Source organism: Subtercola sp. Z020 (genome assembly GCF_002931235.1).
GTDB lineage: Bacteria > Actinomycetota > Actinomycetes > Actinomycetales > Microbacteriaceae > Subtercola.
The window spans coordinates 1-54,674 of the sequence record NZ_PSTT01000064.1; the positions used below are offsets into that span (position 1 = coordinate 1).

The 54,674-nt window shown below is 69.2% G+C and carries 55 protein-coding genes and 1 tRNA gene; 19 read left to right on the plus strand and 37 right to left on the minus strand.

The genetic code is table 11. The features are described from left to right. The first annotated feature begins 121 nt into the window (after positions 1-121). Positions 122-1,654, plus strand: coding sequence for an FAD-binding oxidoreductase (locus tag C5B96_RS08055; protein WP_233189081.1), 1,533 nt, complete (start codon positions 122-124; stop codon positions 1,652-1,654). Positions 1,655-1,785: 131 nt separating this feature from the next. Here the strand turns inward: C5B96_RS08055 and pdxH are convergent, their stop codons facing one another. Continuing rightward, positions 1,786-2,442, minus strand: coding sequence for a pyridoxamine 5'-phosphate oxidase (gene pdxH / locus C5B96_RS08060; protein WP_104244706.1), 657 nt, complete (start codon positions 2,440-2,442; stop codon positions 1,786-1,788). A 115-nt stretch (positions 2,443-2,557) separates the two neighbouring features. Here pdxH and C5B96_RS08065 point away from each other — a divergent pair, with 115 nt between their 5' ends. Continuing rightward, positions 2,558-3,052: a methylated-DNA--[protein]-cysteine S-methyltransferase gene (locus C5B96_RS08065; protein WP_104244708.1), complete on the plus strand. Its 495-nt coding sequence runs from the start codon at positions 2,558-2,560 to the stop codon at positions 3,050-3,052. After that, positions 3,049-3,639, plus strand: a complete 591-nt coding sequence (locus tag C5B96_RS08070; protein ID WP_104244710.1) for a DNA-3-methyladenine glycosylase I — start codon at positions 3,049-3,051, stop codon at positions 3,637-3,639. Before C5B96_RS08065 ends, C5B96_RS08070 begins: the two co-directional genes overlap by 4 nt. A gap of 80 nt (positions 3,640-3,719) precedes the next feature. On the opposite strand, the gene C5B96_RS17815 is transcribed toward C5B96_RS08070, so the two are convergent. From C5B96_RS17815 to C5B96_RS08130, 12 genes are all read right to left on the minus strand, one after another. Continuing rightward, positions 3,720-4,664, minus strand: a complete 945-nt coding sequence (locus tag C5B96_RS17815) for a YaaA family protein (protein WP_233189082.1) — start codon at positions 4,662-4,664, stop codon at positions 3,720-3,722. A 29-nt stretch (positions 4,665-4,693) separates the two neighbouring features. Then, positions 4,694-4,978, minus strand: a complete 285-nt coding sequence (locus tag C5B96_RS08080) for a F0F1 ATP synthase subunit epsilon (RefSeq protein ID WP_199176597.1) — start codon at positions 4,976-4,978, stop codon at positions 4,694-4,696. Between the two features lie 2 nt (positions 4,979-4,980). Then, positions 4,981-6,465: a F0F1 ATP synthase subunit beta gene (atpD, locus tag C5B96_RS08085; protein WP_104244712.1), complete on the minus strand. Its 1,485-nt coding sequence runs from the start codon at positions 6,463-6,465 to the stop codon at positions 4,981-4,983. A gap of 46 nt (positions 6,466-6,511) precedes the next feature. Beyond that, the gene (locus tag C5B96_RS08090; RefSeq protein WP_104244714.1) at positions 6,512-7,411 is read right to left on the minus strand and encodes a F0F1 ATP synthase subunit gamma; all 900 of its coding nucleotides are present in this window, start codon (positions 7,409-7,411) and stop codon (positions 6,512-6,514) included. Then, complete coding sequence (gene atpA, locus C5B96_RS08095) at positions 7,412-9,049, minus strand: F0F1 ATP synthase subunit alpha (protein ID WP_104244716.1); 1,638 nt, start codon at positions 9,047-9,049, stop codon at positions 7,412-7,414. A 94-nt stretch (positions 9,050-9,143) separates the two neighbouring features. Further along, on the minus strand, positions 9,144-9,944 hold the full coding sequence (locus C5B96_RS08100) for a F0F1 ATP synthase subunit delta (protein ID WP_104244718.1): 801 nt from the start codon (positions 9,942-9,944) through the stop codon (positions 9,144-9,146). A 2-nt stretch (positions 9,945-9,946) separates the two neighbouring features. Beyond that, positions 9,947-10,564 (minus strand): F0F1 ATP synthase subunit B, encoded by a 618-nt coding sequence (locus C5B96_RS08105; protein ID WP_104244720.1) that lies wholly within the window; start codon positions 10,562-10,564, stop codon positions 9,947-9,949. A gap of 37 nt (positions 10,565-10,601) precedes the next feature. Next, complete coding sequence (gene atpE / locus C5B96_RS08110) at positions 10,602-10,835, minus strand: F0F1 ATP synthase subunit C (RefSeq protein ID WP_369826455.1); 234 nt, start codon at positions 10,833-10,835, stop codon at positions 10,602-10,604. Between the two features lie 105 nt (positions 10,836-10,940). After that, positions 10,941-11,750 carry a F0F1 ATP synthase subunit A gene (gene atpB, locus C5B96_RS08115; protein WP_369826456.1) on the minus strand — a complete coding sequence of 270 codons (810 nt, stop codon included), beginning with the start codon at positions 11,748-11,750 and terminating at the stop codon, positions 10,941-10,943. Between the two features lie 118 nt (positions 11,751-11,868). Continuing rightward, positions 11,869-12,414 carry a hypothetical protein gene (locus tag C5B96_RS08120; protein ID WP_233189084.1) on the minus strand — a complete coding sequence of 182 codons (546 nt, stop codon included), beginning with the start codon at positions 12,412-12,414 and terminating at the stop codon, positions 11,869-11,871. A 4-nt stretch (positions 12,415-12,418) separates the two neighbouring features. Then, positions 12,419-13,612 carry an MraY family glycosyltransferase gene (locus C5B96_RS08125; protein ID WP_104244726.1) on the minus strand — a complete coding sequence of 398 codons (1,194 nt, stop codon included), beginning with the start codon at positions 13,610-13,612 and terminating at the stop codon, positions 12,419-12,421. 4 nt (positions 13,613-13,616) lie between these two features. Then, the gene (locus tag C5B96_RS08130) at positions 13,617-14,279 is read right to left on the minus strand and encodes an L-threonylcarbamoyladenylate synthase (protein WP_104244728.1); all 663 of its coding nucleotides are present in this window, start codon (positions 14,277-14,279) and stop codon (positions 13,617-13,619) included. A 55-nt stretch (positions 14,280-14,334) separates the two neighbouring features. On the opposite strand from C5B96_RS08130, the gene C5B96_RS08135 reads away from it, so the two are divergent. Beyond that, on the plus strand, positions 14,335-14,961 hold the full coding sequence (locus C5B96_RS08135; RefSeq protein ID WP_158507142.1) for an HAD-IA family hydrolase: 627 nt from the start codon (positions 14,335-14,337) through the stop codon (positions 14,959-14,961). A 55-nt stretch (positions 14,962-15,016) separates the two neighbouring features. Here the strand turns inward: C5B96_RS08135 and prmC are convergent, their stop codons facing one another. The 7 genes from prmC to C5B96_RS08170 all read right to left on the minus strand — a co-directional run bounded on the left by prmC (position 15,017) and on the right by C5B96_RS08170 (position 24,854). Next, positions 15,017-15,898, minus strand: a complete 882-nt coding sequence (gene prmC, locus C5B96_RS08140; protein ID WP_104244732.1) for a peptide chain release factor N(5)-glutamine methyltransferase — start codon at positions 15,896-15,898, stop codon at positions 15,017-15,019. 11 nt (positions 15,899-15,909) lie between these two features. Further along, positions 15,910-16,992 (minus strand): peptide chain release factor 1, encoded by a 1,083-nt coding sequence (gene prfA, locus C5B96_RS08145; protein ID WP_104244734.1) that lies wholly within the window; start codon positions 16,990-16,992, stop codon positions 15,910-15,912. A gap of 6 nt (positions 16,993-16,998) precedes the next feature. Further along, a complete protein-coding gene (gene rho, locus C5B96_RS08150) occupies positions 16,999-19,788 on the minus strand; it encodes a transcription termination factor Rho (protein ID WP_104244736.1) in 2,790 nt (929 codons plus the stop codon). A 152-nt stretch (positions 19,789-19,940) separates the two neighbouring features. Beyond that, complete coding sequence (gene thrB / locus C5B96_RS08155) at positions 19,941-20,882, minus strand: homoserine kinase (RefSeq protein WP_104244738.1); 942 nt, start codon at positions 20,880-20,882, stop codon at positions 19,941-19,943. After that, a complete protein-coding gene (gene thrC, locus C5B96_RS08160) occupies positions 20,879-21,985 on the minus strand; it encodes a threonine synthase (protein ID WP_199176598.1) in 1,107 nt (368 codons plus the stop codon). The genes thrB and thrC overlap by 4 nt, the downstream gene beginning before the upstream one ends. Beyond that, entirely contained in the window at positions 21,985-23,310 is a 1,326-nt protein-coding gene (locus C5B96_RS08165) for a homoserine dehydrogenase (protein WP_104244740.1), read from the minus strand. The genes thrC and C5B96_RS08165 overlap by 1 nt, the downstream gene beginning before the upstream one ends. After that, positions 23,307-24,854 (minus strand): alanine racemase, encoded by a 1,548-nt coding sequence (locus C5B96_RS08170; RefSeq protein WP_104244742.1) that lies wholly within the window; start codon positions 24,852-24,854, stop codon positions 23,307-23,309. Before C5B96_RS08170 ends, C5B96_RS08165 begins: the two co-directional genes overlap by 4 nt. A gap of 119 nt (positions 24,855-24,973) precedes the next feature. Here C5B96_RS08170 and C5B96_RS08175 point away from each other — a divergent pair, with 119 nt between their 5' ends. Both C5B96_RS08175 and C5B96_RS08180 read left to right on the plus strand, forming a co-directional pair. Beyond that, the gene (locus tag C5B96_RS08175) at positions 24,974-25,324 is read left to right on the plus strand and encodes a hypothetical protein (RefSeq protein WP_146078121.1); all 351 of its coding nucleotides are present in this window, start codon (positions 24,974-24,976) and stop codon (positions 25,322-25,324) included. Between the two features lie 7 nt (positions 25,325-25,331). After that, on the plus strand, positions 25,332-25,721 hold the full coding sequence (locus C5B96_RS08180; protein WP_104244746.1) for a hypothetical protein: 390 nt from the start codon (positions 25,332-25,334) through the stop codon (positions 25,719-25,721). Positions 25,722-25,825: 104 nt separating this feature from the next. Here the strand turns inward: C5B96_RS08180 and C5B96_RS08185 are convergent, their stop codons facing one another. The 3 genes from C5B96_RS08185 to C5B96_RS08195 are packed head-to-tail and all read right to left on the minus strand — an operon-like array spanning position 25,826 to position 29,105. Beyond that, the gene (locus tag C5B96_RS08185) at positions 25,826-26,596 is read right to left on the minus strand and encodes a DUF2993 domain-containing protein (protein WP_104244748.1); all 771 of its coding nucleotides are present in this window, start codon (positions 26,594-26,596) and stop codon (positions 25,826-25,828) included. Between the two features lie 9 nt (positions 26,597-26,605). Further along, the gene (gene argS / locus C5B96_RS08190; RefSeq protein ID WP_104244750.1) at positions 26,606-28,267 is read right to left on the minus strand and encodes an arginine--tRNA ligase; all 1,662 of its coding nucleotides are present in this window, start codon (positions 28,265-28,267) and stop codon (positions 26,606-26,608) included. A 43-nt stretch (positions 28,268-28,310) separates the two neighbouring features. Continuing rightward, positions 28,311-29,105, minus strand: coding sequence for a transglutaminase family protein (locus C5B96_RS08195; RefSeq protein WP_104244752.1), 795 nt, complete (start codon positions 29,103-29,105; stop codon positions 28,311-28,313). Positions 29,106-29,184: 79 nt separating this feature from the next. Between C5B96_RS08195 and C5B96_RS08200 the strand changes: the two genes are divergently transcribed. After that, positions 29,185-29,256 (plus strand) — tRNA-Arg (locus tag C5B96_RS08200). A 100-nt stretch (positions 29,257-29,356) separates the two neighbouring features. On the opposite strand, the gene C5B96_RS08205 is transcribed toward C5B96_RS08200, so the two are convergent. Continuing rightward, positions 29,357-29,803 (minus strand): hypothetical protein, encoded by a 447-nt coding sequence (locus tag C5B96_RS08205; RefSeq protein WP_146078122.1) that lies wholly within the window; start codon positions 29,801-29,803, stop codon positions 29,357-29,359. A 38-nt stretch (positions 29,804-29,841) separates the two neighbouring features. Next, complete coding sequence (locus tag C5B96_RS08210) at positions 29,842-31,734, minus strand: hypothetical protein (RefSeq protein WP_104244756.1); 1,893 nt, start codon at positions 31,732-31,734, stop codon at positions 29,842-29,844. A 150-nt stretch (positions 31,735-31,884) separates the two neighbouring features. Here C5B96_RS08210 and C5B96_RS08215 point away from each other — a divergent pair, with 150 nt between their 5' ends. Then, the gene (locus C5B96_RS08215; protein WP_104244758.1) at positions 31,885-32,070 is read left to right on the plus strand and encodes a hypothetical protein; all 186 of its coding nucleotides are present in this window, start codon (positions 31,885-31,887) and stop codon (positions 32,068-32,070) included. Positions 32,071-32,118: 48 nt separating this feature from the next. Here C5B96_RS08215 and C5B96_RS08220 read toward each other — a convergent pair whose 3' ends face one another. Then, entirely contained in the window at positions 32,119-32,934 is an 816-nt protein-coding gene (locus C5B96_RS08220; protein WP_104244760.1) for a gamma-glutamyl-gamma-aminobutyrate hydrolase family protein, read from the minus strand. 113 nt (positions 32,935-33,047) lie between these two features. Between C5B96_RS08220 and C5B96_RS08225 the strand changes: the two genes are divergently transcribed. The 5 genes from C5B96_RS08225 to C5B96_RS08245 all read left to right on the plus strand — a co-directional run bounded on the left by C5B96_RS08225 (position 33,048) and on the right by C5B96_RS08245 (position 37,793). Next, positions 33,048-33,929 carry an arginase family protein gene (locus C5B96_RS08225; protein ID WP_233189085.1) on the plus strand — a complete coding sequence of 294 codons (882 nt, stop codon included), beginning with the start codon at positions 33,048-33,050 and terminating at the stop codon, positions 33,927-33,929. Between the two features lie 35 nt (positions 33,930-33,964). Continuing rightward, positions 33,965-34,855, plus strand: a complete 891-nt coding sequence (locus C5B96_RS08230; RefSeq protein WP_104244762.1) for a crotonase/enoyl-CoA hydratase family protein — start codon at positions 33,965-33,967, stop codon at positions 34,853-34,855. A 78-nt stretch (positions 34,856-34,933) separates the two neighbouring features. Then, positions 34,934-36,484, plus strand: coding sequence for an NAD(P)/FAD-dependent oxidoreductase (locus C5B96_RS08235; protein ID WP_104244764.1), 1,551 nt, complete (start codon positions 34,934-34,936; stop codon positions 36,482-36,484). Continuing rightward, positions 36,481-36,873, plus strand: a complete 393-nt coding sequence (locus tag C5B96_RS08240) for a Fe-S oxidoreductase (RefSeq protein ID WP_233189086.1) — start codon at positions 36,481-36,483, stop codon at positions 36,871-36,873. The genes C5B96_RS08235 and C5B96_RS08240 overlap by 4 nt, the downstream gene beginning before the upstream one ends. Continuing rightward, the gene (locus C5B96_RS08245; RefSeq protein ID WP_104244766.1) at positions 36,873-37,793 is read left to right on the plus strand and encodes an SDR family NAD(P)-dependent oxidoreductase; all 921 of its coding nucleotides are present in this window, start codon (positions 36,873-36,875) and stop codon (positions 37,791-37,793) included. The genes C5B96_RS08240 and C5B96_RS08245 overlap by 1 nt, the downstream gene beginning before the upstream one ends. A gap of 49 nt (positions 37,794-37,842) precedes the next feature. On the opposite strand, the gene C5B96_RS08250 is transcribed toward C5B96_RS08245, so the two are convergent. Genes C5B96_RS08250 through C5B96_RS08280 form a run of 7 tightly spaced genes read right to left on the minus strand, consistent with a single transcriptional unit; the run spans position 37,843 to position 43,193 of the window. Beyond that, a complete protein-coding gene (locus tag C5B96_RS08250) occupies positions 37,843-38,325 on the minus strand; it encodes an SIP domain-containing protein (protein ID WP_104244768.1) in 483 nt (160 codons plus the stop codon). 17 nt (positions 38,326-38,342) lie between these two features. Beyond that, positions 38,343-39,791: an amidase gene (locus C5B96_RS08255; protein ID WP_104244770.1), complete on the minus strand. Its 1,449-nt coding sequence runs from the start codon at positions 39,789-39,791 to the stop codon at positions 38,343-38,345. A 19-nt stretch (positions 39,792-39,810) separates the two neighbouring features. Continuing rightward, positions 39,811-40,389, minus strand: coding sequence for a GNAT family N-acetyltransferase (locus C5B96_RS08260; protein WP_104244772.1), 579 nt, complete (start codon positions 40,387-40,389; stop codon positions 39,811-39,813). A gap of 10 nt (positions 40,390-40,399) precedes the next feature. Next, a complete protein-coding gene (locus tag C5B96_RS08265) occupies positions 40,400-41,068 on the minus strand; it encodes a uracil-DNA glycosylase (RefSeq protein ID WP_104244807.1) in 669 nt (222 codons plus the stop codon). Between the two features lie 38 nt (positions 41,069-41,106). Next, entirely contained in the window at positions 41,107-41,832 is a 726-nt protein-coding gene (locus tag C5B96_RS08270; RefSeq protein WP_104244774.1) for a peptidase S51, read from the minus strand. A gap of 18 nt (positions 41,833-41,850) precedes the next feature. Further along, a complete protein-coding gene (locus C5B96_RS08275; protein WP_104244776.1) occupies positions 41,851-42,378 on the minus strand; it encodes a phosphoribosyltransferase in 528 nt (175 codons plus the stop codon). Between the two features lie 26 nt (positions 42,379-42,404). After that, positions 42,405-43,193 carry an SDR family oxidoreductase gene (locus C5B96_RS08280; protein WP_104244809.1) on the minus strand — a complete coding sequence of 263 codons (789 nt, stop codon included), beginning with the start codon at positions 43,191-43,193 and terminating at the stop codon, positions 42,405-42,407. A gap of 115 nt (positions 43,194-43,308) precedes the next feature. On the opposite strand from C5B96_RS08280, the gene C5B96_RS08285 reads away from it, so the two are divergent. The 5 genes from C5B96_RS08285 to C5B96_RS08305 all read left to right on the plus strand — a co-directional run bounded on the left by C5B96_RS08285 (position 43,309) and on the right by C5B96_RS08305 (position 49,196). After that, complete coding sequence (locus tag C5B96_RS08285; RefSeq protein WP_104244778.1) at positions 43,309-44,631, plus strand: bifunctional o-acetylhomoserine/o-acetylserine sulfhydrylase; 1,323 nt, start codon at positions 43,309-43,311, stop codon at positions 44,629-44,631. A 69-nt stretch (positions 44,632-44,700) separates the two neighbouring features. Then, complete coding sequence (locus C5B96_RS08290; RefSeq protein ID WP_104244780.1) at positions 44,701-45,906, plus strand: homoserine O-acetyltransferase; 1,206 nt, start codon at positions 44,701-44,703, stop codon at positions 45,904-45,906. Between the two features lie 60 nt (positions 45,907-45,966). Then, the gene (locus tag C5B96_RS08295; protein ID WP_146078123.1) at positions 45,967-47,115 is read left to right on the plus strand and encodes a sensor histidine kinase; all 1,149 of its coding nucleotides are present in this window, start codon (positions 45,967-45,969) and stop codon (positions 47,113-47,115) included. Then, positions 47,112-48,434 carry a hypothetical protein gene (locus C5B96_RS08300; protein ID WP_104244784.1) on the plus strand — a complete coding sequence of 441 codons (1,323 nt, stop codon included), beginning with the start codon at positions 47,112-47,114 and terminating at the stop codon, positions 48,432-48,434. The genes C5B96_RS08295 and C5B96_RS08300 overlap by 4 nt, the downstream gene beginning before the upstream one ends. A gap of 57 nt (positions 48,435-48,491) precedes the next feature. Next, entirely contained in the window at positions 48,492-49,196 is a 705-nt protein-coding gene (locus tag C5B96_RS08305; protein WP_104244786.1) for a response regulator transcription factor, read from the plus strand. On the opposite strand, the gene C5B96_RS08310 is transcribed toward C5B96_RS08305, so the two are convergent. From C5B96_RS08310 to C5B96_RS08325, 4 genes are all read right to left on the minus strand, one after another. Further along, positions 49,145-50,455 (minus strand): MFS transporter, encoded by a 1,311-nt coding sequence (locus tag C5B96_RS08310; protein ID WP_104244787.1) that lies wholly within the window; start codon positions 50,453-50,455, stop codon positions 49,145-49,147. The genes C5B96_RS08305 and C5B96_RS08310 overlap by 52 nt on opposite strands. Positions 50,456-50,521: 66 nt before the next feature. Beyond that, positions 50,522-50,824, minus strand: coding sequence for a thiamine-binding protein (locus tag C5B96_RS08315; RefSeq protein WP_104244789.1), 303 nt, complete (start codon positions 50,822-50,824; stop codon positions 50,522-50,524). Next, complete coding sequence (locus C5B96_RS08320; RefSeq protein ID WP_104244791.1) at positions 50,824-52,251, minus strand: glycosyltransferase 87 family protein; 1,428 nt, start codon at positions 52,249-52,251, stop codon at positions 50,824-50,826. The genes C5B96_RS08315 and C5B96_RS08320 overlap by 1 nt, the downstream gene beginning before the upstream one ends. 379 nt (positions 52,252-52,630) lie before the next feature. Continuing rightward, positions 52,631-53,512, minus strand: a complete 882-nt coding sequence (locus tag C5B96_RS08325; protein ID WP_104244793.1) for an ADP/ATP-dependent (S)-NAD(P)H-hydrate dehydratase — start codon at positions 53,510-53,512, stop codon at positions 52,631-52,633. Positions 53,513-53,580: 68 nt separating this feature from the next. Here C5B96_RS08325 and C5B96_RS08330 point away from each other — a divergent pair, with 68 nt between their 5' ends. Beyond that, the gene (locus tag C5B96_RS08330; RefSeq protein WP_104244795.1) at positions 53,581-54,666 is read left to right on the plus strand and encodes an NADH:flavin oxidoreductase/NADH oxidase; all 1,086 of its coding nucleotides are present in this window, start codon (positions 53,581-53,583) and stop codon (positions 54,664-54,666) included. Positions 54,667-54,674 lie beyond the last annotated feature (8 nt).

The following is a 54,674-nucleotide window of genomic DNA, read 5'->3' on the forward strand; positions in this document are numbered from 1 at the left end:
GCCCCCTCCCCTCCCCCCTCATCCCTCGCCTCTGCGAGATGGTCAGCTGCGGCCGAAACGGTCACGTAGAGCTGACCGTCTCGCCCGCAACTGACGGTCTCGCCGGCCGAACGGAGTCACTGTGAACAACTTCTGGGACGAGCCGGCGCCCATGGGGTCAGCGGGCACGGCTCCGGATGCCGCGAGCGACCGTTCGGCGCCGGCATCCGATCTTGCCGCCGACGTCTGCATCATCGGCGGCGGCCTCACCGGCCTGTGGACCGCCTACTACCTGGCGCGAACGGATCCATCGCTCGGCATCGTCATCCTCGAGAAGGAGACGGTCGGGTTCGGCGCGTCGGGGCGGAACGGCGGCTGGTGCTCGGCGCTCTTCCCGCGCTCGGCGGCATCCCTCGCCCGCAGCCACGGATTCGACGCCGCCGTCGCCATGCGCCGCGCGATGGTGGCCACCGTCGCGGAGGTCGGCCGCGCCACCGAGCTGGAGGGGATCGACTGCGACTTCGCGCAGGGCGGCACCCTCACCTACGCGATGAGCCCCGTGCAGGTGGCCGCCGCCCGCGCCGAAGTCGAGGAGGCCGAGCACTTCGGCGTCGACCGCCTCACGTACACGCCCTTCACATGCGCTGGCGACTCGGCGTCGGCGTCGGCCGCGGCCTCTGCTCCGCCGTCGCTCACCGCCGGCCGACCCGCCGGTGCGCTCGGGGTGACCCACGATCCCGCCTGCGCCCGGCTGCACCCGGGCAAGCTCGTCCGTGGGTTGGCCGCTGTCGTCGAGGGGCTCGGCGTGCGCATCCACGAGCACACTGAGGTCACCGTCTTCACGCCCGGCCGGGTGACGTTCCGCCCCACGCCCGGGGCGCCTGCCGAGGCATCCCGCACCGCCACCCGGTTCGCTGACACACCTCGCGTCGGCGGCGCTGGCGGCACCGGCACCGGCACCGTCACTGCCGAGCGCATCGTCATCGCCACCGAGGCCTACGGGTCGCAGCTCGCGGGTGTCGGCCGCCGCATCCTGCCGCTGTACTCGCTGATGATCGCGACGGAGCCCCTGCCCGACGAGTTCTGGCAGACCACCGGAATCGCCCACGGCAACACCTTCAGCGACTACCGGCACCTGCTCATCTACGGGCAGCGCACCGCGGACAACCGCTTCGCGTTCGGCGGACGCGGCGCCCGTTACCACTGGGGTTCGAGCATCCGGCCGTCGTTCGACAGCGTCGGCCGGGTCTTCGACCACCTCGCCGCAACCCTGGTCGACCTCTTCCCCGATGCGTTCGACGCGGCTGTGACGCACCGCTGGGGCGGGCCGATCGGTGTTCCGCGGGACTGGCACGCTTCCGCCTCGTTCAACCCCCGCACCGGAATCGCGTACGCCGGCGGCTACGTCGGCGACGGCCTCAGCACCACCAACCTCGCCGGCCGCACCCTCACCGCGCTCCTGACCGGCACCGACCCGAGCCTCGTCTCCCCCGGCGCAGACCTGACCCGCCTGCCCTGGGTCAACCACCTCTCGCCGCGCTGGGAGCCCGAGCCCCTCCGCTTCGCCGGCTCGAACCTCGGCCTGCTCTCGGCCGACCTCGCCGACACCGAGGAGCGCCTGACCGGCCGCCCCTCCCGCGTGGCCCGCCTCCTCGGCCCCCTCACCGGCCACTGACCGGCACCGACCCGCGGCTGGCTCGTCGTCACGAACCGAGGCCGTGCCGCTCAGGCCAGCGCCTCACGCTCGTGAACCGCGAGCCCGGCCGGCTGCGGAGCATGGGCACCGGCAGCGAGCCGGCAGGCGGCCTACGGCTGCAGGCGCGTGACCTCCCAGGGGGTGTCGGGCGAGTCGCGGGTGTAGACGAGGCGGTCGTGCAGACGGGAGGTGCGGCCCTTCCAGAACTCTATGCGGCGGGGTGAGACGACGTAGCCGCCCCAGTTCGCCGGGCGCTCGGCGGGCAGCTCCTCGCCGTCGGGGCCGCTCAGCAGCCGCGACAGGTCGGCGACCCTCTGCTCGAGCTCGGCGCGGGATGCGATCGGCTGGGACTGCTGGCTGACGATCGCCGCCAGCTGCGATCCGCGGGGGCGGCTGGCGAAGTAGGCGTCGCTCTCGGCCGCGCCCAACCGCGACACCCGGCCCTGCACGATGACCTGCCGGTGCAACAGGTACCACGGGAACAGCAGTGATGCGGCGGGAGTCGACGCGAGCCCTCGCCCCTTCTGCGAGTCGTAGTTCGAGTAGAAGGCGAACCCCCGGGCATCCACCCCCCGAAGCAGCACCGTGCGGCTGTTCGGCGCACCGTCGGGGTCGACCGTGCCGACGACCATGGCGTTCGGCTCGTCGACCCCGGCCGCCTCGGCCTCGCTGAGCCAGGTGGCGAACTGCCGGAGCGGATCGGGGTCGAGCGCGCTCTCGTCGAGCGGCAGGTCGCCGTAGTCGTTGTGTGCTGTGAGGGAGTCCATGTCCTCACCCACGCTACCTCCCGGATTCTCCTCCACAGCTGCCCGAATCGATCGAACTTATCCACAGTTGGGATGACTCCGTCTTGGCGTCGTGACCCAGCGCTACAGTCGAGCCATGACAGCAACACCATTCCTCATCCGCACCACCAGCCCGATCGGGCGGCTCGAACTGACGGCCTCCGAGACGGGCGTCACCTCGCTCTCCATCGAGTGCGCCGGCGCTCTCCCCCACGACTCCGACAGCGAGCGACCGAACGCCCTCCTCGACGATGCCGTCGTGCAACTGGCCGAATACTTCGCCGGCCACCGCACGGAATTCACCGTGCCACTCGACGTGACCGGCACGCCGTTCCAACGCGACATCTGGCACCAGCTGTCTCTCGTACCGTGGGGCGAGGCGCTCTCGTACGGCGAGCTCGGCGTCGCAGCGGGGCGACCGGGATCGGGCCGTGCCGTGGGCGGAGCCGTCGGCGCCAACCCCGTACCCATCCTCGTTGGGTGCCACCGTGTGCTCGCTTCGAACCGCCGCCTCACCGGCTACAGCGCGGGTAACGGGCTGCCCACGAAGATCTGGTTGCTCGGGCACGAACGCATCGAGCACCACGTATGAGCGACTCCGAGCTGCTGGTGGGTGATGACGGGGTGGCGCGGTGCGCGTGGGCCGGCTCCGATCCGGAGTACCTGCGCTACCACGATGAGGAGTGGGGAACGCCGCTGCACACCGACCGGAAGGTGTTCGAGAAGATCAGCCTCGAGGGTTTTCAGGCCGGGCTGTCGTGGATCACGATTCTGCGACGGCGCCCGGCGTTCCGCGCCGCGTTCCAGAACTTCGATATCGATGCGGTCGCGGCCTTCGGCGACGACGACGTCGAGCGTCTCGTTCACGATGCCGCGATCATCCGCCACCGCGGCAAGATCACCGCCGTCATCGGCAACGCCCGCATCACGCAGAAGCTGTTACAAGACCGCGGCGAGGGTGCGCTCGACCGGCTGCTCTGGAGCTTCAGGCCCGCACTCGCACCGCCGAGGCCGCGCAGCGTCGCCGACTTCGTGGCGACGACGCCGGAGTCGGTCGCCCTGAGTAAGGCCCTCCGAACTCTCGGGTTCCGCTTCGTCGGCCCAACCACCATGTACGCCCTGATGCAGTCGGCGGGGGTCGTCGACGACCACGTCGAGGGGTGCTTCCGGGCTGCGTGAGCACGCAGTCGAGCGAACCGGAGCATCGATGTGTGGTCTGCGTTGTCGCCCGCACCTGAACGGTGAGACCGTTAGGAGGGTCAGACGGTGAGCGTGAGCTCGCTGGGAGCCGAGAGGCGGAGGTCGAAGCCGGCGGAGGAGGCCCAGGCGAGAAGGTCGTCGACCGACGCAAAGTCGATTCCTGCGAGCACAAGGGCGCGGGTGAGCTCGCCCTTGGCCTTCTTGTTGAAGTGGTTGAGGGCGCGACGTTCCCCACCCGGGCCGACGGTGAAGACGCGGAGGAAGTAGGAGTTCGGCCGACCGTCGACCGGGCCGAGGGCGACGTACCCCTCGGAGCGGAAGTCGAGAAGCAGGCCCGGGTGAGAGCGGAGGGCCGCCGAGACGGGCGCGGCCCAGTGCTTCTTCAGCGACAGTGGGGGCGCGATGCGCGGGGCGGCGCCCGCGGAAGGCGCGGCATGCAAGGAAGGTCCTGAACCCGCGGAAGGCGCGGCGCCCGCGGAAGGCGCGGCGCCCGCGGAAGGCGCGGTACCGGCGGGCGGCGCAGGGACGGTGAGCGGAGTGGCCCCGGCGGGCGGCGCGGCGCCCGTGGAAGCCGCAGCCCCGGCGGGCGAAGCCGCAGCCGCAGGTACGCGCGAGTCGTGCGACAGCCGGTACGCGGGGATGCGGTCCCCCGCCAGCACCGGCCCGAAGAGCGCCGAATGCACGCCGACGTGCTCGAACGCGAACGCCCGCGCCGCCGGAGGCAGCGAGGGCGCATCCAGCCCATCGAAGACGACACCCGTGTACCGGTCGAGCACCGCCATGGTCGGCGAGAGCGTCAGCCGACGGTTCCGAGCCACCTCGACGGCAGCCAGCGCGGGCGATACCTTGAGAGCCGAAGCCGCGGCGAGAGGGTCCCGCGACATCGCACGCACGGCACGAACGAGATCGGCCCGACGCGTCTTCAGCTTCGGAAAGCTGAGCGAAGACAGGTCGAGCCGATCATCCGTGCCGCCGTCCCTCTTGGTCTCAGAGGGCGGAAGCAATATCAACAACGGTGCAGTACCGACAAACGCTACGAGACCAGTTCTGCGGCGCGCGCCACGATCGTGACGCGGTCGTTCTCGACCGACAGGAAGCCCTGGTCGGCGCGGGCGACGATGCGCTTGCCGTCAGACAGCGTCACGCGAACCTCGCCCTCCGACAGGATCGCCAGCAGAGGCTCGTGACCCCGGAGGATACCGATCTCGCCCTCGGTCGTCTTCGCGATGACCTGCGTCGCATCGCCCGACCACACTTCGTGGTCGGCCGACACGACACTGACCTGCAGCGTCGCGGCAGCGCCGGAGACATCAGCCACGGTTAGTTGTCTTCCTTCTGGATCTGAGCCCACTTTTCTTCGACGTCGGAGATGCTGCCGACGTTGAAGAAGGCCTGCTCGGCCACGTGGTCGAACTCGCCATTGGCGATGGCCGTGAAGGACTCGATGGTGTCCTTCAGCGGAACAGTCGATCCCTCGACGCCCGTGAACTTCTTCGCCATGTAGGTGTTCTGCGAGAGGAACTGCTGGATGCGGCGAGCCCGGGAGACGGTGATCTTGTCTTCTTCGGACAGCTCGTCGACACCGAGGATCGCGATGATCTCCTGGAGCTCTTTGTTCTTCTGCAGAATCGCCTTCACGCGAACAGCCGTGTTGTAGTGGTCCTCACCCAGGTAGCGGGGATCGAGGATGCGGCTGGTCGAGGTGAGCGGGTCGACGGCCGGGTAGAGGCCGCGCGACGCGATCTCGCGGGAGAGCTCGGTCGTGGCGTCGAGGTGCGCGAAGGTCGTCGCGGGGGCCGGGTCGGTGTAGTCGTCAGCGGGCACGTAGATGGCCTGCAGCGACGTGATCGAGTGGCCACGCGTCGAGGTGATGCGCTCCTGCAGAACGCCCATCTCATCGGCGAGGTTCGGCTGGTAGCCCACGGCGGAAGGCATGCGGCCCAGCAGGGTCGACACCTCGGAACCGGCCTGCGTGAAGCGGAAGATGTTGTCGATGAACAACAGAACGTCCTGCTTCTGCACGTCGCGGAAGTACTCCGCCATCGTCAGGGCCGACAGGGCGACGCGAAGACGCGTTCCCGGCGGCTCGTCCATCTGGCCGAACACCAGGGCGGTCTTGTCGAAGACACCAGCCTCTTCCATCTCCATGATGAGGTCGTTGCCCTCACGGGTGCGCTCACCGACACCGGCGAACACCGACACACCACCGTGGTCCTGCGCGACACGCTGAATCATCTCCTGGATCAGAACGGTCTTGCCGACACCGGCACCACCGAACAGACCGATCTTGCCACCCTGCACGTAGGGGGTCAGCAGGTCGATGACCTTGATGCCGGTCTCGAACAGAGTCGTCTTCGACTCGAGCTGGTCGAATGCCGGGGGCTTGCGGTGAATGGGCCAACGCTCGGTGATCTCGATCTTCTGGCCGTTGATCGTGCCGTCGTCGTCGGCGTTCAGAACCTCGCCGATGACGTTGAAGACCTTGCCCTTGGTGACGTCGCCGACGGGCACCGAGATCGGTGCGCCCGTGTCGGTGACCTCCTGGCCGCGAACGAGACCGTCGGTCGGGTTCAGGGCGATCGCGCGAACGAGGTCGTCGCCGAGGTGCTGGGCGACCTCGAACGTGATCGACGTCTCGACGCCCTCGATCGAGACCGTCGACTTCAGGGCGTTGTAGATACCGGGAATCGCGTCGTGCGGAAACTCGATGTCAACGACGGGGCCGGTGACCCGGGCGATGCGGCCGATGCCGGCTGCCTTCGCCTCGGCGGCAGCTGGCTCAGTGGCTGTTGCTGTCGGTGTCATTGCTTCTCTCTTTTCTAAGGATCTGCTGTAAAAGTGGGGGCCGAACTCAGCGGGCGGGGGTCAGCGCGTCTGCGCCGCCCACGATCTCCGAGATCTGCTGCGTGATCTCCGACTGGCGCGCGTTGTTGGCCAGGCGGGTGTAGTCACGGATGAGCTTGTCGGCGTTGTCGCTCGCAGACTTCATGGCCCGCTGGCGGGCGGCGTGCTCAGACGCGGCGCTCTGCAGCATCGAGTTGAAGATGCGGCTCTCGATGTACACCGGAAGCAGGGCATCCAGAACATCGCCGACCTCGGGCTCGAACTCGTAGAGCGGCAGAACGTCGGTGCCCGCGGGCGCCTCGTCACCTTCGACGACCTCGAGGGGAAGCAGGCGAACGATCTCGGGAAGCTGCGTCACCATGCTCACGAAGCGGTTGTAGACGACATGGATCTCGTCGACGCCACCGTCGGATGCATCGCGCACGAAGATGTCGACGAGCGCGTCGCCGATCTCCTTGGCGACCTCGAACGTGGGCTGGTCGGTTCCACCGGTCCAGGTCTTCTCGGCCGGGCGCTTGCGGAACGAGAAGTAGGCGGCGGCCTTCCGACCGATGAGGAAGTACGCGACCTCCTTGCCCTCGCTCCGCAGAAGGGTCGCGAGCTGCTCCGACTCCTTCAGCACGTTCGACGAGAACGCTCCGGCCAGACCGCGATCTGACGTGAAGATCACGATGAGCGCGCGTTCGACCTTCTCAGGCTCGGTGGTCAGGATGTGGTCGACGTTGGAGTACGTCGCCACAGCCGACACCGCGTTCGTCACCGCCCGGGCGTAGGGACCGGATGCTGCGACCCGGGCCTGCGCCTTCTGGATCCGCGAAGCGGAGATGAGCTCCATCGCGCGGGTGATCTTCTTGGTCGTCTGGGCAGACTTGATCTTCTGCCGATAGACCCGGAGCTGGGCTGCCATCTACCGGCGGCCCTTCACGATCTGAGCCTGGTTGACGTCTTCCTTCTCGGAGGCATCGAACTTCTCCGACCCGACGGAGGCAAGCGGCTTGCCCTCGCCGGTCTGGAACTCCTTCTTGAAGGAGTCGACACCCGACTCGAGAGCCGAGACCAGGTCGTCGGAGAGCACGTTCGTCTCGCGCAGCTTCGTGAGCACCTCGGTGTTGCGACCGAAGTAGTCGAGCATCTCGCGCTCGAAGCGCAGGATGTCTTCGACGGGAACCTCGTCGAGCTTGCCGTTCGTTCCGGCCCAGATCGAGACGACCTGCTCCTCGACGGGGTACGGCGAGTACTGCGGCTGCTTCAGCAGCTCGGTCAGGCGGGCACCACGGGCCAGCTGGCGTCGTGACGCAGCGTCGAGGTCGGATGCGAACATCGCGAACGCCTCGAGCGAGCGGTACTGGGCCAGTTCGAGCTTCAGCGTTCCGGAGACCTTCTTGATGCTCTTCACCTGCGCGTCGCCACCGACCCGCGACACCGAGATGCCGACGTCGACGGCGGGGCGCTGGTTGGCGTTGAACAGGTCGGACTGCAGGAAGATCTGGCCGTCGGTGATCGAGATCACGTTGGTCGGGATGTATGCCGACACGTCGTTGGCCTTGGTCTCGATGATCGGCAGGCCGGTCATCGAGCCCGCACCGAGCTCGTCGGAGAGCTTGGCACAACGCTCGAGCAGACGGGAGTGCAGGTAGAACACGTCACCGGGGTATGCCTCACGTCCCGGCGGGCGGCGAAGCAGCAGCGACACGGCGCGGTAGGCCTCGGCCTGCTTCGACAGGTCGTCGAAGATGATCAGAACGTGCTTGCTGTCGTACATCCAGTGCTGGCCGATGGCCGAACCGGTGTAGGGGGCGAGGTACTTGAAGCCGGCGGGGTCTGACGCGGGAGACGCCACGATGGTGGTGTACTCCATCGCTCCGGCGTCTTCGAGGGCACCCTTCACCGAAGCGATGGTGGAGCCCTTCTGGCCGATGGCGACGTAGATGCAGCGCACCTGCTTGTTGGTGTCGCCCGACTCCCAGTTCGCCTTCTGGTTGATGATGGTGTCGATCGCAATGGCGGTCTTGCCGGTCTGGCGGTCACCGATGATGAGCTGGCGCTGGCCGCGGCCGATCGGGATCATGGCGTCGATCGCCTTGATGCCGGTCTGCATGGGCTCGTGCACACTCTTGCGGCTCATCACGCCGGGAGCCTGGAGCTCGAGGGCGCGACGGCCCTCGCTCGCGATCTCACCGAGACCGTCGATCGGGTTGCCGAGAGGGTCGACGACGCGACCGAGGTAACCGTCTCCGACGGGAACGGAGAGAACCTCGCCCGTGCGCTCGACCTGCATGCCCTCGACGATGCCGCTGAACTCACCGAGAACGATGACACCGATCTCATCCTGCTCGAGGTTCTGCGCGAGGCCGAGGGTACCGTCGGCGAAGCGGATGAGCTCGTTCGCCATGACGCCCGGAAGCCCCTGGACGTGGGCGATGCCGTCGGCAGCGTCGATGACGTAACCGACCTCGACAGCGCTGGCTGCGGTGGGCTCGTAGGACTTGACGAAATCCTGAAGAGCGTTACGGATCTCGTCCGGGCTGATCGTTAGTTCTGCCATTGCCAATCCTTATTGTTTAGGTGAAGCGTAATACTCGGGAGTGTGGATGCTCGCCTTTTCGGCGAACGTGCGCACCCGACTCCCGGGAAAGTCGTCAGCCCGCGAGTTTCTGTCGCAGGTCGTTCAGCCGGGCCTCGATGCTGCCGTCGATCACATCGTCGCCGATGACGACCCGAAGACCGCCGAGCACCGACGGATCGACGATCTGGTTGATCTTCAGTTCGCGCCCATAGGCGCGGCCGAGGGCTGCAGTGAGGCGGTCGAGCTGTTCGGGTGCTATCGGAGCAGCACTCGTGACCGTTGCGATCGACTGGTTCGAGGCATCGGCCACGATGTTCGCGGCATTGCTGAGGAGTTCGGCGATGCGACGACCACGCGGCTGCTGCACCAGGTGCCGCACGATCACGATGGTCTGCTCGCTCGCCTTGCCCTCCAGGAGGGCGTTGACCAGCGAGACCTTCGCCGACGGCGACCCGAGGGTCGAACCGATGGCGAGCTCGAGGCCCGCATCGCTGCCGACGGCCTCGCCGAACGAGAACAGTTCGCTCTCGATCGAGGTGCCCGCCGGGGCGGTCGACGCGACCACGCGCAGCGCGATCTCTTCGATGCCGGCCAGCAGTTCATCCGGAGTCGACCAGTGGGCGGTCGTGATCGAGGTCAGCAGTGACAACGCCTCTGCACCCAACCGGTTCGAGAAGACAGCGTCGACGAGAGCCTTCTTCTCGGCCGGCTCGGTTGACGGGTCACCGAGGAGGCCACGGAACTGTGCCGACTCCCCGATGATTCGACCGGCGGCGAAGAGGTCTTCACCGGTCGACAGCGTCAACGCACCCACGGGGAGTGCTGCAAGTGCTTTCTTCGACGAAGCCAGGGCTTCTCTGGTTGCGCTGCCCATGCCTACGAAGACACCGCCCCGGTGCTGCTGGTGCTGCTCGAACCGCCGGCGCGGGTCTCGCTGGCCTCGAGGTCGGCGAGGAAGCGGTCGACGATCGCCGCGGAACGACGGTCGTCGGTCAGGCTCTCACCGATGACTCCGGATGCCAGGTCGATGGCCAGCGTGCCGACCTCTGAACGAAGCGAGACGACAGCTGCCTGGCGTTCTGCCTCGATCTGTGCCTGGGCGTTCGCGGCGATGCGCGCAGCCTCGGAGTTGGCCTGCTCCTTGAGCTCGGCGAGGATGCGCTGGCCGTCGTGACGGGCCTGCTCACGGATCGTGCCGGCCTCGACACGAGCGTCGGCTAGCTGGGCCGTGTACTGCTCGAGAACGGCCTCTGCTTCGCGCTGGGCGACGTCGGCCTTCTCGATGTTGCCCTCGATCGCTTCGCCGCGCTCATCGAGCAGCTTCTTGATGCGCGGGAGAACCGCACGCCAGAAGAAGATGAACAGCACGACGAAACAGACGGCGCTCCAGATGATGTCTGGAGTCTCGGGAAGCACCGGGTTGTGGGCCTCGCCACCCTCTTCAGCCGCACGCACGACAGCGCTGATGGCTGTCGTTGCAAGTGAAAAAGACATGCTCTCTCCTTTCTAGATGTAGAACGAGAAAGACGGCTTAGGTGGTGGAGGTGAAGATGAAGTACGTCGCGATACCGATGAACGCGAGCGCCTCGGTGAAGGCGATACCGATGTACATGAGCACCTGGAGACGACCGGCGAGCTCGGGCTGGCGAGCCACACCCTCGATGGTCTTGCCGACGACGATACCCACGCCGATGGCCGGGCCGATTGCCGCGAGGCCGTAACCGACCGTCGCGATGTTGCCGTGAAGCTCAGCGAGTACTGAGATGTCTGCCACGTTGATTTCCTTCCGTAGTGGTGGAACCGGCGGATGCCGATCCCGGTAGTTCTTCTCACAGCCCCGGCACTTCTGCCGGGAGAGCTCCAGCGGGTGCTAGTGCTCGTCTGCGAGTGCGAGCTGGATGTAGACGGTCGTGAGCAGTGTGAAGACGTACGCCTGCAGTACTGCGACCAGGATTTCGAAGAGGGTGAAGGCGAAGCCGAAGGCCAGTGTTCCGATGCTGAACAGCGAGAAGCCGTTGCCGAGCAGCAGGAAGAACGAGGTCGCCGTGAAGAACAGCACCAGCAGCAGGTGGCCGACGATCATGTTCATCAGGAGTCGGAGCGTCAGCGTGATCGGCCGGAGGATGAACGTCGAGACCAGCTCGATCGGGGCCACGATGATGTACAGCACCGGCGGCACTCCGGGCGGGAACAGCGAGTTCTTGAAGAACGCGGCCGGGTGTTTGCGCACGCCCGCATAGATGAAGGTCACGTACGAGACGATCGCCAGAACGAGCGGCACACCGATCACCGAGGTGCCGGCAATGTTCAGGAACGGGATGATGCCGGTCAGGTTCATGAACAGCACCATGAAGAACATGGTGGTCAGGATCGGCAGGAACCGGCGACCGTCTTTCTTGCCGAGCAGGTCTTCGGCGATGTTCACTCGAACGAGGTCGAGGCCCATCTCGACGAGGCTCTGGAAACGGCCGGGAACGATCTTCATCTTTCGCGTGCCGAGCCAGAAGACGATGATGATGGCCAGTACCGCGATGAACCGGATGATCATGATGCGGTTCAGTTCGAACGGCGTACCGGCGAAGAACAGAACATCAGGAAAAAACTCATTGATGGAGGGACCCGTAAAGCCACCTTCATCGGTTGCTGTCGGGACTAGCAGGTTTACAGCGTTAGATAGCAGCGCTTTCTCCTGTATCGGGGCGTGGAGCTCAGCTCTCGCGTCGACGAATGGGGGGTGTTGCTACAGATCGGGCCATGGAATACTGCGCCCGGTAGCGGTTCGAACAGACATCACTCTATCAAGCTTTGGGGGTGGGAGACGAATCGTCAGGCGGTGAATTGAGCTTATTTTCGCCGTTTCGGCCATTCTTTTCGACATTCGGTAGAACTCCCGCTGAGCCGGGCAGCGACACGTCGCTGGCGTACGGCATGCGGCTGCGTACGACGACCACCATGTCGACGATGAGGGTACCGATCACCCCGATGATGAGGCACAGGAACAGAACCGGGGTGTTCACCCACTCCTGCCCGCGCAGGAGCAGAGCCACCACGAGGAAGATGACGAACTTCAGCAGCCAGGCACCGAGCACGATCGCGAAGAAGAGCGCGGTGAACAGGGGCGAGGCGTAGTACCGGTTGGCGATCAGGATGCTCGCTGCGGTGATCGCGAGGAAGACGAACGCCATCGCCGCGCCGATGACCGCGCTCGTGACACCCGTCCAGGAGTCGACGAAGTACCCCACCACTCCCCCGACCACGATCAGGGCGACCGTGAAGACGGCGCCGACCACGAGGGCGCGGCGGAGGATGGGCGTCGAACTGAGAGTCGGCGTGGGAGAGGACACAGTGTCAGACTTTCTTTTGGTCGCCGGCCTGATCGAGAGGATCGAGCACGGCTCCTTCGGTGGAGATGAGGCTTGCGGCGGGCGCGAGCTGCACGGTCGCCTCGAGAGCCTTGCGCCGCGTCAGCGGGGCCAGGGTGAGCACGGTGCAGACCAGCATCCCCACCCCCAGGAAGAGGAAGGCCAGCCAGTACGGCTGCAGTACGAAGAACAGCAGGCAGCCGACGGATGCGACCGCCGTCCAGCCGTAGAAGATGAACACGGCGTGCAGCTGGGAGTGCCCCATGTCGAGGAGGCGGTGGTGCAGGTGCTTGCGGTCTGCGCTGAAGGGACTCTTGCCTGCGCGCAGCCGCCGGATGATGGCCAGCCCGAAGTCGAGAAGGGGCAGGATCAGAATCGCGAAGGGCAGCAGGATGGGCATGAACGCGGGCAGCAGCTGCGACCGACCCAGCGTGCCCGGGTCGATCTGGCCCGTGACCGCGATCGCGCTGGTGGCCATCAGCAGCCCGACGAGCATCGAGCCCGCGTCGCCCATGAACAGTTTCGCCGGGTGCCAGTTCAGCGGCAGGAACCCCACGCAGGCCCCGATCAGCACGGCGGTGATCAGCGACGCCATGTTGAAGTAGTCGGTCGGCGACGTGAACTTCGTGAGCAGGTAGCTGTAGAGAAAGAACGTGCCGTTGGCGATGATGGCGACCCCGGCGACGAGCCCGTCGAGACCGTCGATGAAGTTGATCGCGTTCATCACGAGCACGATGGCGAGCACGGTGATGAACAGGGATGCCCCGCTCGAGCCGATCGTGAGCCCCCCGATGGGCAGCGACACGATCTGCACACCCTGCCAGGCCAGCAGCAGGGCGGCGATGATCTGCCCGGCCAGCTTGACCACCCAGTCGAGGTCCCAGATGTCGTCGGCGACGCCGATCAGCACGACGATGAGTGCCGCCCCGAGAATGGCGAGGATCGGGCCGGGATTCATGAAGACCAGCCGGAACCAGCTGACCTGCGATGCGATGCCCACCGCGATGAGCACGCCGCAGAACATCGCGACTCCGCCCAGGCGCGGCGTCGGCCGGGTGTGCACATCCCGTTCACGGATCTTCGGGTACAGCCGGTACTTCGTGCTCAGCTTGTAGACGAGGATCGCCAGAGCGAAGGTGATGACCGCCGAGATGACGCCGATGAGGAGGTAGAAACGCACGGGCTCAGTCGGCCGACTCGATCAGCGCGTCGCCGACGACACGCCTGATCTCCGAGACCGGGATCGCCCCCACGCGGATGATGCGCACCTGCTCGGGGTCGGTCGCGTCGACGATCGTCGAGGGCAGGGCGTCGGCGGCGAGCGGATGCCCGGAGTCGAGGTACACCGAGACGCTGTCGCCGAGCATCCCTTCGGCACCCGCCGCACTGGTGGCGGCCGGCTGGCCCGTGAGGTTGGCAGACGAGACGGCCAGCGGCCCGGTCTCGGCGAGCAGTTCGAGGGCCAGCGGGTCGCTCGGCTGGCGGAGCGCGACCGTGCCGCGCGTCTCCCCCAGGTCCCACATCAGGGAGGGCCGGGCATCGACCACGATGGTCAGGCCGCCGGGCCAGAACTCCGCGGTCAGCTGGCGGGCGGCGGGGCTGAGCGAGGCGGCCAGCGCGTCGAGCGTGCGCACGTCGCCGATCAGAACGGGCGGAGGCGACTGGCGGGTGCGCCCCTTGGCATCGAGCAGGCGCTGCACGGCCTGCGGATTGAAGGCGTCGGCGGCGAGACCGTAGACGGTGTCGGTGGGGATGACCACCAGTTCGCCGCGGGAGATCGCCGCCCGCGCGAGGCGCGTACCGGCGAGGAGTTCGCCCGGAACCGTGCAGTCGTAGATGGTTGCCATAACGCGGTCCATGTTACCGGGCGGCGCCCGGGAGAACCGGCTGCGAGGATGGGGTGTGGATCTTTACCTCTTCGATTTCGACCAGACGCTCTACGCCTACGACTTTCGCAGACGCCTCCCCGCACTGGCCGAGCTCACCGGTTCCACCCAGTACACGATCGCCAGCCGGTGGTGGGCTGCGGGGCATGAGAAGCGAGCCGACGCCGGCGGCTATGCCACCGTCGAGGCCTACCTGTCGGCGTGGCGCGAGGCGGTCGGCGTCGAGTTGACGGTCGAGGCCTATCAGCGTTCTCGAGCGGCGTCGATCACGCGCAGTGAGTCGGCGATGGATGCCCTGCGGCACGCCGACGAGATCGGCACCGCAGCGCTGCTGTCGAACAACAACATCCTGTTCCGCACCTCGCTGCCGGTGCTGGCGCCGGATGTCGTGGAGGTTCTGGGCGAGCACCGGCTGCTCGTCTCGGGCGAGCTCGGGGTGATGAAGCCTGCCGCGGCCATCTTCGAGCAGGCGCTCGATCGTTTCGGAGCGAAGCCCTCAGACGCCCTGTTCCTCGACGACAATGCGGCGAACGTGGCCGGAGCGCGGCGGCTCGGGCTCTCGGCGTTCCTCGTGCCGTCGGTCGACGGCGTGCCCGACGGAGTGGCGATGCGCCGCGCGATCGACGCGTTCGCGGCGCGCTGAGCCGGGGCGGCCAGCGCGCTGCCCGGCCTGCGAAAGGCAGGCCAGCGCGCGGCGGTCAGCGAACGGCGGTCGTCGCCCGGTCGCGCCCGGTGAGGTCGCGGTGCGTCGAAGTGGCGTTCCAGCCGTCGGCCTGTAGCAGGCTCCGGATGCTCAGCCCCTGCAGCTCGCCGTGCTCGATGACGAGCGTGCCGCCCGGTCGCAGCAGGCGGAGGGCGGTCTGCGACACGCTCCGCACCACGTCGAGCCCGTCCGCTCCCCCGTAGAGGGCGTGCTCCGGATCGAACAGCCGAACCTCGGGGTCGCGAGGGATCGCATCCGCGGGAATGTAGGGCGGGTTCGACACGACGACAGAGACGAGGCCGTCGAGTTCGGGCAGGGCATCCGCGAGGTCGATGAACACGAGCGTGGCGTTCGGAGCGCCCACCGAGCGGAAGTTCTGCTTCGCCCAGATGAAGGCCGCCGTGGAGTTCTCGACCGCCCAGACGCGGCTGTGCGGCACCTCGGTGGCGAGCGAGAGCGCGATGGCGCCGCTGCCGGTGCCGAGATCGACACCGATCGGCGACTCGTCGGCGACCGCACGGAGGCTGTCGATGCCGAGGCCGGCCACGAACTCGGTCTCGGGGCGGGGCACGAAGACCCCTGGGCCGACGGCCAGCTCGAGCAGTCTGAAACCGGTGCTGCCGGTGATGTGCTGCAGCGGTTCCCGGGTCGCACGGCGCTCGACGACCTCCGAGATCGCGACGGCATCGTCGACGCTGACCGGCGAATCTGTGAGGGTGCGGGCCTGCACCTGGCCCCGCGAGGCGCCGAGAACATGCCCGAGCAGCAGCTGGGCATCCACCTCGGGGTCGGGAACACCCGCCCGCGACAGCACTTCGACGGCATGCTCGAAGAGCACGCGCACCGTGATGGGCCTGTCGATCTGGATCACACTCATGGGCGGGCCGATCAGTCGGCCGAGGTGCCCAACTCGGCGAGGCGAGCCTCTTCGTCGGCCGTGATGCACGACTCGACGACCGGCTCGAGCGCACCGTTCATCACGGCGTCGAGGTTGTAGGCCTTGTACCCGGTGCGGTGGTCGGCGATGCGGTTCTCGGGAAAGTTGTACGTGCGGATGCGCTCCGAGCGGTCCATCGTACGGATCTGGCTCTTGCGCACGGCGCTGGCCGCTTCGTCGATCTCCTCCTGCTGCTTCGCGAGAACGCGAGCACGTAGAACCCGCATACCGGCCTCGCGGTTCTGCAGCTGGCTCTTCTCGTTCTGCATCGCGACGACGATCCCGGTCGGGAGGTGGGTGATGCGCACGGCGGAGTCGGTCGTGTTGACGGACTGGCCGCCGGGCCCGCTCGAACGGTAGACGTCGATCTTCAGGTCGTTCGGGCTGATCTCGACCTCTTCGGGCTCGTCGACCTCGGGGTAGACGAGCACGCCGGCGGCCGATGTGTGGATGCGCCCCTGCGACTCCGTAGCCGGAACCCGCTGCACGCGGTGGACCCCGCCCTCGTACTTCAGGTGCGCCCAAACGCCCTGAGCAGGGTCGGTCGAGCTGCCCTTGATACCGAGCTGTACGTCTTTGATGCCGCCGAGGTCACTCGAGGTCTGCTCGATGATCTCGGTCTTCCACTTCTTGCTCTCTGCGTAGTGCAGGTACATGCGCAGCAGATCGGCGGCGAACAGCGCGCTCTCCGCACCGCCCTCGCCCATCTTGATCTCCATGATGACGTCACGGCCATCGTTGGGGTCACGCGGGATGAGCAGGCGGCGGAGCTTCTCGGTCGCCGCTTCGAGCTCCTCGGTCATGCCGGGAAGCTCCGCAGCGAACGACTCGTCTTCGGCCGCCATCTCGGTCGCGGCCGCGACGTCGTCGGTCAACTGCTGCCACTCGCGCCAGGCGGCGATGATGCGGCTGAGTTCGGCGTAGCGCCGATTGACCTTCTTGGATCGAGCAGGATCCGAGTGAAGTGCCGGATCAGCGAGCTGTTCCTGCAACTCGTCATGCTCGATCAGCAGGGTCTCCACCGATTCGAACATGAGCGCCTACTCCCCGTGCGAGCCGGTGTGGCTGCCGGTGTGTCCGTTGGCGGGCGACGTGGCGGGCATCGACTTCTGCACCTGCATCAGGAACTCGACGTTCGACGTCGTGTCCTTCAGCCGGCCCAGCACGATCTCGAGGGCCTGCTGCTGGTCGAGGCCGGCGAGGGCACGACGCAGCTTCCAGGTGATCTTCGTCTCGTCGACGCCCATCAGCAGTTCTTCGCGACGGGTTCCGGATGCGTTCACATCGACCGCGGGGAAGATGCGCTTGTCTGCCAGCTGGCGCGACAGGCGCAGCTCCATGTTGCCCGTGCCCTTGAACTCCTCGAAGATCACCTCGTCCATCTTCGAACCGGTCTCGACGAGGGCGCTGGCCAGGATCGTTAGGGATCCGCCGTTCTCGATGTTGCGCGCGGCTCCGAAGAAACGCTTCGGCGGGTACAGTGCCGCAGCATCCACGCCGCCGGAGAGGATGCGCCCGCTCGGCGGCGCGGCCAGGTTGTACGCGCGGCCGAGGCGGGTGATGGAGTCGAGCAGCACCACCACGTCGTGGCCCAGCTCGACGAGGCGCTTGGCGCGCTCGATGGCCAGTTCGGCCACCGTCGTGTGGTCTTCGGCGGGACGGTCGAAGGTGGAGGCGATGACCTCACCCTTGACGGTGCGCTGCATGTCGGTGACCTCTTCGGGCCGCTCGTCGACCAGCACGACCATGAGGTGCACCTCGGGGTTGTTGGTCGAGATGGCGTTCGCGATCTGCTGCATGACGATCGTCTTGCCGGCCTTCGGCGGCGCCACGATCAGGCCGCGCTGGCCCTTGCCGATCGGCGCGACCAGGTCGATGATGCGCTGGGTCAGCTTGCCGGGCTCGGTCTCGAGGCGCAGGCGCTCCTGCGGGTAGAGCGGGGTCAGCTTCGAGAACTCGACGCGGTTCGCGGCCTCGTCGACGGGCAGGCCGTTGATCGACTCGACCTTGACGATGGCGTTGTACTTCTGGCGACCGTTGTTGTCGCCCTCCCGCGGCTGGCGGATGCTGCCGACGACGGCGTCACCCTTTCGCAGGTTGTACTTTTTGACCTGGCCGAGAGAGACGTAGACGTCGCTGTTGCCGGGCAGGTAGCCGCTCGTGCGCACAAAGGCGTAGTTGTCGAGGATGTCGAGGATGCCGGCGACGGGGATGAGCACGTCGTCTTCGCTGATCTCGGGCTCAAGGTCGTCGCCGCCGTTCTGCCCACGACGCTTGCGGTCGCGGTAGCGGTTGCGGGCGCTGCGGTCATTGCGGTCGTTCGGGTTCTGGCGGTCGCCGCCGACGTTGCCGTTCAACTCGTCGAGCTGCTGCTCGTCGTAGGTGTCCTGGTCGGTGCGCTCGGAACGGTTGTCGTTGCCGCGCTCGCTCCGGGGGCTCCGCTGCGGGCCGTTCGCGTTCCGCTGGTTGTTCAGGCGGTCGCTGTTGGTGCGGTCGGCGTTGCTCCGCTCGTTCTGCGAGCCACCGTTCTGGCCTGCGCCGTTGGCGCCGTTCTGGCCGGCACCGGCGTCGCCATTCTGGCCGTCGCGCTGGGCACCGTCACGTTGGCCGCCGTCACGCTGGCTGTCGCGGTTGCGGTCACGGCGGTTACGGCCGCGGCCCTGCCGGGGCTCGTTCTGGTCGCGACCGTTCTGGTCACGGTCGTCCTGGTCGCGGTCGTTCTGGTCACGGCTGCCCTGGTCACGGTCGTTCTCGCCCTGGCCGGCATCGTCTGAACCGCCGACGATGGGGAGGTTCGGCAGGATCGAGTCGGTGCGCGAGCGGTCGACGGCCGGAGCCTCTCCACCGTTCGCGGCCGCGTCGCGCGCGGCCTGTGCGGCGCGCTGGGCGCGGGTGAGACGGGGGGTGCGAACCTGGCGCTCGGAGCGGGAGCCCTCGGCGTTCTGCCCACCCACGCCGTTCTCGGCGACGAAGTTGTCGATGGCCGTGTCGATGATGGCAGCCGGATCGATGGCTGCGGTATCGATGGCTGCGGCGTCAGGCGACGCGTCGACGGCGGAGCCGCTCTCGACGACGGCCTCGGGCTGGGAGGATGCACGACCGCCGGAGCTGCGGCGGTTGCCGCGGCCGCGCGGGGCGGAGGCCTCGGCGGTGTCGCCGCTCTCGGACGGGACGAGCGGAGCGTGCTCGTCTGCACCGGCGTTCACGTGCTGGGCCGCGGGGCGACGGCCGGGCGCGGTCTGGGGCACGTCGGGCCGGGTGTCGGCGGCGGGCGCGTCGGCCGCGACACTGTCGGCGCTGCCGATGGCAGCCGGGGCGGCGGAAGCCGGCGGGGTGACGACAGCGGGAGCCGAGGTGGGGTCTGCGGAGGTGACACGGCGCGAGGCGCGGCGGCGCGGGCTCGTCTGCGGGCCGTCGACGGGCGCGGCTGCTGCTGCGGGCGCAGCGGCGGTTGCGTCGGGAGCAGCGGCTGCGACGGGGGCGGCAGCATCCGAAGCGGCGGCAACAGCAGGCGCGGCGTCAGTAGCAGGCGCACTGGCAGCAGCGGGCGCGGCGTCGGCAGCGCCGGCGGCGTCTGCCGTCTCGGCCTTGCCGAGCGTCGGGAGCGTCTCCGCCGCCGACGCGGGGACCGACGTGGCCGGAGCGGCGGCGGCGGCGTCGCCGGCGAGCGGCTGCGCCTTCGCGATCGCCTCGACGAGGTCGCCCTTGCGGAGCTTCGAGGCGCCGGGGATGCCGAGCGCGACGGCCAGCGTCTGCAGTTCGGAGACGCGGAGTGAGGCCAGGTCTGAGCGGGATTCCGCGCCGGGGACCTGGAGGTTGGTGTCAGTCACTGAGGTGATTTCCTTCCTCTGCCCACTCAGAACGGTGGCAGAAGAGCTGAAAGCACTTGGATGCCGTGAAACAGACGGCTCTACAAGTGCCAGCGGTAATGTGGAGGATGTGCGACCGGGTACGGAGCTTCTCGTCGACGACGAGCGGAAAGCTAGGCGACTTCGACCGGGTGCGCTATCACTGTAGCACCTTTGAAGTCCACGGCCAGTACCCGTGAATCCCAGGGTGTCGTCGACGCCTTCGCCACCAGGTCGACCGCTTCGAGGCGCTGGCCCGGGTCGCTGCAGAGCACCAGGATGCTCGGCCCGGCACCCGACACGACGGCCGGGAACCCCTCGGCGCGGAGCAGACGGATCAGCCGGTCCGTCTCGGGCATCGCGGCCGCGCGGTAGCTCTGGTGGAGCTTGTCTTCCGTGGCGGCGAACAGCAGCTCGGGGCTCTGGATGAGCGCGGCGATCAGCAGGGTCGAGCGCGACACGTTGAAGATCGCGTCTTCGTGCGGAACCGTCGCCGGCTGCAGGCTGCGGGCGAGAGCGGTCGACATGGTCGCCTGCGGCACGAGCACGAGCGGCGACACCCCGCGGTGCACGATCAGCTTCTTGAACTGTGGCCCCTCGGGGGTGACCCAGGCGATGGTGAGACCGCCGAAGAGGGCCGGGGCGACATTGTCGGGATGCCCTTCGAGCTCTGTCGCGCGGGCGAGCAGGCCGAGCGCGTCGATCTCGACGATGCCCTCCAGCAGCCCCTTCGCCGCCATGATGCCGCTCACGATGGCGGCGCCGGATGATCCGAGCCCCCGCCCGTGCGGAATCGAGTTGCGCGCGATGAGGTCGAGGCCGGGCAGCGGCTGGTCGTAGGCCGCGAACGTGTGTGCGATGGAGCGCACGACCAGATTGGAGTCGTCGGTCGGCACCTCGCCGGCACCGACACCACGAACATCCACCGACGCACGGGGCTCGTCACGCACGGTGACGGTCAGCTCGTCGTAGAGCGAGAGGGAGAGGCCCAGCGTGTCGAAGCCCGGGCCGAGGTTCGCCGACGTCGCCGGCACGCGCACGGAGACGCTCGTGCCGACGGGCAACCCACGGCTCATGCGGTCGCCTTGCTGAGGCCGAGCACTCCGGCGATCTCGGGAACGTCGACCGGAACGATCGTCGGTGTGATGTCGCTGCCGTCGGCCGCACGAAGGGCCCACTGCGGGTCTTTCAGGCCGTGGCCGGTGACGGTGAGAACGACGGTCGCGCCGGCCGGGATGGCTCCCGCCTCTGCACGCTCGAGGAGGCCTGCGACGCTGATCGCGGAGGCCGGTTCGACGAAGATGCCGACCTCGGCCGAGAGGATGCGGTGCGCCTCGAGGATGTGCGCGTCGGAGATGGCACCGAAGTAGCCGTCGCTCGTCTCGCGGGCCTCGGTGGCCAGCGCCCACGACGCAGGGTTGCCGATGCGGATGGCGCTGGCGATGGTCTCGGGCTGCTTCACGACGTGGCCGAGCACGATGGGGGCAGAACCCGCGGCCTGGAAGCCGAACATGCGGGGCAGTTTCGTGGTGGCGCCGCGCTCGAGCTCTTCGCGGTAGCCGCGGAAGTAGGCGGTGTAGTTGCCCGCATTGCCGACCGGCACGATGTGGAAGTCGGGCGCATCCTGCAGCACCTCGACGACCTCGAACGCGGCCGTCTTCTGGCCCTCGATGCGGTCGGGGTTCACTGAGTTCACGAGGTGCACGGGGTAGTTCTCGGCGAGCTCGCGCGCGATGTCGAGGCAGTCGTCGAAGTTGCCCTGCACCTGCAGAAGCTCGGCGTCGTGGGCGATGGCCTGGCTGAGCTTGCCCATCGCGATCTTGCCCTCGGGCACCAGCACGGCGGCGGTGATGCCGGCGTGCGTCGCGTACGCGGCGGCCGAGGCCGAGGTGTTGCCGGTGGAGGCGCAGATGACGGCCTTCGCGCCGTGCTCGACGGCCTTCGAGATCGCCATCGTCATGCCGCGGTCTTTGAACGAGCCCGTCGGGTTCATGCCCTCGAACTTGACCCAGACCTTCGCGCCGGTGCGCGCGGAGAGCGCGGGCGCGGGAATGAGCGGAGTGCCACCCTCACCGAGCGTGATGACCGGCGTCGCCTCGGTGATGTTCAGGCGGTCTGCGTACTCGTGCAGCACGCCTCTCCACTGCCGGGACGGGATGCGGGGACTGTTCGGGGACACTAGGCTCCTTCAACTCTCATGACGGATGTCACGGTGGCAACGGCGGCATTCCCGGCAAGGGAGGCCACGGTGGCCGCAAGGGCCTCCTCGCTCGCCCTGTGCGTGACAATCACTAGGGTAGCGGTGATGTGTTCCGCACCCGGTGCCGCCGCGGCGGCGGGTGACTGTTCGAGCGTCTCGACCGACACATCGTGGTCGCTGAAGACGCCGGCGATCTTCGCGAGCACACCCGTGGCATCCACCACCTCGATCGTGATCTGGTAGCGCGTCTGCACCTTGCCGATCTCGACGACGGGCAGGGAGGCGGTGAGCGATTCGGCGACACCCGGGCCGCCGGCGACGTGGCGACGGGCCGCAGAGACCAGGTCGCCGAGCACAGCCGAGGCGGTTTCGAGCCCGCCGGCACCGGCGCCGTAGAACATCAGGTCGCCGGCGGCCTCCGCTTCGACGAAGACCGCGTTCTTGGCGCCGTGCACGGCGGCGAGCGGGTGCAGCCTCGACACCAGCGCGGGATGCACGCGGGCCGCGATGCCCTCGCTGCCGGTGACCGGGTCGACCACGCGTTCGCAGATGGCGAGCAGTTTCACGACGTAACCGGCCCGGCGGGCGCGCTCGACCTGCTCGGCGGTGACGCCGGTGATGCCCTCCCGGTACACGGCCTCGACGGGAACGGCCGAGTGGAACGCGAGGCGGGCGAGGATGGCTGCCTTCTGCGCGGCGTCGTAGCCCTCGATGTCCGCCGTCGGGTCGGCCTCGGCGTAGCCCAGCGCTGTCGCGGTCGCGAGGGCGCCTTCGAGGGTGTCGCCGTCGACATCCATCCGGTCGAGGATGAAGTTGGTCGTTCCGTTGACGATGCCGAGGATGCGCTTGACCCGGTCGCCGGCGAGGCTGTCGCGGAGAGGCCGGATGATCGGGATGGCGCCGCCCGCCGCCGCCTCGTAGAACAGCTGGGCGCCGACCTGCTCGGCGGCCTCGAACAGCTCGGTGCCGTGCAGGGCCAGCAGCGCCTTGTTGCCGGTGACCACGTCGGCGCCGGAGTTCAGCGACTTCAGGATGTAGCTGCGGGCCGGCTCGATGCCGCCCATCAGCTCGATCACGATGTCGGCGGAGAGGATGAGCGACTCGGCGTCGGTGGTGAACAGGTCGCGCGGAAGGTTCACGGCACGCTCGGCGTCGACGTCGCGAACCGCGATGCCGACCAGCTCGAGGCCGGCTCCCACGCGGGAGGCGAGTTCGTCGCCGTGCTCCAGCAGCAGTTCGGCGACCCGGGAACCGACGCTGCCGGCGCCGAGGAGGGCGATCTTGAGGTTGCGGTATTCGATCATGAGGCTCTCTGTGCTGCTGGTGCTGGAGTGGGCGCTGCCACGGTGGGCTCTGCGGTCGTGGCCCTGCGGGTCGCCGAGGCGATGCCCGGGTCGCGCGCGAGCAGGTCGTCGATGCTCTCGCCGCGCATGATCAGCCGGGCCTCGCCGTTCGACACGGCGACGACGGCCGGGCGGCCCAGGTAGTTGTAGTTGCTCGACAGCGACCAGCAGTAGGCACCGGTCGCGGCGACCGCGAGGGTGTCGCCCGGCTGCACATCGCCCGGCAGATAGTCGGCGTAGACGACGATGTCGCCGCTCTCGCAGTGCTTGCCCGCGACGCGCACCAGGGCCGGCTCGGCAGCCGACACGCGGTTCGCCAGGCGAACGGTGTAGTCGGCTCCGTAGAGGGCCGGCCGGGCGTTGTCGCTCATGCCGCCGTCGACGCTGACGTAGGTTCGCACGGCGGTCGCGGGCTCCGGATGCCCGGGGGCAGGTCGCTCGTTCGGCGCCGGCTGCTCATCCGGTGTGCGCGCATCGACAACCGCCTCGGCGATGCTCACCGTCACGGGCTTGATCGTGCCGACCGTGTAGAGCGTCACCGCCGAAGGGCCGATGATGACGCGGCCCGGCTCGAAGGCCAGGCGCGGAACCGGGATGCCGAGCCGCTCGCACTCACTCGACACGATGTCGGCGATGCGGCGGGCCAGCTCGTCGACCGGGGTGGGGTCGTCGGCCGTCGTGTAGGCGATTCCGAAGCCGCCGCCGAGGTTCAGCTCGGGGATGTCGCCACCGGCAAGGAGGTCGGCGTGGAGGGCCAGCAGGCGGGCGGCGGACTCAGAGAACCCGTCTGAGCCGAAGATCTGCGACCCGATGTGGCAGTGCAGGCCGAGAAAGCGGAGCGACGGGTGGCTGCGGATGCTCGCGACCACGCCGGGCGCCTCCGACAGCCCGATGCCGAACTTCTGGTCTTCGTGGGCGGTGGCGAGAAAGTCGTGGGTGTGCGCGTGAACGCCGCTGTTCACCCGGAGCCGCACGGCCTGCACGCGGCCGTGGCGCTCCGCCGCCGCCGCGATGCGCTCGACCTCGATGGGGCTGTCGACCACGATCGCGCCGACGCCCGCCTCGACGGCCTCGTCGATCTCGGCGACCGACTTGTTGTTGCCGTGGTAGCCCATGCGGGCGGGGGCCACGCCTGCGGCGCGGGCGACGGCGAACTCCCCCGCGCTGCAGACGTCGAGGCTGAGGCCCTCTGCGGCCATCCACTCGGCGACGGCGGCGCTGAGGAACGCTTTGGCGGCGTAATAGACGGTCACACCCGAGCCGATGCGGGCGGTCTCGCGCTCGAACGCCTCGCGGAACGCGCGGGCCCGGCCCCGGGCATCCCGCTCGTCGACGACGTAGAGCGGGGTGCCGAAGGAGCGTACGAGACCGGAGGCGGGCACCCCGGCGAGTTCGAGTTCGCCGGTACCGGAGCGGGCGGAGTTGGTCGGCCAGACCGCACGCGGCAGGTCGTTGGCGTCATCGGGCCGGCTCAGCCACTCGGGCGCGAGCGGATTGGCAGTCATCGGGAGTCTTTCGAAAGGAGCGGGCAAGCGCGTCGGGGGTATCAAAACCCTATCGGAAGCCCGGATGGGATGGCGGCCCGAGCGTCGACAGAGGCTGAGCATTCCTCTATACTGAGCTTATGTCGAGATCACGTGTTGTGCGGCCGTTGACGGCCCTCCTGTTCGCTGCGTTCGTGCTGCCGTTCGCGCTGGCGGGGTGCAGCGGCAGCGGCACCCTGATGATGCCCGCCGAGGAGTTCGCCGGGCACGTCGCCGACGTGATGGTCGACCAGGAGAAGATTCCGCGGCCCATCGTCACCTGCGGCGACAAGCCGATCGCGATCGTCGAGAACGCAACGGTGCACTGCTTCTTCAGCGCCACCGAGACGCCGACGGTGCTCTACGACTCGGTGACCACCATCAGCAACGTGAAGGGCGCCGACTTCCACATCGTCACGAAGGTCGACGCCGAGCCCCAGCCCGCCGAGTGACCCGCGCATGCTCGACCTCCACCCGCCCGTCGCCCTGAAGGCTCGCCCGAGCGCCCGCAGAACGGTCGGGTGGGTCGCCCTGTCCCTCCTCTCGCTGGGATGCCTCACCGGGCTCTTCGCCTCTCAGCCTCCCGCGCCCCGCATCTCCGCCGCCCAGCTGGCCGAGCGGGTGCGGGTCGTGGCGATGGCCAAGTCGGGCATGTCGTGGACGCCGGTCGTCGACTGCGGCGAGAAGGACCTCGACGTCTTCGCGGGCCGGGTCGTCCACTGCGACGTCTGGGACGTCGCAGATCCGCAGACCGTCTACGACGCGGAGGCGATTCTCGGTGCACCCGACGGGTCGACGAACATCAGCATGGGGGTGTACGTCGACGCCGTGCCGAAGAAACGCCGCTGAGCAGGTGCGGGGTCGGTTGGCCAGGTCGGTTGGCGGGGACGGTTGGCCGGGTCAGTTGGCGGGGTCAGTTGGCGGGATCGGTCGCCGAGGTCGGTCGCCGGAGGTCAGTTGCAGGCGCCGGGGGTGCGGAGGGCGTCGGGGGTGAGGAGGAGGTTCGCGGCCTCGGCGGTGACCTGCACGTGGCCGGCGGTCGGCGTGATGGCGGTGAGCTGCACGCCCTGCGGGATGTACTTCGCCACACAGATCGGAACGGGCTTCGCGACGACCGCCTTCAGCGCTCCGCTGACGTCGACGTTGGCGGAGCCCGCGCGCAGGTTGGCGCCGCTCGGGGTCAGCAGAACATCCGGCCCGCTCGGAGCCGCCGATGCCGTCACGTCGTAGCCCAGCCTGAGCCCGAAGATGTCGAACGAACCCGAATAACCGACGGTGCCGTCGCCGAGCACGACCTCGTCCGAGCCGGGGATGCTGACGAACGAGTTCACCGCCTGCTGCGACAGGTCGAGCGTGGCGGAGACGTGGGCGACCGGCTTCGCCGAGTCGGTCGGCACCCCGTTCGCCACCACGGTCGCCGCAACCGGCACACCGTCGACGCTCAGATCGTCGGAGGTGAGCGTGACTTCGTCGAACGACCCGGCCACGTACTGCAGCAGGAACGACCCTCCACCGATCGACACCGCGACGTCACCGGCCACGTTCGCCGGCAGGCTCTCGTCGATCTTCTGCCTGACCTGCCCCTCGGCGTAGGCGCGCAGCCCCACGTCGAGCACCACGACGACGACGGCCAGCAGCACCACCACCACCGCGACGATCGCGATGACCTTCGAGCGTCTCGAGAACCGTCGGGCCGGGCGGGGCGGGCGGGGCGGTTGCGTCATGCGGCGACCCTACATGCGATCGGGCGCGGAGACGCCGAGCAGGCCCAGCCCGTTGCGGATCACCTGGCCCGTCGCGTCGTTCAGCCACAGCCGCGTGCGGTGCAGGTCGGTGACCGGCTCGTCGCCGAGCGGCAGCACCCGGCAGCTCGCGTACCAGCGGTGGTAGTGACCGGCGACCTCTTCGAGGTAGCGCGCCACGCGGTGCGGCTCCCGCAGCTCGGCGGACTGCGCGACGATGCGCGGCAGCTCCTGCAGCGAGCCGAGCAGCTCGGTCTCGGTCTCGTGGGTCAGCAGCCCGGGCTCGAAGGCGCTGCGGTCGACGCCCGCCGCCGCGGCGTTCTTCGCGACCGACCGGGTGCGCGAGTGCGCGTACTGCACGTAGAAGACGGGGTTGTCGTTCGTACGCTCCCTCAGCTTCTCACCGTCGAGGGAGAGCGGTGAGTCGGCCGGATATCGGGCGAGCGAGTACCGCAGGGCATCCGCCCCCACCCAGTTGAGCAGGTCGTCGAGCTCGACGATGTTGCCGGCGCGCTTGGAGAGCTTCGCCCCGTTCAGGTTCACCAGCTGGCCGATCAGAATGGAGATGTTCACATGGGGGTCGTCGCCCGCAGCGGCCGCGAGCGCCTTCAGCCGACCGACGTAGCCGTGGTGGTCTGCCCCGAGCAGGTAGATCTTCTCGGTGAACCCGCGATCCTTCTTGTTCAGGTAGTAGGCCGCGTCGGCCGCGAAGTAGGTGGTGATGCCGTTGCCACGGGTCAGGACGCGGTCTTTGTCGTCGCCGAAGTCGGTGGTGCGAACCCAGACGGCGTCATCCTTCTCGTACACGTGGCCCTGTTCGGCGAGCCGCACGGCCGCATCGTCGATCAGGCTCTTGCCGGTGGCAGGGTCGAGCGCGTGCAAGGTGCGCTCCGAGAAGAACACGTCGAAGTGCACGTTGAAGTTCTCCAGCGAGGTCTTGATCTCCTCGAGCTGCTGCAGGTACCCGAGGTCGCGCGCCAGCGCGATCGCCTCGTCGTTCGGCAGCGAGACCAGATCCGGAGCCTTCTCGAGAACGTGCGCGGCGAGCGACTGGATGTACGGGCCCGGGTAGCCGTTCTCGGGCGTCGGCTCCCCCTTGGCTGCTGCCAGGATCGAGGCTCCGAAGTTGTCCATCTGGCTGCCGGCGTCGTTGATGTAGTACTCGGTTGTCACGTCGGCACCGGATGCGCGGAGCACCCGGGCGATCGCGTCGCCGAGAGCGGCCCAGCGCGTGTGCCCGATGTGCAGCGGGCCCGTGGGGTTCGCCGAGACGAACTCCATGTTGACGCTCAGGCCGGCGAGCACCGTCGTGCGGCCGTAGGCGTCGCCCTGGTTCAGGATGCTGCGGGCGACCTCGCCGGCTGCGGCGGTGTCGAGGGTGATGTTGATGAAGCCCGGGCCGGCGATGTCGACACCGGCGACGCCCTCGACCGACTCGATGCCCGCGCGGAGCTCCTCGGCGAACGCGCGGGGGTTCGAGCCGATGCGCTTGGCGAGCTTCATGGCGATATTCGACGTCCAGTCGCCGTGGTCGCGGTTGCGCGGGCGCTCCAGAAGCACGTCGCCGACGGTGATGGTCACGTCTGACCCGCGCTCGGCGAGTCGGGCGGTCACGATGTCGAACAGAACGCTGGAGAGGGCTTCGGGAGTCACGGGTGACAAGTCTATCCGTGCCGGGGCATCCGCCCTCCGGGGGTCAGTGCAGCTGCACGAGTTCGCGGGTGTCGTCGATCGGCAGGGCATCCGCCGTCGCCGTCACCTCGAGCTCGCGCAGCATCAGCCAGCCGCCGTGGTTGGTGAGGAAGGCGGTGTCCGCGGCATCCCGCCCCGTCGCGATGCGCACCAGGCTCTGCCGCGGGGCGAGCGCCGTCGCATCGACGACGAACCACTCACCGTCGACGTAGGCCTCGGCGACCGCGTGGAAGTCCATCGGGCTGAGCCCGGGCGCGTAGACCGAGACGAGGCGCGCCGGAATGTCGAGCCCGCGCAGCAGGGTGATCACGAGGTGCGCGTAGTCTCGGCAGACCCCGCGGCGGCTCAGCAGCGTCTGGATGGCGCCGTCGGTCGGCAGGCTCGACCCCGGCACGTAGTTCAGCTTCTCCCCCACCCACGAGCTCACGCTGTCGAGCAGCATGCGGCCCGACAGCCCCTGGAACTCGGAACGCGCAGTCGGCAGCAACGTATCGGACTCGCAGTACCGGCTCGGGCGCAGGTACGTGATCAGGTCGTTCTTCGTGACGGGCGCCTGGGCGCTGCCTCCGTCGACGACGGCCCGGTAGTCGAGCGTCAGGCGCCCGGCGTCGGCGTCGAACTCGTGCAGGCGGGTTCCGTGCACGTCGAGCACGTCCACGGGGGTGATCGGATGCCCGTTCCAGCTGTACTCGACCCGCTCCGATTCGAGGCTGAGGCCCGCGGCCGCAGCAATGGAGAACACGAGGTTCGCGGGGGCGTCGAGATCGCAGACGATGTGGGCGCTGACCGTTCGCTTCATGCTCCGATCCTGCCATGTCGCGCGCGGCCCGCTGCACGGGGTGCCGCCCGGCCGGTGGTAGTCTGTACAACGCACTCCTGGCCCCATAGCTCAGGGGATAGAGCACTGCCCTCCGGAGGCAGGGGCCGCAGTTCGAATCTGCGTGGGGCCACTGTTCTTATGTCTCGGCCGCTGGGCTACGAGATTGATGGCGCTCGCGGGCGGCAGCATCTGCCTCTCGCACTTGGGGCGACGAGCGTCTGCGTCCCGCTCTAGGGGGCGACGACCACCGACGCCGACTGCTTCGACTGGGTGGCGTAGCCGGTCTTGGTGCCGGTCACCTGCACGATGATGCGCTTACCGGCGTCGGCCGACGTGAGCCGGTAGGTCTTGGCGGTCGCTCCCGTGATCGGTGTGCCGTTCCGCAGCCACTGGTAGGCGATCGAGACGTGTTCGGGCGTCCATCCCGTCGCATCCGCCGTCAGGGTCTGGCCGACCTTCGCCGTGCCGGAGACCGTCGGGGTCGGTGCCGCGGTGAAGACACCCACGACCGGGCGCGTCGCGATCGAGGTGCGGGATTCGGTCAGGTACCCGTCAGCTGTGCCGGTGACGGTCAGGGTGATCGTCTTGCCGACGTCTGCAGGCGTGATCTTGTAGATCGTGCCGCCGGTGTCGGGTACGGCGACGCCGCCGACGCTCCACCGGAACGACAGCTGCACCGGCAGAGGCCGCCATGATGGGGTGGAGGCGACCAGTGTCACACCCACCTTCGCCGTTCCGATGATGGCGGGCGTCGGGGTGGTGGTGAAACCTTCAGCACAGCGGCGGTCGCCGCCGAGGTCTGGGCGAGGCTCTGGTAGCCCGAACGGGTCGCTGTCACTGTGACGCTGAAGATCGCGCCCTCGTCGATGGCCCGCACGGTGTACGAAGCCGTCGTCGCACCCGAGACCGTTGCTCCGTTCCGCAGCCACTGGTAGCTGTAGGCGGTGGGCGCCGGCGTCACGGTTCCCGTCGATGCCGTGAGCGTGCGGCCGACCGCCGCCTGGCCGGTGATCTTCGGCAGTACGGAGGAGGCGAAGCGGTACGCGACGACCTCGGTGGGCGCGGAGGTGCGGGTGATCGAGCTGAAACCCGCCCGCGAGGCCGTGGCGGAGAGCGTGATGCGCGATCCCGAATCCGCCGTCACGAGCCGGTGCGTCACGGTCGTGGCGCCCGGGATGGCGACTCCGTCGCGGTACCACGTATAGACGAATGCTGTGGGGGTCGGCGACCAGGTGCCGACCTTCGCCGTGAGAACCGTGCCGGTGATCGCGGGCTGCGGAATGGTCGGGGTCGGCGCGGTGACGAACCCGGGCGGCGGAGTGACCGCTGCCGAGGTCTTCGACGCAGACGCATAGCCCGGCTTCGCAGCCGTGACGACCACCGACAGCGGTACCCCGAGATCATCGCCGGTGACCCTGTAGGTGGCGGCCGTTGCACCGGCGATGGCCTGGCCGTTCCGCAGCCAGCTGTAGCTGAGCGTGACGGGCGCCGGGCCCCAGCCGCTGGTCGTGGCCGTCAGCGTTCCGTCGAGGGTGGCGCTGCCGGTGATGACGGGGCTGCCGGGCAGCGTCAGCGTGAGCGCCTTGTGGATCGTCAGCGCGAGATCGAGGGGCGAGCCCGCCGGGCCCACGGTGACGGTGGTGGCGCCCGCCGCCGTGTAGGAGTCGGCGTACCAGACCGACGGGTAGGTCGTGTCGGTGGGGGCTGCCTTCAGCTGGTACGTGCCGGGCACGACATTCGGAAAAGAGTAGGCGCTGGTCGAACCGGTGACAGGGGTGGCGGTGTAGCTGCGGGTACTCTGCCCGACTCCGGTCAGCGTCACGGTGGCCGACTGGCTGGTGCCGTCATCGGTGCCGACAGTCACGGAGACGACGGAGCCGCGCTCGCTCGCGGAGAGCAGCACCCTGACCGTGATGTCCTGGGTGCCCATGGTGACGATCTGTGCCTTGAAACCGACCCCGACACCCGTTCGATCCTCAAGGCGGTACGAGACTCCTTCGAGCAGGCTCACGAAGACCGCGCCCGTGGTGCCGGTGTTCCGGGATTCCCTGCGGTACGACTGCTGCCCGGTGATGTGGGCCACCCGGTCGACAGGCGTTCGGGCGGCATCGTCGTAGGTTGCGACCACCCGTAGCGCGGGCATGTAGCGCACGAGGAAGTCGACGCCGGTGGTCGCCTCGCCCGCCGTGTAGCTGACGCTCACCAGAAGCAATTCGTAGGGACCTTTGGGAAGCGAACCCGATTCGGCTGCGCCGATCGCGAGCTGAGTGGTTCCACTGCCCTGGAATGTCAGCGTGTAATGCCCCGCAGCATCCGTTCTCGTCAGCTGGGTGAAGACGCCGTCGACCGCCTCGCGCAGGGAGATCTGCACGTTTGGAGCCCCGACGCCCGGGTTCTGGGTCGACGTGATGGTGCCGCTCACGGTGGCGGTGGCCGCAGTCGGTGCAGCGGCTGCCGCATGGGCGGCGGGTTGGAAGGGGGTCAGCAGCCCGGCGAGGAGCACCAGCAGGGTGAGGAGCGCGGCCGCGGCGGCAGTCGTCCGCGACCTGGTACTGCCTGCATGCATCTGTTCCCCCGAACCGTCGTCGCACAGCTCTGCGACTGCCACGAATCTACTGCAACGCCCGGCTTTCGCGGCGTGTCGCGCGGTTCGTCAGGGCGCGAGACCTAGGGTGAGGCCAGCACCACATGACCCAGCGCCGGGCCGAACTGCCCGCGCGGAGGCCATCCGACACGACCGACCAGCGGGGAGAACGACATGGCGCCACTCATCATCGTCAGTGCACTGGCCGGCTGGGTCGTGCTCGCCCTTCCGGTGGGGCTTCTGGTGGGGCGCATCTCGCACCGTGCCGACGTCGGCTCCGAGCCGCGCTCCGCGCCGGCCCCGCGCCTCGGCGCACCCGTGCTGCAGACCACCGGCGTGGTCGGCAGCCTCACGCGCTAGCGCCGCCCGCCGGGCATCCCGGGCAGCCCGCGCAGGCGACGTGCGGGGTCAGGCGCTGAGGCGCAGCGCCTCGGTGCGCCGGCGAACGGATGCGGCCAGGGCGGCGACGAAGCCGGCGAGTTGACCGGCCGGCGCTCCCGGGTCCTCCGGGTGGAACTGCACGCCCGTGATCGGCGCCGAGCGATGCTCGACCGCTTCGGGCGACCCGTCGGGTGCGATGCCGACCACGACGAGACCCTCGCCGACCCTGTCGATCGACTGGTGGTGCGCGCTCTGCACGTCGACCGTGCGGGCGCCGAGCGCCTCTGCCAGGGCACTGCCGCCGGCGAACTCGACCGGATGGGCCGCCATCAGGCGGGCAACCGGCGCCCCGAGGTTCTTGTGGATCGTGTCGTCGCCGATGTCCTGCTGCAGGGTGCCGCCGAAGGCGACGTTGATGATCTGGTGGCCACGGCAGATGCCGAGCAGCGGCGTTCCGCGGCGGAACGCCCGGCGCACGAGGGCGAGCTGCCCTTCGTCTGCGGTCTCGAAGTGCTGGCCCTGTTCGGGGTAGGTCGAGGGGCCTCCGTAGAAGCGGGGGGCGATGTCCTCGCCGCCCATGATGACGATGGCGTCGGCCGAGTCGGTGAGCGAGAGCAACTGGGCGGTGCCGACATCGGCCGCTCCGGTGCGTGTGACGCGGAAGCCCTGCGCCTCGCCCGCCGCCGCCGTGCGCGCGTTGAGGGTGTCGACATAGGCGTGGTACGCGGCGTCGCGCGGCCGAAAACGGGTGACCTCGACGACGGCCAGGTGCGGGCGGGTGTCGCCGTGCGGGCGGGTGTCGCCGTACGGGCGGGTGTCGCCGTGCGGGTCGCTGCCGGTCATCCATTCGCCTCTCGTCGTCTCGGGTGTGCAGACCTCAGTCAAGACCACCGGGCCGCGGATGCACAGCCGGGCCGTAACGGAACGAAACAGTTCGGCCGTGCCACACTGGATTCGTGGCCGCAACCTTTCTGATCGTTCCCGAATGGCAGGGGTCGGGCTCCTCCCGCGCCATGCAGCTCATCGATGGCGCCGACGCTATCGCCGGCGATCTCCCTGCGGCGGTGACGCGGCGGGTCGAGGTGCCGCTCGGCGCCGGCGAGAGCCTCGGCAGTGGGGTCGCCCGGCTGAGTGCGCTCCGCAGCGTGCGCGATTCCGTCGAGATCGCGGTGGCGGCGATGACGGCTCCGGATGCCCGGACCGACGACGACGCGGCCGAACCGGCCATCGTGGTGACGATCGGCGGCGACTGCGGTGTCGAACTCGCCCCCATCTCGGCCGCACTCGAGCGAGCCGCCCAGCACGGCGGCACACTCGCGGTGCTGTGGCTCGACGCGCACGCCGACCTGGGCGGCCCGAGCGAGGGCGTGCCCGGCTCGTTCTCGGGCATGGTGCTCCGCACGCTGCTGGGCGACGGCTCCGAGTTGCTCGTGCCCGAGCATCCACTCCCCGCCTCGCAGGTCGTTCTGGCGGGAGTACGGTCGGTCGACGACGACGAGGAGGCCTACATCGCCGAGGCGGGCATCGCCCGTGTCGATGTGGATGCTCTCGCCGAGCAGGGCGCGCTGGTGGCGGCCCTCGAGGCGACAGGGGCGACGGAGGTGTACGTGCACGTCGACCTCGATGTGCTCGACCCGGCGGAGATCGCGGCCATCAGTTTTCCCGAGCCGTTCGGGGTGAGCGTCGGAGTGCTGGCCGGCGCGATCCAGGCGGTGCGCCGACGCTTTCCGCTCGCGGGGGCGGGAATCACGCAGTTCGCGCCGTCGAGCCCCGACGCGGCATCCGACGACCTGTCGGCCGTGCTGAGGGTGATCTCGGCGTTGACCCGCTCGCTCTGAGCCGCACCCCCGGGCAGCCCGGCTAGCATCGCAGCATGACTACGCGCATCACCGTCGAACGCCGGGGACACATTCTGCTGATGGGGCTGAACCGCCCCGAGAAGAGGAACGCGGCCGACTTCGCCATGCTGCAGGAGCTCGCGGCGGCGTACGGCGAGCTCGAACGCGACCCGGAGCTGCGCGTGGGGCTCGTGCACGCGGTCGGCGAGCACTTCACCGCCGGGCTCGACCTGGCCGACATCGGGCCGCGCATCGGTGGCGGCAGCGACAGCAGCGACACCGGCAGCACCGGCAGCGACAGCACAGGCAGCGACAGCACAGGCAGCGACAGCACAGGCAGCGACCGCGACAGCAGCAACAGCGCGGCGGGCGGCCTCGACTTCGTGCCCGAGGGCGGCATCAACCCGTGGCAGGTCGACGGTCGGCAGCTGTCGAAGCCGGTCGTCATCGCCGTGCAGGGCAGCTGCCTCACCCTCGGCATCGAGCTGATCCTCGCCTCCGACATCGCCGTCGCTGCCGCATCGACCCGCTTCGGGCAGCTCGAGGTGAGCCGCGGCATCCTGCCCTTCGGCGGTGCCACCATCCGCTTTCCGCGCGCCGTCGGCTGGGGCGACGCCATGCGCTGGATGCTCACCGGCGACCTGTTCGACGCCGCAGAGGCCCACCGCATCGGGCTGGTGCAGGAGGTCGTTCCCGACGGCGAACAGTTCGAGCGAGCACTCGAACTCGCCGGGAGGGTGGCGGCCCAGGCTCCGCTCGCCGTGCAGGCGACCCTCGCCAACGCCCGCGCGGCGGTGCGGGACGGCGATGCGGCGGCGGAGGCGGCCCTGCAGCCCGCCCTGGTGCGGCTGGCGGCCAGCGATGATTCGCGCATCGGCATGGAGGCGTTCGTCACCCGCAAGCCCGCGGTGTTCATCGGCCGCTGACCAATCGGCGCGGCTAGTCTGAACGAAGAACCGGTATCACGCTCTGACGGGCGTGCCGGCACGCTGAGAGGACCACCCATGTCGCCCACCGACTCCCCCACCGAGACCGCAGGCTCCGCCGCCGCCACCGACACCGCCGACACCGCCGACACCGACACCGACACAACCGCCGCCGCCGAGACCACCTTCGACGTCATCGTCATCGGCGCCGGAGCCATCGGCGAGAACGCCGCAGACCGTGTGGTGCAGGGCGGCCTGAGCGCCGCGCTGGTGGAGGCCGAGCTCGTCGGCGGCGAGTGCTCGTACTGGGCGTGCATGCCCTCGAAGGCTCTGCTGCGGAGCGGCGCCGTGCTGCGTGCGGCAGAACGGGTCGGCGGCGCCCGCGAGGCCATCACCGGCGACCTCGACGTGCAGGCCGTGCTCGACCGCCGCAACAAGACGGTCAGCGAGTACAGGGACGACAGCCAGGTCGAGTGGGTGAAGGGCGCCGGCATCACGCTGGTACGCGGCCACGCCCGGTTCACCGGCCCGAAGGAGCTGTCGGTGACCGCCGCCGACGGCACCGTCTCGTCGCTCACCGCCCGCCACGCCATCGTGGTCTCGACCGGCTCCGCTGCGCTGCTGCCCGACATCCCGGGGCTCGCGGACTCTGCGCCGTGGACGAGCAGGGAGGCGACCTCCGCCCAGACGATCCCCGCCCGCCTCGCGATTATGGGAGGCGGCGTCGTGGGTGCCGAGATGGCGACCGCCTACGCCTCGCTCGGGTCGAAGGTCACCGTGCTGAGCCGCAGCGGGCTGCTCAGCAACCAGGAGCCGTTCGCCGGCGAGCTCGTGCGCGACGCGCTGGTGAAGCTCGGCGCCGACGTGAAGATCGGCGTCTCGGCGACGAACGTCACGCGAAACGGGGCCGGCGGCGAACTGAGCCTCACCCTCGACGACGGCAGCGAACTGGTCGTCGACGAACTGCTCGTCGCCACCGGCCGGGTGCCGAACACCGGCGACCTCGGCCTCGAGACCATCGGGCTCGAGGCGCACAGCTGGCTCGACGTCGATGACACCCTGCTGGTGAAGGCCGACGGCAACGACGCCCTCGGGGGCGAGTGGCTCTACGCGGCCGGAGACGTCAACCACCGCGCGCTGCTCACCCACCAGGGCAAGTACCAGGCCCGGGCCGCCGGCGACGTGATCGTCGCGCGGGCGAAGGGCGAGCCGCTCTCGATCGACCCGTGGGGCGCCCACGTCGCTACAGCCGATCACCAGGCCGTGCCCCAGGTGACGTTCACCGACCCCGAGGTCGCCTCTGTCGGCCTCACAGAGGCAGCCGCCAAGAAGGCGGGCTTCGACGTGAAGTCGGTCGACTACAACATCGGCTGGGTGGCCGGCGCAAGCGTGACCGCCGACGGCTACGAGGGCACGGCCCGCATGGTGGTCGACCAGAAGCGCCAGGTCGTTCTGGGTGCGACGTTCGTCGGCCAGGATGTCGGCGAGCTGCTGCACTCGGCGACGATCGCCGTGGTGGGCGAGGTTCCACTGAACCGGCTCTGGCACGCGGTGCCGTCGTACCCGACGATCAGCGAGGTCTGGCTACGACTGCTCGAGACGTACGGCCGCGACGCGTCGAGCCGGTGACGGCGGTGGTTCTCCGTCTCGTTGCCGCCGTTCTGCGGCCGCTGTTTCTCGCGCCTCCGGTGGCCCGGGCGGGCTACCTGTACGCGACGCTCGTCGGCGTCGTGTGGGGGGCCGTGCTGAGCACGGGCCGCATCCGCCGAGTCGACGGGCTCTTCGTGTTCACGGGTGTGCCCACGTGGGCCTTCTCCCGGGGTGGCAGCTGCATCGGCGGGGTCTACCTCACCGACCAGAACGCCGGGCCGGCCGTGCTCGAACACGAGGCCGTGCACCGCGAACAGTGGCAGAAGTACGGCCTGACCTTTCCCCTCGTCTACTTTCTGGCGGGCTCCGACCCGCTGAAGAACCGCTTCGAGATCGAAGCCGGGCTCGAGAAGGGCGGCTACCGCTGATGGGCGAGGGCGAGGGCGATGTCGATGTCGAAGGCGCGGGCGCGGGCGAAGCCCCCGGTGATATCGCAGGGACGCACGACCTGGCCGGAAAGACCATCGTCATCACCGGCGCGAGTTCGGGCATCGGCCGCTCCGCCGCGACGAGCCTCGCCGCCCAGGGTGCCGAGGTGGCGGTGGTCGGCCGCAACGAGCAGCGCACCACCGACATCGCCCGGCGGATCGGTGCGACCGCGTTCGTCGCGGACTTCGACAGCTTCGCCGACGTGCGGAGGCTCGCGGATGCCCTACTGAACCGGTACGAACGCATCGACGTGCTGGCGAACAACGCGGGCGGTCTCGTGAAGAAGCGCGCCCTGACCGAAGACGGCAACGAACGCACCATCCAGTCGAACCATCTCTCACCGTTCCTGCTGACCTCACTGCTGCTCCCCCGGCTGCGGGAGAATGCGAAGGAGTCGCCGGTGCGCATCATCGCGACGGCCTCTGCCGGCAATCGGTTCGGGCGCATCCGGCTCGCCGATCTCGACCGGCGCAACAGCGCCTGGCTCGGTGGCTGGCTCGCCTACTGCACCGCGAAGCTCGCGAACATCGTGAATACGCGCGAGCTGGCGGCCCGCACAGAGGGCAGCGGCATCGAGGCCTACGCCTTTCACCCCGGCTTCGTGGCGAGTTCGTTCGCGGCCGACACCGGGCTCATGCGGGTCGCGACGCTCGCGGGCAACGGGCACCTGGGGGCGAGCCCCGAGGTGGGCGCTGCGCCGCTCGTGCACCTCGCCAGCGTGGAGTCGACCGGCAGCCCGAGCGGCACCTATTTCGACGGCTTCACGCCGAACGGGCGCACCTCACCGCAGGCGGGCGACCCCACCCTCGCCGCCCGGCTCTGGAGCCTCTCCGAACGCATCACCGGTTCGGAGCAGTAGGAGAGCGTCAGGCAGTATCAGCGTCAGTCATGGTCAGCGTCAGGCAGGGTCAGCGAGCGTCGCTCGTCGCTCCGAGCCGCGCGATGAGCGTCTGCCGCAGCTCCCAGATGCGGGTGCCCGCTCCTTCGACCCACGCGGTGACGTCGCCGCCGTCGCGCTCGCTGTCACCGGTGTGCATCTCGCTCACCCAGGCGAGCACGGCACGTTCGAGTGCCTGGCCGTGCGCGCACCGGCGGGAGGTGCCCGGGTTGCCGCTGCGGTTCTCGCGGGCCAGCCAAGTCACGGTGACCAGTTCGGGAGCCTCGATGGCGACGATGTCGTCGGTCGACGCCACCTCGACGAAGACCTGGCCCCGGGCGTTGCCGCCGAGGGTCGACAGCGCCAGCTTCAGAGCGTCGAGCGACGACTCATCGGTGGCGAGGAGGATGCGACCGCTGCTCGCGGCCCGACCCGGGCGCACCGATCGAACCGGTCTGCTGGTCTGGGCTGCCGCCGCCTGGAGGGCGGCCGGTCCGTTCATCACGACACTCATTTGTTCTAAGCATAGGCTTACCTAACCTCCTCCACAAGCGACCAGACGGGTGGGTGCACCGTCTCCCAGCGAAGCTGGCGCTCGAGTTGCCGGCCCAGGGAGAGCAGCGTCGCCTCGCCCCCCGGGCGGCCGATGAGCTGTACCCCGATCGGCTGGTGCGAGGCCGTCTCCCCCACCGGGAGGGTGATGGCGGGCAGTCCGCTCACGTTCACGAACGACGTGAACGGAGAGTACTCCACCTGCTGCGCGAAGTTGCGCTCACCGTCGACGGCGTCGTACCAGCCGAGAGGGCGGGAAGACAGGGCGAGGGTCGGCGTCACGATCGCGTCGAACGCCGAGAACTGGCGGATGATCGACCGTTCGAAGGCCGACAGCGTGGCCAGAGCAGCGGTGAGCTCCGCCGCACCGATCGCGCGGCCCCTGTGCATCAGCCAGCGGGTGAGCGGTTCGAGCAGATGCTCGGTGGAGTCGTCGGCCGGGATGTTCGCGGCTCCGGCCTGCCAGATCGTGCGGAACGCGGGCGGGTACTCCGGCGACGGTTCCAGGGCGAGCGTCTCTATGCCGTGACCGAGATTCGCGAGCAGTTCCACCGTCTGGTCGACGGTCCCGCGGATCTCGGGATCGACGACGATGTTCTGCACCGACGACCACACCGAGTCGAACAGCACGCCGAGCTGAAAGCGGCCCTCTCCGCGAACGGCCGCTCCGAGGAAGGGGCCGTCGGTGTTCTCGGGGGCGCGCAGCGCGAACGGCTGGCGCGGAGGCGAGCCGTTCGGGCTGATCATTCCGTCGAAGAGCAGTGCAGCATCCAGAACCGAGTGCGCCAGCGGACCGGCCACGGGCAGGCCGGCCAGCGCACCGATGCCACTGCCCGACGGCACCCGCCCGCGCGACGGCTTCAGCCCGACCAGCCCCGTGGCAGCCGCGGGGATGCGGATCGAGCCGCCGCCGTCGGAGCCGGGAGCGAAGGGCAGCATTCCCGACGCCACGGCCGCGGCCGCGCCTCCGCTCGAGCCGCCCGCCCCGAGGGTGAGGTCGTAGGGGTTCCGCGCGGGCGGTGCGACCAGGTTCTCGGTGTAGCTCGGCAGCCCGAACTCCGGGGTCGCCGTCTTGCCGAGGCTCACTCCCCCTGCTGCGTCGAGGTCGTTCGCGAGCCCGTCTGAGTCCTCGGGAACGAAGTCGGCGAAGAGGCGGCTGCCGAACGTGGTTCTCACGCCCGCGCGCCTGACCAGGTCTTTGTCGCCGTAGGGCAGGCCCCAGAGGGTCGTCGTTCGTGGAACGTGCTGTTCGACGAAGCGGGCCCGCTCCCTGGCTCTCTCGGCCGTCACCTCATGGAACGCGCCGACGACCGGGTTCAGTCGTTCGATGCGGGCCAGGTAGTGCTCGGTGAGTTCGACCACCCCCACGTCGCCCCGTTGGAGGAGGCGCCACTGTTCGAGGGCGCCGAGGTCGTGCAGCTCAGCCATGCTCCGAGCCTACGCCGACCTACTTGAGGTGCTTCTGCAGCAGAACGGTTCCCAGCCACCTGTTGAACTTGAAGCCGACCTTGCCGAGCCGCCCGACCTCGGTGAAGCCGGCGTTCTCGTGCAACCGGATCGACCCCTCGGCCCCCTTGTCGACGATGACCGCGAGCACCTCACGGATCTTCGCCGCCTTCGCACGGGCCAGCAGCTCCTTGAGCAGGGCCCGACCGAGCCCCTTGCCCGTTGCAGCGGGGCCGAGGTAGATGCTGTCTTCGACCGTTCGCCGGTAGCCGGCCTTCTGCTTCCACGGCGACACGTAGGCGAACCCGATGACCTGGTTGCTGCCAGAGACCGCCACGAGGAAGGGCATCTCGAGCTTGGTGAGCCAGGCGAACTTCGTCTTCCACTCCTTCAGCGTCATCGCGTCTTCGTCGAGCGTCACGACGGTGTTGGCGACATAGTGGTTGTAGATCTCGCGCACGTAGGGCATGTCGGCTGCCACGGCGTCGCGGATCGTGTACTCGAAGACCGGCTCGGGCGCCGCCTTCGGGCGGAGGTTCGCAGGGAGCTTTCGCCGCGGCTGGTATTCCTCTTCGAGCATGCTCAGAAGCCTAGACGCTCGGTCGGCCGCCGGTGAGGGCCCAGTCCACCGGCGTGACGCCCGCGCGTTCGAGCGCCGCGTTGGCGCGGCTGAAGGGCTTCGAACCGAAGAAGCCGCGACGGGCAGAGAGGGGGCTGGGATGCGCGCTCTCGATCACCGTGGCGCCGGCCAGCAGCGGCCGGAGCCTGGCGGCATCCTTGCCCCAGAGAATGGCGACCAGCGGCGTGCCGCGGGCGACCAGTGTGCGGATCGCGAGCTCGGTGACGGCCTCCCAGCCCCTGCCGCGATGCGAACCCGCTTCGCCCGGCCGTACCGTCAGCACCCGGTTCAGCAGCATGACGCCGTGCTGGCTCCAGCCGGTCAGGTCGCCGTGTTCGGGCGCGGGCACCCCGAGATCGTCGGTCAGCTCGCGGTAGATGTTGGCCAGGCTCCGGGGCAGGGGCCGCACGTGTCGCTCGACCGCGAAGGAGAGGCCGATCGGATGCCCCGGGGTGGGGTACGGGTCCTGTCCGAGAATGAGCACCCTGACGTCGGCCAGCGGCCGGGCGAAGGCCCGCAGCACGTTCTCGCCCGCGGGCAGGTAGCCGCGCCCCTCGGCCACCTCGGCATCGAGGAACGCCGACAGGTCGCGGAGTGTGCCGTCGACCGGCTGCAGGGCCTCGGCCCAGCCGGCATCCATGCGGCCCGAGGCGACGAGCGTCTCGAGCGAGAAGTCGCTCAGCTCGCGCCCATCGTCGCGACGCGCACGCTGCCGTCTTCGTCTGTCACCGTCCACACGCTGCCGCGGCCGACCACCGCGAGGGGGCCGTCGCCGACGATGAGGGCGGTGTGCTCGTCGATCGCGATGCCGCCCTCTGTCAGGCCAGCCTCGGTGGCGGCGATCAGCCGGGCGAGCGTGCCCCACTGGGCGGCGTGCACGTCGACGGCGAGGTCGATCAGCCCGATGCCGGCGCCGAAGGTCACCTCGTCGAGGTCTTCGGAGGCCTCCTGCGGGCAGACCGGCACGTCACCGATCGTCCACCCGCCGAGCAGGGCACTGTCGGAGGCGATCGCGGCTCCCGCAGAGAAGCCGAGGTAGGGCACCCCTCCCGCGACCTGGCGGCGGATCTCGCCGAACGACGGGTCGATGCTGTCGCGGTAGGCCGGCGTCAGGCCGCCCCAGACGAGGATGCCGTCGACCTCGGCGAGCCCGGCCGCGTCGATCGCCGCGCCTTCGAGCGTCAGGATCGGCACCGGCTGCAGCTCGGTGATCTGGCCGAGAGCGCTTGTCAGTTCGGCGTACTTCTGGGGCCCGTCACCGTCTCGCACCATCACGATGGCGACGCGGGGGCCGTCGAGCCGGCCGGACTGCAGCGCGCGTTCGGCCGCTTCGGAGAGAAAGGCGCGGTAGACGGCGCCGTCGTCGACGATCGGCCAGCCGCCGCCCACGAGATGGATGCTCATCGCGTCAGAACCCCGGCGTCAGACCGTCACGGGCGGGTGCGCCGACCACGGGAAGACGATCCAGCGGTCGGTCTTCTTCCAGTAGAAGTCGGGTTCGATCACCGAGCGCGGCTTCGCGTAGAGGGTCGCGGTGCGCACGATGACGCCCACGCGTTCGAGCAGGCCGACCACGAGGGCCAGGGTGCGCCCCGAGTCGGCCACGTCGTCGACGAGCAGGATGTTGCGGCCGATGAGCTCGGTGTTGTCCATCATGGGCGGGAGGATGATCGGCTCGGGCAGGGTGGTCTCGATGTCGGTGTAGAACTCGACGTTCAGACTGCCGCAGCTCTTCGTGCCCGTGGCGTAGGCGAGCGCGCCGGCCGGCAGCAGGCCGCCCCGGGCGATGGCGATCACGAAGTCGGGAACGAAGCCGCTCTCGAGAACGCTCGTCGCGAGAACCCGGGAGGCCTCACCGAATTCGAGCCAGCCGAGCACCTCCCGTTCGGGCGCCGCCTCCGCCTCGGGTGCGACGGTCTCGGTCTCGGTTGTGGGTTCGCTCTCGGCCATTCGACAACGGTACCGGCAAACGCCCGCTACTGCTTCACCTCGAGCGGGCCGCGGTGCACCTTGTAGACGGCCGACTGCGCGACCGGCTTGATGATCACGAGGTCGAGGCTGATGTGCGGCGCCATCTCCACCATCGTCACGATCGTGGCGGCGACATCGTCGGCGCTCAGCGGGTCGGGCACGTTCGCGTAGACGGCCTCTGCGGCGGCCGCATCGCCCTTGAAACGGTTGATCGAGAACTCGTCGGTCTTGACCATGCCGGGAGCGATCTCGAGCACGCGGATCGGCTCACCGCTCAGTTCGAGCCGCAGCACCTCCGACAGCGAGGTGACGGCGAACTTCGACGCGTTGTATCCCCCGCCGCCCGCGTAGGCGAAGTGGCCGGCCGTCGAGGAGACGGTGAGGATGTCGGCGACGGCCGTTCCGGTCGGCGCCCCCGCGACCGACTCCCGCAGCAGGGGCAGAAGGGCCGAGACCACACGTTTGACGGCGATCACGTTCACCTCGAGCATCCACTGCCAGTCCTCGACGGAGCCCGCCTCGACGGAGTCCATGCCGGCCGCGCCGCCCGCATTGTTGATGAGGGTGCTCACACCGCCGGTCTGCCGCAGATGGTCGGCCAGGGCATCCACATCGCCCTGTTTCAGAAGGTCGGCCACGAAGTACGTCGCGCCGGTCTCGGCGGCGAGCGCCTGCAGGCGGTCCTCCCGGCGGGCGACCCCCACCACATCCCAGCCGTGGGCGCGCAGCAGGCGCACGGTGGCCGCCCCGATTCCCGAACTCGCTCCGGTGACGACAGCACGACGGTTCTGGATGCCCAATGCGAGGCCTTTCGTGAGGGTGGGCTTTCACGTTACCGCGTGTTGCAGGCCTCGTTGACCCACCCCGGGGGCCTGCCTAGGGTTGCCCTAACGACCAAAGGATTCCCTCATGACAGACAACGCCGACTGGCAGTTCGAGACGAAGCAGATCCACTCCGGCGCTGCTCCCGACCCGGTCACCAACGCCCGCGCCACGCCCATCTACCAGACCACCTCGTACGTCTTCAACGACGCCGACCATGCGAAGAACCTGTTCGCCCTCGCCGAGTTCGGCAACATCTACACGCGCATCCAGAACCCGACGCAGAACGTCGTCGAGGAGCGCGTCGCGGCCCTCGAAGGCGGAACGGCGGCGCTGCTGGTCTCCTCCGGCCAGGCCGCCGAGACCTTCGCCGTGCTGAACATCGCGCAGGCCGGCGACCACATCGTGTCGAGCGCCTCGATCTACGGCGGCACCTACAACCTCTTCAAGTACACGCTGAAGAAGCTCGGCATCGACGTGACCTTCGTCGAGAACCAGGACGACAGCGACGAGTGGCAGCGCGCCGTGCGCCCGAACACGAAGCTGTTCTTCGCCGAGACCATCGGCAACCCGAAGATCAACATCCTCGACATCCGTCTCGTCGCCGACGTCGCGCACGACAACGGTGTGCCGCTGATCGTCGACAACACGATCGCGACGCCCTACCTGATCCGCCCGTTCGAGCACGGCGCCGACATCATCGTGCACTCGGCGACGAAGTTCCTCGGCGGCCACGGCACGGTCATCGGCGGCGTCATCGTCGACGGCGGAAAGTTCGCCTGGTCGGCGAATGCCGAGAAGTTCCCGGGCCTCACCACCCCCGACGAGTCGTACCACGGTGTCACCTACACCGAGGCGCTCGGCGACGGCATCGCCTACATCATCAAGGCACGCGTGCAGTTGCTGCGCGACCTCGGCTCGTCGATCGCCCCGGCGAGCGCCTGGCAGCTCATCCAGGGCATCGAGACGCTGTCGCTGCGCATCGAGCGCCACGTGCAGAACGCCCAGGAGGTCGCCGAGTGGCTCGACGACCACGACGACGTCGCCACGGTCTACTACGCAGGGCTGCCGTCGAGCCCCTGGTACGAGGCGGCGAACCGCTACGCCCCGAAGGGCGTCGGGGCGGTGCTCTCGTTCGAGCTGAAGGGCGGGGTGGATGCCGGCCGCGCGCTGGTGAACTCCCTCTCGCTCTTCTCGCACCTCGCCAACATCGGCGACGTGCGCTCGCTCGTCATCCACCCCGCCTCGACGACGCACTCGCAGCTGACGCCGGAGCAGCAGCTGACCTCGGGCGTCACGCCCGGGCTCGTGCGGCTCTCGGTGGGCCTGGAGAACATCGACGACATCAAGGCCGACCTGGCCGCAGGCCTCGCCGCCGCACGGGAGGTGGCGCGCGTCAACGCGCTCTGAGTGCATCGAGGGGCGGCCGCGCGTAACATTCGCGCGGCCGCCCTCTCCGTTCGTCACAATGGAAGAACAATGGACTGGCAGATACCCGAAGACACCGTTCCGAGCGACTTCATCACCGATGCGCAGATCCGGTCGATCCTCGGCAAGCCTCCGGCGACGGGTGCATGGCGCGACGGCGATCCGGTCGGTCGCCGCCAGTTCGCGCACATCGGCGACCTCGCCTTCGAGGGCGGTGGAACGGTTCCGGATGCCCGGATCGCCTTCGAGACCTTCGGCACGCTGAACCCCGCGGCCGACAACGCCGTGCTCGTCGCGCACGCCCTCACGGGCGACAGCCACCTCACCGGTGCGGCGGAGCCCGGTCACCAGACCGCCGGCTGGTGGGGCGGGATCGTCGGCCCGGGCCTCGCCATCGACACCGACACGTACTTCGTGGTCGCGCCGAACATGCTCGGCAGCTGCCAGGGGTCGACCGGCCCGGCTTCGATCGCGCCCGACGGCGAAGAGTGGGGTGCGCGCTTCCCGTACACGAGCATCCGGGACCAGGTCGTGGCGCAGGAGCGCGTGATGCAGCAGCTCGGCATCCGTTGCTGGGCGGCCATCGTCGGCGGTTCGATGGGCGGCATGCAGGTTCTGGAGTGGGGCGCGACCTTCCCCGACAAGGCCGAGAAGCTCGCCATGATCGCCGCCCCACCGATCTCGAGCGCCGACCAGATCGCCCTGAACTCCGTGCAGGTCGAGGCCATCAGGGCCGACCCGCTCTTCCGCGATGGGCTGTACTACAACGCGAAGATCGGCGAGGGTCCGCACTCCGGCCTGGCGCTCGCCCGCCGCATGGCGCTGCTGAACTACCGCAGCCCCACCGAGCTGAACGACCGGTTCGAGCGCAGCTGGCAGAGCGGCATCAGCCCGCTCGGGCGCGGCGGGCGCTTCGCCGTCGAGTCGTATCTCGACTTCCACGGCAACAAGTTCACCCGGCGCTTCGACGCGAACTCCTACATCACGCTCGTCGAGGCCATGAGTTCGCACGATGTGGGCCGTGGGCGCGGCGGCGTGGTCGAGGCCCTGCGAAAGGTCAGTGCCGTCTCGCTCGTCATCGGCATCGACAGCGACCGTCTCTTTCCCGTCGAAGACCAGCAGGTGATCGCCCGGCACATCCCGGCCAACATCGACGGCGACGAGGCGACAGTGATATCGTCGCGGTTCGGCCACGACGGCTTTCTGATCGAAGACGAGCTGGTCGGCGCCGAGCTGCGACGACTCTTCGCCTACTGAGTCGGCGCCCCGCGTCACGAGCGATCCCCCGTTCGGGGGCTGGGCACTAGCATTGCGACTGTGATCAGGCGACTCGAACCCTTGCTGCGCACCGCAGCCTGGGTCGAGGGGTGGGTCTTCACCCTCTCGTCGCTCGTCTGCCTGGCCATCGCGGGTGACACGCCGGGGTACGTTCTCGCCATCGGCCTGCCGCTCTACGCGATCGTGCTCGGCGGGTACCTCATGATCGGGCGGTTGCCCGGGATGCTCTGGGTCGCCATCACGACGTTCGCCGCGCTCTCGCTCAGCTACCTGCTCGGCAGTGTCGTCGCCGAGCACCCCCCGCTGCTGAGCGCCCTGCTCCTGCTCTCGGGCGGTGGCATCGGAGCGCTGGCGATCGTGCTGCAGGGCTCTCTGCCCGGCCGGTTCTACCTCGCGCTCGCCTTTCTGCTGAACCTGGTCGCCGCGTTGCCGTCGCTGACCAGCGAAGAGGCCGTGCAGGCCCTGACGATCTTCATCGTGGGCTGGTCGGTGAACGTGATGGTCGGCATCTGGATCACCGACAGCGTGCGGCGGGCCCGCGGCCGCATCGCGCGCCTCGGCACCGCACACCAGGCGGAACGCCGGGCCAGCGAGCTCGAAGCGCAACGGCGGCAGAGCGCCCGGCTGCTGCACGACACGGTGCTCGCCACGCTGACGCTGCTGGCGCACTCCGGGAGGGGCGCCGATCCCGATGCGCTGCGCGTGCAGGCGAGCGACGACGCCGTGCTGCTGCGCCAACTGCGGCTCGGCGAGACACCGACGCCCCGGTCATCCGGAACCTACAACCTGCGCACCGACGAGCTGGCGCCCGTCGCCCAGAGCATCAAGGCCCTGCAGCAGCGGTTCAAGCGCCGGGGGCTCGACGTGCACTGGCACGGCAGCGGCGGCGACATCATTCTGCCGCCTGCTGTGCGGAGCGCCTTCCTCCTCTCGCTGGGCGAGTGCCTCGAGAACGTCAGGCGGCACGCCCAGGTCGACCAGGCCGACGTGACGATCACGCAGGATGCGGGAGGCGTGCGTGCGATGGTCACCGATTCGGGCGTCGGTTTCGAGACCGACGGCGTCGAGAGCGGGCGGCTCGGTATCGCCGAATCGGTCGTCGCCCGCATCCGCGACGTCGGCGGCAACGCCCGCATCTTCTCGGCGCCGGGAGCCGGCACCACCGTCGTACTCGAGGTGCCGCGGTGAGCGCGCCGATCGACGGGCTGGGCGAGAGGGATGCCGCCGACGACGTCGACGCCTACCCCCACCCCGCTTCGACCCGGCCCGGAACAGACGCCGAAGAACAGGGCACGGGCCTCCTCACGCGGCTGGTGCGCGCCCGCACACTCGGACCGGAGGCGCTCGAGTCGCTGCGCAAGGATGTCGCGTCGGACTCGCGGATCGGCATCGGCTACCTCGGAATCGGCGCCATCGTCGCTGCCGTTCTGCTGAGCATCCGCGGCATCGCGATCTTCGTTCTCAACTGGAACGCCTACGTCAACCCGTGGCTGACCCTCATCGCCTGGCTGATGATCGCCGTGGCGATGGCGGGTGCCTGCATCGTGGGCAACAGTCGCGGCAGCCACGTGCCGACGCCCGTGTACTCGGTGGTGCTGGTGCTGGTCGCGGGGGCCGTCATCCTCGACCTGGTGTCGTCGCACGGCTTCACGCCACCGAACCCCGAGGTCACGGTGATCGTCGGCGCGGGGGCCACCCTGCTGTCGCTGGTCGCGTTCCGGCCGCTCAACCAGCTCATTCTGGCCACGGTCGTTCTCACGGTCTTCCTGTTCGTGGTCACGATCGTCGGAGCGAGCGCCGACGCGGGTGCGACGAGGCCGCAGATCGAGGTCATCGTCGCCGCCCTGGCACCGACGCTCATCGCCATCCTGATCGTCAAGTCGTTCAGCCGGTTCATCGACCGGGAGCTCGACCGCACGCTGGTCGAGAGCACCATCTCGTCGCCGCGGTTCGCCGTCGGCATCCTCGGTTCCGACGAACTGGCGCGGCTCGACCGGCGGGCCGAAGAACTGCTGAGCGACGTCGCCTCCGGCCGCATCCCGCTCCCCCTCGACACCGAGCAGTCGGCCGCAGCAGCGGCCCTCGCGAGCGATCTGCGCCGCCGGCTGATCGCGGGGCGGCGCCAGACCTGGCTGCAGCACGCCATCGACGACTCCGAGGTACTGCGCCCGACCGTGACGCTCGACGACCCGGCCGGGCTCGCGGGCTACCTCGAGCCGGAGCAGCGCGAAGGGCTGCTCACCGCGATCTGGTTGATCGCTGCGTCCGCGTCGCGGCAGCAGCCGGTGATCGCCATCACGGTCGGCGACGTGGTTGACCCCGATCAGGGGGGTAGAACGGATATGATGGTGTTTCCGATGGAGATTTCGATCCAAGGCATTCCACGCCGGCGTATCGATGTCACGATCTGGGGGGCGTTGGATCAGGTGGGGCAGCACTCGGAGAGTGGGCGTCACGGGTCCATCGAGATCCGGATCACTGCAGAGGTGCAGACCCCCGAAGCGTAAGAGGGCAGACCCCCCGAAGCGCACGAGGTCTGGCAGCCGAGAACAGGGAGGCTTGACATGCCGACGACGCATGAGAATATCCGACTCGCCATAGTCGACGACCACCGCATGCTGCTCGGCGCCCTGACGGAGTGGATCAGGGGGGCGGCCAGCGACATCCAGATGGTCGCGGCGGTGACCACCTGGCCCGACCTGCTGACGAGCCCCGAATTCCCCGTCGACGTCGTGCTGCTCGACCTCGACCTGAAAGACAACCTCCCGATCTCGGTCAAACTGCGTGCGCTGAAGTCTGCGGGCGTCAAGACCGTGCTGATGAGCACCTACTCCGAGCCGGTCGTCGTTCGCGAGGCCCTCGCCGCGGGCGCGCTCGGCTACCTCGTGAAGAGCGAGGAGGCCGACATGATCGTCGAGGCCATCCGCTCTGCGGCGAAGGGCGAACCCTTCATCTCGAGCGAACTCGACCTCGCCCTCAGCTCACAGGAGGAGGGCGGGTCGCCCAAGCTCAGCGCGCAGGAGCGCCGCGTCATGGCGCTCTACGGCGGGGGCGAGCCGGTGAAACAGGTCGCCGAGCAGCTCAGCATCTCGGAGGAGACGGCCAAGAGCTACCTCAAGCGCATCCGCGAGAAGTACCGCGTGGTGGGCATCGATGTGGGAACCAAGGTCGCGCTCCGCAAGCGGGCCATCCAGGATGGTCTGCTCATCCAGGACGACTATTTGACGAACCCGGCCGAGGCGACCGTCGACGCGAGCCGCCGGGACTGAGCCGCCTCCTCCGCAGCCGCCTCCGCCTCCGCCCGGCGCCGGCGGCTGAGGCGCTCGACGGTGAACGACGTGGCGGCGATGAGGATGCCGAGCACGGTCAAGACGATCCCGGCCCCGATCGGGGCCACGTAGCCGAGCCCGATCGAGAGGGCGACGCCGCCGACGATGGGGCCGAGCGCGTTGCCGAAGTTCAGCGCCGAGTGGTTCAGCGCAGCGGCGATCGACTGGCTGTTACCCGCGACATCCATCAGCCGCGTCTGGATCATCGGGGAGATGGATGCCGCGGCGGCACCCACGAAGAACAGGCCGACGAACAGGCCGACGGGGCTCCAGACGAACAGCAGCAACTCGAACAGGGTGACCAGGAGCAGCCCGAAGCAGAGCAGCATGGAGCGCTTCAGGTTGCGGTCGGCCGCCCGGCCGCCGAGCAGGTTGCCCACGGTCATCCCGATGCCGACGACCACCAGCGCCCACGGAACCACCGACTCGGGCAGGCCCGTGATTGTGGTCAGAATGGGCGAGACGTACGTGTAGACGCAGAAGAACCCGCCGAAGCCGATGGCGCCGATCGCGATGGCGAACCACACCTGCGGCCGACCGAACGCGCTCAGCTCGTTGCGCATGGTCGCGGTGCGGTCACCCGGCTGGTTCGGCACCGTGAGGGTGACCGCGACCAGCGCCAGAACGAAGATGGCCGCCACGACCAGGTACGACACGCGCCAGCTCGAGTTCTGCCCGATCCAGGTGACGAACGGCACGCCGACCACGTTCGCCACGGTGAGCCCGCCGAGCACGAGGGCGACGCCCTGGCCGCGCTTGTTCGGGCCGAGAAGCGACGCCGCCACCAGCGAGGCGATGCCGAAGTAGGCGCCGTGCGGCAGGGCCGAGACGAAGCGGGCCAGCAGCACGAGGCCGAACGTGGGCAGCAGGGCGGAGGCGACTGTTCCGAGGATGATCGTGCCGAGCAGCACCATCAGCACGACCTTCCGCGGCCAGCGTGCCGCGACGGCGGCGATCGTCGGAGCACCGACGACGACCCCGGCGGCGTACGCCGTGATGAGGAGGCCGGCCTGGCCGTTCGCCTGCTCGGCGGACTGGGCGAACAGCCCCGGGAGCAGGTCGCGCGCGAGGTCGGGCAGCAGGCCCATGGCCACGAACTCGGTGCAGCCGATGCCGAAGCCGCCGAGGGTGAGCGCGAGCAGCGCAAGACGGATGCGGGCCGGCGTCAGCTGCGCGGGCCCCGAAGAAGTGGCGGTCACCCTTCCAGCCTACGGCCGTTCCCGCCCGAAATCGAATCGATTCGATTTCGGGCGGGCGGGCTGAGGCTACTCGCCGAGGGCGCGCTCGAGGCGGTCGACCTTGGCGGTGAGCTCGCCCGTGTAGCCGGGGCGGATGTCGGCCTTCAGCACCAGCGAGACGCGGGAGCCGAACGCGCCGACGGCCTCCGTCGCGCGCTTGACGACGTCGAACACCTCGTCCCACTCCCCCTCGATCGTCGTGAACATCGCGTCGGTGTGGTTCGGCAGGCCCGACTCGCGCACGACGCGAACGGCCGCGGCGACGGCGTCGTGCACCGAGGCATCCAGAGCCTCGCCACCGGAGGGAGCGACAGAGAACGCAACGAGCATCAGATGACCACCTTCTGTTGGAGCGGAGCGACGGGCGTGGCTGCCCTCACCCGTGCCCGGAGGAGCGCCCGCACGGCGAGCACGAAGAGAACACAGACGAGCACGTTGCGTACGGTCAGCGTCAGCAGCATGAACGTGTCGAGTGAGATCAACCAGTCGTAGTAATAGGGGTAGATGATCTGCGTGAGGGCTCCGAGCACCGCGGTGATGATCGCGAAGAGGCGGAACCGCCGCCCCTGCCAGATGAGCCCCAGAATGACCGGCGCTGTGAGCCAGAGCATGAACTGCGGCGAGCCGACCTTGTTGAAGACGATCAGCGCGGTGACGAGCGCCAGGGCCAGTGGCGGCAGCACGGCCGTCACAGAGGCGCCGGTGCGCACCACCCAGATGCCGAGCAGCAGCACCGCGAGAACGGCCAGCGCGAGCAGCGGCGTGGTGAGCACGTCGGCGATCGGCGCCCCGTTGCCTTTCACCTGGAAGGTCAGAATGTCCTGGTCGTAGTACACGACAGACCCGGGCAGGCGCAGGTAGGCGAGCCACATCCACGGCGTGCTGACGGGCGCCTCGATCTGCAGGCCGCGGCCGGTCTGCTGCGTGACGAAGCTGACGAGGTTCGCGCCCGCCCCGAGAGCGAGACCGACGCCGGCGATCACGGCGGCCGTGGCTGCGGCGGCGATAGCCAGGGTCCACCGGCGCTTCACCGCGATCATCAGGGCGACGACCATGGCGATCGGCCACACCTTCACCCAGGTGGCCGCCGCCAGCAGCACGCCGGCAACGGCGGGGCGACGGATGGCCAGCAGAAGCCCGACGATGACGAGCGCCACTTCGAAGGTGTCGATGCGGCCGAGGGCGACGGGTCCGAGCAGCAGCAGGAACAGCAGCCACCACCACGCGGCGACGAAGCGGATGTTCGGGGCGAAGCCGGTCGGGCGGGCATCCGGGGCGACAGCTGCCGGTGCGACTACGTGCGGTGTGGCTGCCGGCGGTGCGGCAGTCGGCGGTGCGGCTGCGGCTGGTGCGGCAACGGTTGACATGGCACGGGGCGCACCGGGCGCACCGGCACCCGCACCGACGCTCGGCGCGTGTGCGCTGTCGGGCGCGACGGTCGTCGCACGCGAGTACAGGATGAACGCCAGCACGAGCCCGTTGGCGAGCGTCACCAGCAGCAGCCAGGTGGTTCCGTAGAGGCCCGACCCTAACGCCATCGCAGCCACCATCGGAACCAGCGCCAGCAACGGGTACACCCACGGGCCGTCGATGCCGACCCAGTACCCCTTGAAGCCGTTGTTCACCCACGTGTCGTAGACGGCCGTGACGTCACCCCACGGCAGGGTCGGGGCGGTCAGCCCGACGTAGCCGAGCCAGAGGTGGATGGCAGCGAAGACGCTCCAGATCAGCAGGGGGTGAAGGGCCAGTCGACGCACCCCGCCATCTTATGCGCCAGCGCCCGTGCGGCGCGGCGCGGGGCGCTGTTGGCCGGGCGGCCGGCCCGGCACAGGGTGGCCGGCGTCCAGACCCGGCGTGGCGCGGGGTCAGCCAGCGCGGCACGGGGAGTCGTCCGCCGGGTCGCCGGGCGTGCGCGGGGCGCCGTCGGCCGGGGCCGCACCGGCGAGGGCGGCGGACGCCTAAAGCCGGCGCGGGTCGGGACCGGGGGCCCCAGCTGGCGCGGCGCGGGGTGAACCGGCGGTGCGGGGCCAGCCGGCGCGGCGCGGGGTCAACTGGCGCGGCGCGGGGCCGGAGGCCGGCGGGCGCGGGTCAGGCGGCACCGACCGGCGTGGTCAGCCGGCGGCCGGCTGCGGGTCCTCAGCCGGCGCGGAGGGCCGCGATCACGGCGGGAACCGCCTCCGCGATGTCGAGCGCCACGATCGGCCCGCCCGCCGAAGCGCGCTCCCCCGCGAGCCCGTGGATGACCGCCGCCGCGGCGGCCAGGTCGGCGAGGCGGGTGGGTTCGGCATCCAGAGCCTGCCGGCGCGTCGCGACCAGCGCGCCCAGGATGCCCGCGAGCACGTCGCCCGAACCGGCCGTCGCGAGCTCCGTCGTCGGGGCGGTGACGCGCAGGCCTCGGCCAACCGAGATCTGCCCGTCGCCGTCGCGGCTCGCACCGACCACGTGCGTGACGTGCCCCTTCAGCAACACGGTGCAGCCGAGCAGCCGGGCCGCGTGCTCCGCCCAGGCAGCCGGCTCGGCCGTGACCTGGGCGCGTGTCACGTCGACGCCGCGCGCACCGAGGAGGGTGACGAGCTCGCCCGCATGCGGCGTGATCACGACGGGGCCCGACGCGTGGTCGATGAGGTCGAGCGCTCCCGCGTCGATGACCGTCGGATCGCCTGCGCCGAGCGCCGCGACGAGCGCAGAGGTCACCGACTTCTCGCGGCTGGAGGCATCCATGCCCGATCCGACGAGCCATGTCTGCACCCGGCCCTCTGCAGTGACGACCTCGGGGCGACGCTGCAGCACGAGCCGCGTCGCCCGGCCCGGGCCGAGGTAGCGGAGCATGCCGACGCCGGTGCGGCTCGCGCCCTCCACACCGAGCACGGCCGCCCCCGGAAAGCTCGCCGAACCGGTCATCACCCCGAGCACCCCGCGGGTGTACTTGTCGTCATCGTTTCGGGGCGGGTCGACGAAGGCTCGGGCATCCGGAGCCTGGAAATCGGACCAGAGGAGCGCTGCGGTGTCTTCGGGCATGTCTCTTACGATAGGTCGTTCATGCCGCTCGCGGAATATCTCGCACGCCAACGTTCTTGCACCTTTCCGTGACTACTGCGACGCTCTTCAGCCCCCTGACCATCCGTGAGACGGAATTCCGCAACCGACTGTGGGTGGCACCGATGTGCCAGTATTCGGCCGAGAAGCAGGACGGGGTGCCCACCGACTGGCACCTCGCCCACCTCGGCTCGTTCGCGAGCGGCGGCGTCGGCCTGATCATCACCGAGGCGACGGCCGTGACGGCGGCCGGGCGCATCTCGCCGCAGGACCTCGGGCTCTACAACGACGAGCAGCAGGCCGCGTTCACCCGCATCAACGCTCTGCTGCACGAGCAGGGCACGGCCACGGGCATCCAGCTCGCCCACGCGGGCCGCAAGGCGTCGACGTTCCGGCCGTGGGCCGACGACAAGGGAACCGTGCCCGAGTCGCTCGGCGGGTGGCAGACCGTCGCGCCATCGGCGATCCCGTTCCCCGGCTACGCCACACCGGTCGCGCTGACCGTGCCCGAGATCGAACAGATCGTCGAGGACTTCCGCGTCGCAGCACGCCGTTCGATCGACGCGGGCTTCGACGTCATCGAGCTGCACGCCGCCCACGGCTACCTCATGCACGAGTTCCTCTCGCCGCTCAGCAACGAGCGAACGGATGCCTATGGCGGCAGCCTCGAGAACCGGGCGCGCTTCGTGCTCGACGTGGTGCGGGCCGTTCGCGGCGAGGTCGGCGAGGGCGTTCCCCTCTTCGTGCGCTTCTCGGCGACGGACTGGGTCGAGCAGGGCGGCTGGGATGTCGAGCAGACGACCACGGTCGCCGGCTGGGCGCGGGATGCCGGTGCCGACTTCTTCGACGTCTCGAGCGGTGGCAACGTGACCGGCGTGAAGATTCCCGTCGCGCCTCTGTACCAGGTCGAGCTCGCGGCGCACCTGCGGTCGGAGGGGAACGTGCCGGTCAGCGCGGTCGGCCTCATCACGACCGCCGCGGAGGCGGCAGAGGTGGTGGCCTCGGGCCGCGCCGACGCGGTGATGATGGGCCGGCAGTTCCTGCGCGACCCGCACTTCGCGCTGCGCGCCGCCCACGAGCTCGGCGTCTCGCTCGACTACTGGCCCCCCCAGTACGCCCGCGCCCTCTTCCGCTAGCCCCCCTC

Bases quoted from the DNA above. Each gene is read 5' to 3' on its own strand.
- C5B96_RS08180 (WP_104244746.1), top strand. From the start codon at position 25,332: ATGCTCGACCTCCACCCGCCCGTCGCCCTGAAGGCTCGCCCGAGCGCC.
- C5B96_RS08255 (WP_104244770.1), bottom strand. From the start codon at position 39,791: ATGGCTGAGCTGCACGACCTCGGCGCCCTCGAACAGTGGCGCCTCCTC.
- C5B96_RS08290 (WP_104244780.1), top strand. From the start codon at position 44,701: ATGGACTGGCAGATACCCGAAGACACCGTTCCGAGCGACTTCATCACC.
- C5B96_RS08170 (WP_104244742.1), bottom strand. From the start codon at position 24,854: ATGACTGCCAATCCGCTCGCGCCCGAGTGGCTGAGCCGGCCCGATGAC.
- C5B96_RS08270 (WP_104244774.1), bottom strand. From the start codon at position 41,832: ATGAGCATCCATCTCGTGGGCGGCGGCTGGCCGATCGTCGACGACGGC.
- prfA (WP_104244734.1), bottom strand. From the start codon at position 16,992: ATGTTCGAATCGGTGGAGACCCTGCTGATCGAGCATGACGAGTTGCAG.
- C5B96_RS08105 (WP_104244720.1), bottom strand. From the start codon at position 10,564: ATGTCTTTTTCACTTGCAACGACAGCCATCAGCGCTGTCGTGCGTGCG.
- C5B96_RS08230 (WP_104244762.1), top strand. From the start codon at position 33,965: ATGACTACGCGCATCACCGTCGAACGCCGGGGACACATTCTGCTGATG.
- C5B96_RS08070 (WP_104244710.1), top strand. From the start codon at position 3,049: ATGAGCGACTCCGAGCTGCTGGTGGGTGATGACGGGGTGGCGCGGTGC.
- C5B96_RS08165 (WP_104244740.1), bottom strand. From the start codon at position 23,310: ATGATCGAATACCGCAACCTCAAGATCGCCCTCCTCGGCGCCGGCAGC.
- C5B96_RS08250 (WP_104244768.1), bottom strand. From the start codon at position 38,325: ATGAGTGTCGTGATGAACGGACCGGCCGCCCTCCAGGCGGCGGCAGCC.
- C5B96_RS08215 (WP_104244758.1), top strand. From the start codon at position 31,885: ATGGCGCCACTCATCATCGTCAGTGCACTGGCCGGCTGGGTCGTGCTC.
- C5B96_RS08305 (WP_104244786.1), top strand. From the start codon at position 48,492: ATGCCGACGACGCATGAGAATATCCGACTCGCCATAGTCGACGACCAC.
- C5B96_RS08090 (WP_104244714.1), bottom strand. From the start codon at position 7,411: ATGGCAGCCCAGCTCCGGGTCTATCGGCAGAAGATCAAGTCTGCCCAG.
- C5B96_RS08325 (WP_104244793.1), bottom strand. From the start codon at position 53,512: ATGCCCGAAGACACCGCAGCGCTCCTCTGGTCCGATTTCCAGGCTCCG.
- C5B96_RS08260 (WP_104244772.1), bottom strand. From the start codon at position 40,389: ATGCTCGAAGAGGAATACCAGCCGCGGCGAAAGCTCCCTGCGAACCTC.
- C5B96_RS08100 (WP_104244718.1), bottom strand. From the start codon at position 9,944: ATGGGCAGCGCAACCAGAGAAGCCCTGGCTTCGTCGAAGAAAGCACTT.
- C5B96_RS08185 (WP_104244748.1), bottom strand. From the start codon at position 26,596: ATGACGCAACCGCCCCGCCCGCCCCGCCCGGCCCGACGGTTCTCGAGA.
- thrB (WP_104244738.1), bottom strand. From the start codon at position 20,882: ATGAGCCGTGGGTTGCCCGTCGGCACGAGCGTCTCCGTGCGCGTGCCG.
- C5B96_RS08275 (WP_104244776.1), bottom strand. From the start codon at position 42,378: ATGGCCGAGAGCGAACCCACAACCGAGACCGAGACCGTCGCACCCGAG.
- atpA (WP_104244716.1), bottom strand. From the start codon at position 9,049: ATGGCAGAACTAACGATCAGCCCGGACGAGATCCGTAACGCTCTTCAG.
- C5B96_RS08235 (WP_104244764.1), top strand. From the start codon at position 34,934: ATGTCGCCCACCGACTCCCCCACCGAGACCGCAGGCTCCGCCGCCGCC.
- atpD (WP_104244712.1), bottom strand. From the start codon at position 6,465: ATGACACCGACAGCAACAGCCACTGAGCCAGCTGCCGCCGAGGCGAAG.
- C5B96_RS08175 (WP_146078121.1), top strand. From the start codon at position 24,974: ATGTCGAGATCACGTGTTGTGCGGCCGTTGACGGCCCTCCTGTTCGCT.
- C5B96_RS08315 (WP_104244789.1), bottom strand. From the start codon at position 50,824: ATGCTCGTTGCGTTCTCTGTCGCTCCCTCCGGTGGCGAGGCTCTGGAT.
- C5B96_RS08195 (WP_104244752.1), bottom strand. From the start codon at position 29,105: ATGAAGCGAACGGTCAGCGCCCACATCGTCTGCGATCTCGACGCCCCC.
- C5B96_RS08285 (WP_104244778.1), top strand. From the start codon at position 43,309: ATGACAGACAACGCCGACTGGCAGTTCGAGACGAAGCAGATCCACTCC.
- C5B96_RS08065 (WP_104244708.1), top strand. From the start codon at position 2,558: ATGACAGCAACACCATTCCTCATCCGCACCACCAGCCCGATCGGGCGG.
- C5B96_RS08265 (WP_104244807.1), bottom strand. From the start codon at position 41,068: ATGGATGCCGGCTGGGCCGAGGCCCTGCAGCCGGTCGACGGCACACTC.
- pdxH (WP_104244706.1), bottom strand. From the start codon at position 2,442: ATGGACTCCCTCACAGCACACAACGACTACGGCGACCTGCCGCTCGAC.
- C5B96_RS08220 (WP_104244760.1), bottom strand. From the start codon at position 32,934: ATGACCGGCAGCGACCCGCACGGCGACACCCGCCCGTACGGCGACACC.
- C5B96_RS08130 (WP_104244728.1), bottom strand. From the start codon at position 14,279: ATGGCAACCATCTACGACTGCACGGTTCCGGGCGAACTCCTCGCCGGT.
- prmC (WP_104244732.1), bottom strand. From the start codon at position 15,898: ATGAGTGTGATCCAGATCGACAGGCCCATCACGGTGCGCGTGCTCTTC.
- C5B96_RS08245 (WP_104244766.1), top strand. From the start codon at position 36,873: ATGGGCGAGGGCGAGGGCGATGTCGATGTCGAAGGCGCGGGCGCGGGC.